The sequence below is a fragment of the Rhizobium sp. YTUHZ045 genome (assembly GCF_051124255.1).
In the GTDB taxonomy this organism is placed as follows: domain Bacteria; phylum Pseudomonadota; class Alphaproteobacteria; order Rhizobiales; family Rhizobiaceae; genus Rhizobium.
Window position 1 is genome coordinate 1,023,008 of record NZ_CP101433.1, and the last position, 41,775, is coordinate 1,064,782.

The 41,775-nt window shown below is 61.0% G+C and carries 37 protein-coding genes and 1 pseudogene (1 of these 38 running past the window's edge); 17 read left to right on the forward strand and 21 right to left on the reverse strand.

Annotation, left to right across the window (positions count from 1 at the left end; translation table 11 throughout):
- The 3 genes from NMA58_RS27000 to NMA58_RS27010 all read left to right on the forward strand — a co-directional run.
- Nucleotides 1-898: the 3' portion of an NAD(P)/FAD-dependent oxidoreductase gene (locus NMA58_RS27000; protein ID WP_434713913.1), read on the forward strand. 239 nt of this gene lie to the left of the window's left edge; only the last 898 of its 1,137 coding nucleotides appear in the window; its start codon lies beyond the left edge, outside the window; it ends in the stop codon at nucleotides 896-898.
- 93 nt (nucleotides 899-991) lie between these two features.
- The gene (locus tag NMA58_RS27005; RefSeq protein ID WP_434713914.1) at nucleotides 992-1,504 is read left to right on the forward strand and encodes a hypothetical protein; all 513 of its coding nucleotides are present in this window, start codon (nucleotides 992-994) and stop codon (nucleotides 1,502-1,504) included.
- A 118-nt stretch (nucleotides 1,505-1,622) separates the two neighbouring features.
- The gene (locus NMA58_RS27010; RefSeq protein WP_430957403.1) at nucleotides 1,623-1,874 is read left to right on the forward strand and encodes a hypothetical protein; all 252 of its coding nucleotides are present in this window, start codon (nucleotides 1,623-1,625) and stop codon (nucleotides 1,872-1,874) included.
- 44 nt (nucleotides 1,875-1,918) lie between these two features.
- On the opposite strand, the gene NMA58_RS27015 is transcribed toward NMA58_RS27010, so the two are convergent.
- Together NMA58_RS27015 and NMA58_RS27020 are read right to left on the reverse strand one after the other, a co-directional pair.
- A complete protein-coding gene (locus NMA58_RS27015) occupies nucleotides 1,919-4,423 on the reverse strand; it encodes a methyl-accepting chemotaxis protein (RefSeq protein WP_434713915.1) in 2,505 nt (834 codons plus the stop codon).
- Nucleotides 4,424-4,640: 217 nt separating this feature from the next.
- Nucleotides 4,641-5,369 carry an endonuclease/exonuclease/phosphatase family protein gene (locus NMA58_RS27020; RefSeq protein WP_430957405.1) on the reverse strand — a complete coding sequence of 243 codons (729 nt, stop codon included), beginning with the start codon at nucleotides 5,367-5,369 and terminating at the stop codon, nucleotides 4,641-4,643.
- Nucleotides 5,370-5,494: 125 nt separating this feature from the next.
- On the opposite strand from NMA58_RS27020, the gene NMA58_RS27025 reads away from it, so the two are divergent.
- Nucleotides 5,495-6,454, forward strand: coding sequence for a lysylphosphatidylglycerol synthase domain-containing protein (locus tag NMA58_RS27025; protein ID WP_434713917.1), 960 nt, complete (start codon nucleotides 5,495-5,497; stop codon nucleotides 6,452-6,454).
- On the opposite strand, the gene NMA58_RS27030 is transcribed toward NMA58_RS27025, so the two are convergent.
- Complete coding sequence (locus NMA58_RS27030) at nucleotides 6,401-7,936, reverse strand: phospholipase D-like domain-containing protein (protein ID WP_434713918.1); 1,536 nt, start codon at nucleotides 7,934-7,936, stop codon at nucleotides 6,401-6,403. The genes NMA58_RS27025 and NMA58_RS27030 overlap by 54 nt on opposite strands.
- 105 nt (nucleotides 7,937-8,041) lie before the next feature.
- On the opposite strand from NMA58_RS27030, the gene NMA58_RS27035 reads away from it, so the two are divergent.
- Nucleotides 8,042-9,289 (forward strand): DUF763 domain-containing protein, encoded by a 1,248-nt coding sequence (locus NMA58_RS27035; RefSeq protein ID WP_434713919.1) that lies wholly within the window; start codon nucleotides 8,042-8,044, stop codon nucleotides 9,287-9,289.
- Nucleotides 9,290-9,292: 3 nt separating this feature from the next.
- Here the strand turns inward: NMA58_RS27035 and NMA58_RS27040 are convergent, their stop codons facing one another.
- The 10 genes from NMA58_RS27040 to NMA58_RS27085 all read right to left on the reverse strand — a co-directional run bounded on the left by NMA58_RS27040 (nucleotide 9,293) and on the right by NMA58_RS27085 (nucleotide 19,104).
- Nucleotides 9,293-10,210 (reverse strand): DMT family transporter, encoded by a 918-nt coding sequence (locus tag NMA58_RS27040; RefSeq protein ID WP_434713920.1) that lies wholly within the window; start codon nucleotides 10,208-10,210, stop codon nucleotides 9,293-9,295.
- Nucleotides 10,211-10,397: 187 nt separating this feature from the next.
- Nucleotides 10,398-11,141: an ABC transporter ATP-binding protein gene (locus NMA58_RS27045; RefSeq protein ID WP_434713921.1), complete on the reverse strand. Its 744-nt coding sequence runs from the start codon at nucleotides 11,139-11,141 to the stop codon at nucleotides 10,398-10,400.
- A complete protein-coding gene (locus NMA58_RS27050) occupies nucleotides 11,138-11,992 on the reverse strand; it encodes an ABC transporter ATP-binding protein (RefSeq protein ID WP_434713923.1) in 855 nt (284 codons plus the stop codon). The genes NMA58_RS27045 and NMA58_RS27050 overlap by 4 nt, the downstream gene beginning before the upstream one ends.
- On the reverse strand, nucleotides 11,989-12,921 hold the full coding sequence (locus NMA58_RS27055) for an ABC transporter permease (protein ID WP_430957412.1): 933 nt from the start codon (nucleotides 12,919-12,921) through the stop codon (nucleotides 11,989-11,991). Before NMA58_RS27055 ends, NMA58_RS27050 begins: the two co-directional genes overlap by 4 nt.
- A gap of 4 nt (nucleotides 12,922-12,925) precedes the next feature.
- Complete coding sequence (locus NMA58_RS27060) at nucleotides 12,926-14,023, reverse strand: ABC transporter permease (protein WP_434713924.1); 1,098 nt, start codon at nucleotides 14,021-14,023, stop codon at nucleotides 12,926-12,928.
- 5 nt (nucleotides 14,024-14,028) lie between these two features.
- Nucleotides 14,029-15,615: an ABC transporter substrate-binding protein gene (locus NMA58_RS27065; RefSeq protein WP_430957414.1), complete on the reverse strand. Its 1,587-nt coding sequence runs from the start codon at nucleotides 15,613-15,615 to the stop codon at nucleotides 14,029-14,031.
- Between the two features lie 66 nt (nucleotides 15,616-15,681).
- Complete coding sequence (locus NMA58_RS27070; protein WP_434713925.1) at nucleotides 15,682-16,632, reverse strand: dihydrodipicolinate synthase family protein; 951 nt, start codon at nucleotides 16,630-16,632, stop codon at nucleotides 15,682-15,684.
- Between the two features lie 34 nt (nucleotides 16,633-16,666).
- Entirely contained in the window at nucleotides 16,667-17,542 is an 876-nt protein-coding gene (locus tag NMA58_RS27075) for an SMP-30/gluconolactonase/LRE family protein (protein WP_434713926.1), read from the reverse strand.
- Nucleotides 17,539-18,369, reverse strand: a complete 831-nt coding sequence (locus NMA58_RS27080) for an NAD-dependent epimerase/dehydratase family protein (RefSeq protein ID WP_434713927.1) — start codon at nucleotides 18,367-18,369, stop codon at nucleotides 17,539-17,541. Before NMA58_RS27080 ends, NMA58_RS27075 begins: the two co-directional genes overlap by 4 nt.
- Before the next feature lie 21 nt (nucleotides 18,370-18,390).
- Nucleotides 18,391-19,104: a FadR/GntR family transcriptional regulator gene (locus NMA58_RS27085; protein ID WP_430957418.1), complete on the reverse strand. Its 714-nt coding sequence runs from the start codon at nucleotides 19,102-19,104 to the stop codon at nucleotides 18,391-18,393.
- Nucleotides 19,105-19,454: 350 nt separating this feature from the next.
- On the opposite strand from NMA58_RS27085, the gene NMA58_RS27090 reads away from it, so the two are divergent.
- The 6 genes and pseudogenes from NMA58_RS27090 to NMA58_RS27115 all read left to right on the forward strand — a co-directional run bounded on the left by NMA58_RS27090 (nucleotide 19,455) and on the right by NMA58_RS27115 (nucleotide 26,719).
- Nucleotides 19,455-21,392, forward strand: a complete 1,938-nt coding sequence (locus NMA58_RS27090; protein WP_434713928.1) for an ABC transporter substrate-binding protein — start codon at nucleotides 19,455-19,457, stop codon at nucleotides 21,390-21,392.
- 116 nt (nucleotides 21,393-21,508) lie between these two features.
- On the forward strand, nucleotides 21,509-22,495 hold the full coding sequence (locus NMA58_RS27095; RefSeq protein ID WP_285194484.1) for an ABC transporter permease: 987 nt from the start codon (nucleotides 21,509-21,511) through the stop codon (nucleotides 22,493-22,495).
- A gap of 9 nt (nucleotides 22,496-22,504) precedes the next feature.
- A complete protein-coding gene (locus NMA58_RS27100; RefSeq protein WP_434713930.1) occupies nucleotides 22,505-23,626 on the forward strand; it encodes an ABC transporter permease in 1,122 nt (373 codons plus the stop codon).
- Between the two features lie 7 nt (nucleotides 23,627-23,633).
- Nucleotides 23,634-25,355: an ABC transporter ATP-binding protein gene (locus NMA58_RS27105; RefSeq protein WP_434713931.1), complete on the forward strand. Its 1,722-nt coding sequence runs from the start codon at nucleotides 23,634-23,636 to the stop codon at nucleotides 25,353-25,355.
- Between the two features lie 41 nt (nucleotides 25,356-25,396).
- Nucleotides 25,397-25,519: pseudogene (locus NMA58_RS27110) on the forward strand (mandelate racemase/muconate lactonizing enzyme family protein); the annotation flags it as partial.
- 12 nt (nucleotides 25,520-25,531) lie between these two features.
- Nucleotides 25,532-26,719, forward strand: a complete 1,188-nt coding sequence (locus NMA58_RS27115; protein WP_434714416.1) for a galactarate dehydratase — start codon at nucleotides 25,532-25,534, stop codon at nucleotides 26,717-26,719.
- A 108-nt stretch (nucleotides 26,720-26,827) separates the two neighbouring features.
- Here the strand turns inward: NMA58_RS27115 and NMA58_RS27120 are convergent, their stop codons facing one another.
- From NMA58_RS27120 to NMA58_RS27150, 7 genes are all read right to left on the reverse strand, one after another.
- Nucleotides 26,828-27,400: an NADPH-dependent FMN reductase gene (locus NMA58_RS27120; protein ID WP_430957423.1), complete on the reverse strand. Its 573-nt coding sequence runs from the start codon at nucleotides 27,398-27,400 to the stop codon at nucleotides 26,828-26,830.
- Nucleotides 27,401-27,482: 82 nt separating this feature from the next.
- Nucleotides 27,483-28,148 carry a nitroreductase gene (locus NMA58_RS27125; protein WP_430957424.1) on the reverse strand — a complete coding sequence of 222 codons (666 nt, stop codon included), beginning with the start codon at nucleotides 28,146-28,148 and terminating at the stop codon, nucleotides 27,483-27,485.
- A 195-nt stretch (nucleotides 28,149-28,343) separates the two neighbouring features.
- Nucleotides 28,344-28,697 (reverse strand): ArsR/SmtB family transcription factor, encoded by a 354-nt coding sequence (locus tag NMA58_RS27130; protein ID WP_434713932.1) that lies wholly within the window; start codon nucleotides 28,695-28,697, stop codon nucleotides 28,344-28,346.
- A gap of 183 nt (nucleotides 28,698-28,880) precedes the next feature.
- Nucleotides 28,881-29,573, reverse strand: coding sequence for a response regulator transcription factor (locus NMA58_RS27135; RefSeq protein ID WP_430957426.1), 693 nt, complete (start codon nucleotides 29,571-29,573; stop codon nucleotides 28,881-28,883).
- Nucleotide 29,574: 1 nt separating this feature from the next.
- Complete coding sequence (locus NMA58_RS27140; protein ID WP_064812570.1) at nucleotides 29,575-29,952, reverse strand: response regulator; 378 nt, start codon at nucleotides 29,950-29,952, stop codon at nucleotides 29,575-29,577.
- 2 nt (nucleotides 29,953-29,954) lie between these two features.
- The gene (locus NMA58_RS27145) at nucleotides 29,955-30,596 is read right to left on the reverse strand and encodes a response regulator transcription factor (protein ID WP_430957427.1); all 642 of its coding nucleotides are present in this window, start codon (nucleotides 30,594-30,596) and stop codon (nucleotides 29,955-29,957) included.
- Nucleotides 30,593-34,231: a PAS domain-containing protein gene (locus NMA58_RS27150; RefSeq protein WP_434713933.1), complete on the reverse strand. Its 3,639-nt coding sequence runs from the start codon at nucleotides 34,229-34,231 to the stop codon at nucleotides 30,593-30,595. Before NMA58_RS27150 ends, NMA58_RS27145 begins: the two co-directional genes overlap by 4 nt.
- A 300-nt stretch (nucleotides 34,232-34,531) precedes the next feature.
- Between NMA58_RS27150 and NMA58_RS27155 the strand changes: the two genes are divergently transcribed.
- The 3 genes from NMA58_RS27155 to NMA58_RS27165 all read left to right on the forward strand — a co-directional run bounded on the left by NMA58_RS27155 (nucleotide 34,532) and on the right by NMA58_RS27165 (nucleotide 35,987).
- Entirely contained in the window at nucleotides 34,532-35,284 is a 753-nt protein-coding gene (locus NMA58_RS27155; RefSeq protein WP_430957429.1) for an SDR family oxidoreductase, read from the forward strand.
- 68 nt (nucleotides 35,285-35,352) lie between these two features.
- Entirely contained in the window at nucleotides 35,353-35,586 is a 234-nt protein-coding gene (locus NMA58_RS27160; RefSeq protein ID WP_064693019.1) for an AbrB/MazE/SpoVT family DNA-binding domain-containing protein, read from the forward strand.
- A complete protein-coding gene (locus NMA58_RS27165; protein WP_430957430.1) occupies nucleotides 35,583-35,987 on the forward strand; it encodes a type II toxin-antitoxin system VapC family toxin in 405 nt (134 codons plus the stop codon). Before NMA58_RS27160 ends, NMA58_RS27165 begins: the two co-directional genes overlap by 4 nt.
- 197 nt (nucleotides 35,988-36,184) lie before the next feature.
- Here NMA58_RS27165 and NMA58_RS27170 read toward each other — a convergent pair whose 3' ends face one another.
- Nucleotides 36,185-37,288, reverse strand: a complete 1,104-nt coding sequence (locus NMA58_RS27170; RefSeq protein ID WP_097600604.1) for a LacI family DNA-binding transcriptional regulator — start codon at nucleotides 37,286-37,288, stop codon at nucleotides 36,185-36,187.
- Between the two features lie 326 nt (nucleotides 37,289-37,614).
- Between NMA58_RS27170 and NMA58_RS27175 the strand changes: the two genes are divergently transcribed.
- The 3 genes from NMA58_RS27175 (at nucleotide 37,615) to NMA58_RS27185 (ending at nucleotide 41,255) form a co-directional block, all read left to right on the forward strand.
- On the forward strand, nucleotides 37,615-38,577 hold the full coding sequence (locus NMA58_RS27175) for a sugar-binding protein (protein ID WP_097600605.1): 963 nt from the start codon (nucleotides 37,615-37,617) through the stop codon (nucleotides 38,575-38,577).
- A gap of 74 nt (nucleotides 38,578-38,651) precedes the next feature.
- On the forward strand, nucleotides 38,652-40,193 hold the full coding sequence (locus NMA58_RS27180) for a sugar ABC transporter ATP-binding protein (protein WP_434713935.1): 1,542 nt from the start codon (nucleotides 38,652-38,654) through the stop codon (nucleotides 40,191-40,193).
- Between the two features lie 36 nt (nucleotides 40,194-40,229).
- Nucleotides 40,230-41,255 (forward strand): ABC transporter permease, encoded by a 1,026-nt coding sequence (locus NMA58_RS27185; protein ID WP_097600606.1) that lies wholly within the window; start codon nucleotides 40,230-40,232, stop codon nucleotides 41,253-41,255.
- Nucleotides 41,256-41,775 lie beyond the last annotated feature (520 nt).

A 41,775-nucleotide genomic window follows, 5' to 3' on the forward strand; every position in this document is an offset into this window, starting at 1 on the left:
ATACCCCGATGCCTCATGGCTGCGCTTTGACGGCGGGCTGACCTGGGATGCGGACGACGCCAGCAATGAGATCGCCGAAATCTTCGACCATGAACGTGACCTCGGCTATCACGCTCAATGGCTCACCCCGGAGAAGATCGCTGCGGTGACGCCCGGCGTCGACCCGAGCGCTGTGACGCCGCAAGGCGCAATCTTCAACCCGGGGGAGGGGTGGGTCGATCTTCCATCTCTGATCGGCAGGCTTGCGGAAGAATTCCGTGCGCTTGGCGGCGAGATCATCACGGATGCCGGACGCGCGGCGGTCGATGTCAGCAACGGGCGCGCCCACGGCGTAATCACGGCGGACGGCGCGCGTTACGACGCCGACGCCGTGCTACTTGCTGCAGGCAGCAAGGTTCCGGCAATTGTTGCTGAGGCTGGCCAGCAGATCGAGGATGCGACACCCATCGCCCTTCTTGTCAGGACAAAGCCGATCAGCCACCCGCTGAAGGCCGTGCTCAACACCCCGCGCATCGCCATTCGACCGATGCCCAATGGCGGCTTCGCACTCGATTCCGCCTGGTCGGAGGAAGAGGTGAGCGCCAACCCCGACGGCAGCTACAATGTCAGGCAATCCACGCTGCAGGGACTGCTGCGAGAAGCGTCGAGAGTCCTCGAAGGCAATCCGGTCCTTGAGATCGAAGATTATGGGGTCGGTCCGAAACCGATTCCGGGTGATGGCGAGCCGGTTTTCGGCGAGCTGTTATCGATTCCGGGTTATTTCGTCGCCTTCAGCCATAGCGGCGCCACCCTTGGCCTGATCGCCGGCGAACTGCTGGCGGACGAGATCGCCATGGGCCGCCGCCATCCGCTGCTTTCCGACTTCCGCCCTGAGCGCTTCAGCGCGGCGTCCCGGTGACAGCCACGATGCGGATGGTCGCCAGCCTGACGTCGGACGGATCAATTTGAGCCATCGAACGTTCTGCCGAAAGGAACCAACGGGAGACGCATCATGATCAAGGATGAGGCCGCCGCCTTCGGCGCCGAAAATGATCGCGGCGATGCCGCCGCTTCAATGCCGAATGGAGAAGAATCGACCATCAATCCGGATCTCGTTCGGCGTGAGGGGTTCGCGAGCGAGGCCGAATACCGCGCCTACTTTGCCACATTGGGCGGAGATGCGTCCGCACCGCCCGAAAATCACGTGGCAGAACCGGTGCCGACTTCCGGGGAGCACATCCTGGAAAGCCGACTGCAGGAATTGAAGTGGGAACTGGAAATTCTGCGGGCTCGCCTTCATGGAATCAGACGCCAGGCCGCGACCGTCGTAACCGAAAACGTCAGGTGGGCTGATTCCAGCGCCCATGCCCAGCTCGGCGACCAACCGTGGCTGAAGCTCGCCGGCGCGATGGCGGGTGCCTTCGTCATCACAAGGGGGCTGAGACGGCTGCCTTGGGGAAGCGTGGTGACAACGGCGTTACCTTTGGCCGTCGCTGCGATGAATCGAAAGCTCGCCCGGCGGTGATGGCCGCAGGCACCGATGGGTTTGGGTGAGATCGCGCGTCGGTTTCTTCACCATGGAAGGGACGCCATCATCTCGCCGAAGTGTTCGTGACATCCTAGCGCTTTAAACGGAGGCGAACATGGCTGGACATGACGATCGCTACGTCGAGATTACGACGCGTCTTCGCTCGGTACAGTCGTTCTGCGATTTCCTCTCGCAGGGCGGAACTGTCCGCGTCGCCGTATCGGAGGGCGAACCGTACAAGGATGTTACTGCCACGTTGCTGGAGCGGAACCGCCGGGAGGCGGAAGCACTCGCCCGCACGCGCAGGCACCTCTACCCGGAACTCGCCGATGAAGAGGTGGCGCCGCCGCTCTACAGCCGTCACTGACGCCCGCACACATTTGAGCATCACAACGAAGGCGGAGCATCGCTCTAAGCAGCGGCAACGCGGCCTGCGCCGGTTTCATCCAGCTGGAACTGGTCGATCAGTTGCAGGAGCGTTCTGGTCTCATCGGCAAGTTCCTTCGTCGCTGCGCTGGTTTCCTCGACCATGGCGGCATTCTGCTGCGTCATCTGATCCATCCTGTTGACGGAGGAGTTGATCTCGTGCAGCGCGTTGTACTGCTCCCGGCTCGAGCGGGCGATGACATCCATCTGCTCGGATGCGGTGACCACTTTTGCGGAAATGCTTTCGAGGACTTCACTCGTTTCGCGAACGACCCGCGCCCCATTGGTAATCTCCGCTCGCGAACGCCCGATGAGTTGCTTTATCCTTTGGCCGGCCTCCGCGGAGCGCTGGGCGAGATCGCGGACTTCCTGGGCCACGACCGCAAAACCTTTGCCGGCTTCGCCGGCGCGGGCGGCTTCGATGCCGGCGTTGAGCGCGAGCAGGTTCGTCTGGAAGGCGATATCATCGATAACGCCTATGATCTGCACGATCTCGTCTGAAGCCGCTTCGATCTTGCTCATCGCGTCGATGGCGCTCGCAACCACCTCGGATGAAGAATCGGCCGTCTTCTTGGTATTGGTGATAATCTCACGGGCATCGTCGGCGCAGGCCGCCGACGAACGAACCGTTGTGGTGATCTCCTCGATGGCGGCGGCGATCTCTTCGAGCGCGACGGCCTGCTGTTCCGTGCGTTTCGCGAGGTTGCTGGCGGACAGATCCATCTGACCGGCATTGCCCTCGATCATCCGCGTGTTGGTGCGTATCTGGTCGATCGTTTCCTGCAGACGAAGCAGTGACGAATTGAAATCGTTGCGAAGCTGCTCCAGCCGGCCGAAGAAAGGCGTTGCGATCGTCTGGGAGATGTTGCCACGTGCCAGGCGCCCGAGCCCCTCGGCCAGTGCCGTCACCGCAAAATCGATCTGCTGCTCGACCGCGCGTTTCTCCTCGTCATTGCGGTGCCTTTCTTCCTCGGCCCTCGTCCGTTCGATCTCGCTGCGTTCCTCGATCTCGACCTTGGCGATCGCATTGTTCTTGAAAACACCAAGCGCACGGGCCATGTCGCCGATTTCATCGGCGCGGCTTTCGCCGACGATCGACGTTTCCAGCCTGCCGTCCGCCAGTCGCCGCATTGCCGAGGTAATTTGGTTGATCGGCCCCTTCAGTGTCACAGTCAGGCCGATGCCGGCGAGAATTGCGATCACTACGCCGAGGACCGTAGTGCCGAGCGACATGGAGTTGGCGTTGTTGCGTTCGTCGGCCGCGTTCTGCCTCTGCATTTCGGCGAAAGCCGTCAGCTGGGACCACATCCGATCCACGTCGGCGGCGGCGGCACGGAATTCGTCCTGGCGCTGCGCGCTGATGCGGACGAGGTCGGCAGCGGATTTCTGCATCTTGTCCAGCGCCGGCAGAAGCTTCGGTTTGAGATTGTCGAATTGTGCGACACCGCCAGCATTGGAAATCATCATGTCCAGACCTTTTCTGACGGTGGTGATCTCCTGCGAAAGCCGCTGGAGATTGGCATCCGTCGGGGCCAGCGTCAGCTTCGCCAGGACGATCTGGATCACGTAAGCCGAGGTCGTCAGCTTCTGACCGTCTCTCTGACTGGTCTTGGCGCGCTCGACCGTTTTGGCTGTCTCGGCCGCCTTGTCGGTCACGGCCTTGATCCGTCGTGTGGCGACCACCTGCAATTCGGGCAGCCTGGCGACGATCTGACTGGTATTATCCCTGAGGCCGGCTGCACGTTCCTCGGTCTGGCCGGAGGTTTCGACGAGCGGCTTCAGGGAAGCGACGGCGTCGTCGATCGCCTTTTTGGCATCCGGCGCTTCGCCGCCAAGAGCCATTCCCACGATGCGCTGCTGCCGGGCGAGCTCCTCCATATCCGGGCCGGCAATCGTGCCTGCTGCCTGGGCCTTGTCGTGCAGCGATTGGGCGAAGGACGCGAAGTCCGAAATACGCTGTGCGTCGGCCAGGGTGTTGCGGGATTCATCTTCCTGAAGGTCGGCGGTACGCTGGAGAGCCTTGGTCCCTTCGACAATATCTGTCTGAGACGATACGACGACGCTCTGGGCTTTCTGAAGATCGGAGAGCAGTGCTGCCCTGCTCTCCTGAAGCTGCCACAGCAAATCCATGCGGGCTGCAATTCCGTCAATGGAAGAGAGTACCTGCTCCAGTTCCTGCTGGCCACTGCGATCTGCGCTGAGCCGCTCGATACCGGATTTCAGAAGGCTGCGCTGGTCGGCAAGCCTGGCGTTGACGGCCTCCCGGTTCTCCTGCGTGGCATCGGCGAGGAACTCGGCCATTGTCGCCGACAGATTGCGAAAGCCGCTCAAGGACTGCAGGACGGAGTTGGAAATATCCATGCGCCCCTGAAGCAGACTCGATGCATAAAAGCCCGTCGTGCCTACGGCCATGATGCTCAAGACGAACGGAATGATGAACAGCATCACCTGCGTCTGGATGCGAACCCGCGATAACAGCCTTCCCAACATCAAACCCCTCCACCTCTGCAGGAAACAGCCGATCTCGAGTGAAGGTCCCGATCCGCTCGAATCGACTCTATCCGTCTCCTTCCCGACACATATCGTATCAGCGGAATGAATATTTCATAACGCACAACTAGTGAAATATTCGTTTCAATGTCGCTGTAGGCAACGTTGAATGTCGTTTTCTGCCGGAGACTTCGTGCCGCTCGGCGCTGGCGAATGATCAGACGAAGCTGATTTCTGCAAGAAGAGGGAGGTGGTCGGAGGCGACCCTCGTCAGCCGGGTCTGGAGCACTGTTGCCCGTTGGACGACAAGGTCTTCAGTGACGAAGATGTGGTCGAGACGCATCAGCGGATAGCGGGAGGGGAAGGTCGCTCTCGGCGCCTCGCTGCCTGCGAGCTGGGCGTCGGTCAATGAACGCGTAGCAAGCCGGTAAGTCGCCGATGACGGAATGGCGTTGAAATCGCCGCAGAGGACGCTCGGGACAGGTTCGTGCGACGGGCCGCGCAGCCAGCCGGAATTCAAGAGCGTCGTCATCTGCCGAATGCGCTCGCGCCCTCGAAGGCCGAGATGAGTATTGACCACGAGCAACTTCCTGCCGCCGACCAATATTTCGACAGATAACGCGCCCCTCGCTTCGCCGATGGACGGCAGCGGGCCGGCCTTGACCGCGCCGGTTGGCAATGCAGTGATGATTGCATCGCCATATTGCTCCTCGGCAATCGAGAGCGCCGGGTGAAAATGAGCCTGCATCTTCAGAAGGGAGGCGATTGCATGGGCCTGGTCGACGCCGCCGGTCCTGCGCCTGAGGACGTCGACCTCCTGCAGAGCGACAATATCGGCTTCAGCCTCGGCGATGACCGAAGCGATCCGCCCGGGGTCGAGCTTCCGGTCGTTGCCGATGCAGCTATGCACATTATAAGTCAGGAGCTTGATCGATTTATCCGGCATAGGTCCGCTGAAACTGATCTCCCCTCGAGAGACGGGACTCGTTCTCCCCGAGGGGAACACAGAACTCTTTTGATCGTTCCAGATGATCGAGCCGCGGAGGCTCGCACTTCGGAAACGGACAATCGATGAATCTGAAAAGCGTAATCTGGAATGGACTGCTCGTTGCCGCCCTTTGTATTGCGGGCTTTCTTCTTTATCGGATCTTCCGCCAGTATAGCCTGGAGCAGATCGTTCAATCGGTCCGCAGCATACCTTTTGCGACCTTCGGCGCCGCATTGCTCTTCGCGGCGGCATCCTATCTATGCCTCAGCTGTTTCGATTTGCTGGCGATCCGTTCTCTCGGCAAATCTCTGCCTTACCGGAGGATCCTGCTCGCCTCCTTCATCAGCCTTTCGCTCGGCCACAATATCGGCTTTGCAGGTCTGAGTAGCGGCGCCTTCCGCTATCGTTACTATTCCCGCTGGGGACTGACTACGGAGGACGTCGCAAAGATCATCCTGTTCTGCGGTGTTACAGTGGGGCTCGGCCTCATCACGCTCGGCGGCCTTGCGCTGATCGTCAATCCAGCTGACGCGGCACGTCTGCTGCGTCTCGATGCGGAAAGCACCCAGGCCCTCGGGCTGCTGGCTCTGATCGTGCCGGCCGCCTACGCTGGGCTGGCGTTCTTCATCCGCGGCAAGCTGCGGCTGTGGCGATGGTCGTTTCAACTGCCGCGCTTCCCGATCGCGGTGGCGCAGGTAGGCGTCGGGACGATCAATTTCATGCTGGTGTCCGCCTGTCTGCACCAGATGCTCTCGACCTTCGGCGATGTTGCCTTCTTCCGGTCCGTCACCGCTTACGTGCTCGCCAATTCGGCGATCCTGGCAACCCATATCCCGGGCGGCCTCGGCGTGCTGGAGGCGACCGTCTCCTACGCCGTGCCGCAACAGGCCTCGATCGGTGCGCTGATCGCTTTCCGTTGCGCTTACTTCTTCATCCCGCTGGCGCTAGGCACCACACTCCTCGTCACCAGCGAATTCATCTTCCGACGATCACGCAGTGCGAGCGAAAAGGCGGACGAGCGCGCCGAGGCCCAGTCGGTGTAAGAGCAGAAAGGGCCGGGTCGGGTCGAAGATCGCCGTGCCTGCGATCGGCGAGACTTTGCCAGACAGTTCGACGGCAAATTCCCTGAGGCCGCGAGCCCCTTGGTTGAGTGCGTCGATCGCCTCGATCATCGAGCCCCTTTGTGCATAGGCCGCGGCAAGGGCCCCGGGAGCCACTCCGAGATATTCCGCCAGCAGGCGATTGCGCAGTTCCGTCATCGCGCGGCGATGCTCGGCGGTTTCAGCTTCGAACAGCAGATCGCATTCCGAATCCAGGCCTTCCGAGCGATTGTTGAGATTGGACGATCCGATACGAAGGAGCTCGTCGTCGGCGATCATCAGTTTGGAATGGATGAGCACTTCAACCTCGCTGCCTGCTTGCACTGACTGCCCAGGGACTTGCGGCCCGGCCACTTGCGGTCCAGGCACGACGGGGTAGTAGACCCGCAGGCGGTTGGCGCGATCGGCGCGTTTGAGGCGGCGGATGACACGGTCGCGATTGCCGCCCATGACGAGCTTTTCGATCAGTCCGTGAGAGCTGCGCGTGCAGATGACGACCACCTCCGGCCCGTCCCTTTCCTGTAATCGTGCGGCGATGGCGTCGGCAACCCGGAAGGAGGCGAGATATTGCGCCTCGATGTAGAGCTGGCGCCGGGCTCGGGCGATGATCTCCAAGGTCGAGGCGATGCCGTCGCTGATGCCGCTACGCCAGGTGGTCGCCGGCTCTGTCAGGGCGAAACCCACAGGGACGTCCCGCAGCGAAACGGAAAGGGTATCCGGCCAGGCGAACGGCATGCTGTCGGCGAGCGCCAGGTGCTTTTCGCCGGTGGCTTCCTCCCAGCGCCGCCTGGCGATATCGCCGATCAGCCGGGCGGCGTCACCCGTGACCATTGCCTGCACGTCGTGGAGCGGGTCGTAAGGGGCGCCCTCGGGATCGAGCCGCAGCCTGTCCCTGGCGCGATGGCGCCTGGTGTCCCATCGTCGTGCCGTCAAGTCTATGCCGCCGATGAAGGCAACCTTGTCGTCGATGCAGACGAGCTTCTGGTGATGACAGCCGCGCAGCGCCCCTTGAAGAGCAAAACGCAAATCGATTCTGGCATTTCTGGGGAAATTCTTCTTTCGAAGCAGATCTATCGATTTGTCCGAATAGATCGGCCCGAGCGCCCAGATAAGTATGCGAATTTCGAGCTCGGGATTTTCCGCTGCCAGCGCATGCAGCAGGTCGGCCAAGGTGTCTTCAGACTTTTCGGGTTCCATTCGAATGTTTGGATGAAAATCCCATCCAACGATCCACACATTGCGGCGGGCCTGCCGCAGCGCCTGCGAGACTTCGGCGAAATATGTGTTGCCATTGATCAGAAAGGCGGCTTTGTCCGCACGTCCCTGGAGCCGCAATGCCGTAGATCCCTCTTTTTCGCCGCTCGGATGTTGCGCTTTTGTTCGGGTCAGGTACGGTTGATCGGACATGGTTTGAAATGCGGTCATGTTTGCCTCTGCGATTTGACTGAAAGCAAACGCCTGAAATTTCGCGCGGTTCCGACCAGGACGCTGCTGCCGGGGAGGATGGGCATAGAAGATGTAGGAAAAGAAATGTCACGACGAGCAGGCAGTGCCGACCTTCCCCTTCACGGGGGACGCGTGCCGCATTGGCTTGGCGACCGGATGACGCGACTGGGAACGCTGATCACAGAAGCGATCGTTCATCATTATGGCCGCGATGAATTCCTGCGTCGGCTCGCCCACCCTTTCTGGTTTCAGTCCTTCGGCGCAGTCATGGGCATGGATTGGCATTCCTCCGGCATTACGACAAGCGTTCTCGGTGCATTGAAGCGCGGGCTGAAGCCGCGCGCCGTCGAGCTCGGCCTGCATGTTTGCGGCGGCCGAGGCACGCATTCGCGCAAGACCCCTCAGGAGCTGGTGTCGATCGGCCAGCGCGTCGGCCTTGACGGGGAGGGCCTTGCGACGACGAGCCGCCTCATCGCGAAGGTCGACAGCGCCGCGCTTCAGGACGGCTTCGACCTTTATCTTCACGGCTTCATCGTCGCCGATGACGGCCATTGGGTGGTGGTGCAGCAGGGCATGAACGGTGACCGGCGTCAGGCCCGACGTTATCACTGGCTGTCGGAAGGGCTCGAAAGTTTCGTCGACTCGCCGCATGCGGCAATTGAAGGCAGAAGTCAGGGCGAAATCGTCAATCTCGCCGACAAACGCGCAGAGCACTCGCGGCGCGGCCAACTGGATCTGCTGGCAACCCTCGGCCCCGACAGGATTATCCGTGAGGCGGCCGCGCTGATGCGTGTGGAGGAGCCGGCGCCCGAACCCGCTGCACAGCCGATGCTGCCGCATCTCATCATGCCCGCTCATCACGACGTGCGCGAGAGCGATGTCCACATGCGCCGCCTGCATGGAAATCTGGCGGCAGCGGCCGACCGCGGGCCGGTGGATTTTCAGGAGTTGCTCCTTGTTCCAGGCGTCGGCGCCCGGACGGTGAAGGCGCTGGCGATGGTGGCGGAAGTGGTACACGGCGCGCCCTGCCGTTTTTCCGACCCGGCGCGCTTCTCGATCGCCCACGGCGGCAAGGATCGCCATCCCTTCCCGGTGCCGCTCAAGGTCTATGACGAAACGATCGGCGTGATGAAATCGGCGGTGCTGAAGGGCAGGCTCGGGCGTGAAGAGGAGCTGCAGGCGCTGAAGCGCCTGGACGATCAGTCCCGGCAGATGGAACGCTATGTTACGGGTCCCGATCTTAAGGAGATCATCGCCGGCGAATTCCGCCAATCCGCCGATTTCGGAGGCCGCAGCGTCTTCGGCTGGGAGCCGCCGCCCGGGGAGGATTGAACCTCAATGACCGTCAGACGGCACGGCTTCGACCGGAATCGTTTCCTTCAAATTCTTCCGGTGGAAGATGAAGAGACCGGCAAAGACGATGATTGCGGCGCCGATGATGATCTGCGCATCGGGAATGTCATTGAAGAAGATGTAGCCCAGTACGATCGCCCATAGCAGCAGCGTATATTGCAGCGGCGCAAGCAGCGATGCCGGTGCGAGCTTCAGCGAGCGGGTGATGAGCAGATGCGCGCAAGTGGCGACGATACCGAGCAGCAGCATGCCTGACCAGTCGATGGGTGTAGCCGGCTGCCAGTGGCCGATGCTGAGTACGATGCCGATGGCAAGCGCCGCAACCGTCTGCCATGTCACAAGCGTGGTGTCGCTGGTCGAGCGGAGATAGCGGCTCATCACCAGGGAGAGTGCAAAGGAAAGGCTGCCAGCAAGGCCGAAGAGCGACGGAAGCGACAGCATCGCCGTCGAAGGGCGCAGCGCGATAACGACGCCGGCGAAGCCGACAAGAACGGCAAGCCAACGGCGCCAGCCGATCTTTTCCCCGAGAAAGAAATGCGAGAGCGCCGCAATGTAGATCGGCCCGGCCATGTAGAAGGTCATGACGTCGGCGAGCGGCAGATAGGCGACGGCGGCGTAGAACAGCGCAACATCGCCGGTCGCCATGGCGACCCGCATGAACTGCAAGCCTTTCTGCTCGACGCGGAAGAGCGCCATCGGCCCCTGCCGCAGGATCATCGGCCCGAGCACGATGAAGGCGCCGACCGAGCGGATCACCAGCACCTGGCCGACGGCAAAGCTGGTCATCAACCACTTGCCCATCGCATCGTTCAGCGCGAACAGCAGATCGCCGAGCAGCATCAATACGACGCCAGTCATGATCAGGTTTCCGGCATTGGCGACGGCCGTATTGGTCTTCATTCCTCGAATCCTCGCAAAAATGGCCGCGCATGCGCGGCCAGGTGCGGCTTCAGCCTTAAAGCGGCCGATGTCAAGTGTTCACTTGTGTACAGACGCCACAAGCGTGCGCTTGGTGGGAGCGGCCGGCCGGCGAATACAGTCGTTGAAGACTGCGACCTGCTTTCTGTCAGCGGTAAATGGAGGAATTCTACGCTCTGCCATACATTCGGCTCGCCCGCAGCAAGCGTTGCGAATAGGGATGTTCGACCGCGCCTTTTCGCAAGGCCTCGATACCGACCTGTTCGACGATCTCACCCGCTTCCATGATGGCGACGCGGCTGCACATGTGGGAGACGACGGCGAGATCGTGGCTGACGAGGAGATAGGTGAGGCCGCGCTCTTCGCGCAGGTCCTGAAGCAGATTGAGGATTTCCGCCTGGACCGAGACATCGAGCGCCGAAGTCGGTTCGTCGAGAAGCAGGACGTCGGGGTTCAGCATCAGAGCCCGGGCGATCGCCACGCGCTGCCGCTGCCCGCCGGAGAGCTGATGCGGAAAGCGGTAGCTCAGCGCCGGGTCGAGGCCGACAGATCTGAGTACGGCGTTCACATCGACGGAATTCCTGTCCAGACCCTGGTTGCGCAACGGCTCCTGCAGCTGCGACCGGATGGTCTTGCGCGGATGGAGCGATCCGTACGGATCTTGAAACACCATCTGCACCCGGCGGAAGAAGGGCCGGGTGCGCTGCCTGTCCAGCGTTTGGCCGTTGAGCGCGATCTGCCCATCATAATTGGCGTTGAGGCCGGAGAGCGCCCGAAGGACCGTGGATTTGCCGCAGCCGGATTCGCCGACCAGGCCAAAGGCCGTGCCGCTCTCGACGGCGAGATTGACGTCTCTGACCACAGGCCTTTGCCCGTGTCCGAAGCGGATGGTGAGATTGTCGATCCTGATCATCGCGGCGGCTCCACTGCGAGTTCGTCAAGCCAGGCGGGATCGCGCTTCAGGATCGGCAGCCGGGCCGGCGGATCCTCGATCTTCGGCAGCGATGCCAGCAGTCCTTGCGTATAAGGATGCTTCGCCTTGTCGAGATCGCGGGCATCGAGCACTTCCACGACGCGGCCGGCATACATGACAAGGACGCGATCGCAGAAATTGCGAATGAGGTTGAGATCGTGGCTGATGAAGATCAGGCCGAGATTGCGGCGTAAGACCAGCTCGTCGAGCAGGGCCAGGATTTCGAGCCGCACCGTCACGTCGAGCGCCGAGGTCGGCTCATCGGCGATCAGCACTTCGGGTTCGGCGATCAGCATCATAGCGATCATCACGCGCTGGCCCATCCCGCCGGATATCTCGTGCGGATAGAGGCGGGCGACGCGCTCGGGATCGCGGATCTGGACCGCTTCGAGCATTTCGAGCGCCTGGTCATAAGCTTTCGCAGTGCGCTCCTTGGGATGATGGAGGCTATAGGTCTCGGCGATCTGTTCGCCGACCCGCATGACCGGGTTGAGCGAATATTTCGGGTCCTGCAGGATGAGCCCGATTCGCCGTCCCCGGATCGTCATCATCGTTTTCTCGTCCGCCTTCAGCAGATCGACATCGCCAAAGCGCATTCGATCGGCGCTGACCTGTGCCGTCGGCGGCAAGAGCTTCATGATGGCTCGCCCGACGGTCGATTTGCCCGATCCGGATTCGCCGACGATTCCGAGTTTTTCCTGTCCGAGCGTGAAGCTCACGCCGCGCACCGCGCGCATATGGCCGCCGCCATAGGCGATTTCGAGGTTTTGGATGTCGATCAGCCCGGTCATTCCGCCCCCCTGGGATCGAGGACGTCACGAAGTGCGTCGCCAACGAGATTGAAAGCAAGGCTGACGAGCGCAATGGCGATGCCGGGCGCTGCGATCACCCAGGGACTGTCAAGCATGAACTCACGCCCGCTTGCGGCCATCGAGCCCCATTCCGGCCATGGCGGCTGTGCGCCGAGGCCGAGAAAGCCGAGGCCGGCGGCGGTGATGATGATGCCGGCCATGTTGAGCGTGACGCGGACGATCACCGAGGGAATGCACATCGGCAGGATGTGGCGAGTGATGATTGCGAGCGAGGTCGCCCCCTGCAAGCGTACGGCGGCGATGTAATCCGCCTTGCGCAGGCTGAGCGTTTCGGCGCGCGCCAGCCGCGCGATCGGCGGCCAGGCGGTCAGCGAAATCGCGATGATCGCATTTGTGATGCCGGGGCCGAGGGCGGCGGCAAAACCGAGCGCCAGCACGAGGCCGGGGAAGGAAAGGAAGATATCGGTAATGCGCATAAGGATTTCATCGACGATGCCGCCGAAATAGCCCGAGAATGTGCCGATCAGCAGACCGAGCGGGGCGACGATGATCGTCACCAGCATGATGATATAGAGCGTCGTGCGCGCGCCGTAGATGACACGGGCAAAGACGTCGCGGCCGAAATTATCGGTCCCGAGCCAATGTTCTGCCGAAGGCGGCGCAAGCCGTGCGGCCATATCCTGGACGATCGGATCGTAGCTCGTCAGTAACGGGGCAGCGGTCGCCGCTACGATCAGCAGCACGATGACGATGAGGCCTGCCAGCCCCAGCGGATGCAGGCTGAATTTCTGCCAGCCCTGATGGATCTGCTGCGCCGACGACTGAAACCACCCCTGAGGCTCCGGTGCCCGCAGCCAGTTGCGAAGGCCGGCATGGGTGCTGTCTGCGTCTTCGGTGGAGATCGTCATGGCGTCACCGTGTTCTCGGATCAAGGATGCGATAGAGCACGTCGGACAGGATGTTGATCGTCAGGAAGACGGCGCCGATCGTCAGCACCGAACCCATCACGACGTTCATGTCGTTCATCTGCAGCCCGCGGGTGAGGTACTGGCCGAGCCCCGGCCAGCCGAAAACCGTCTCGATCAGCACTGCGCCTTCGAGCAGGCCGCCGAAGGTCAGCGCCAGGATCGTCAGGAGCTGCACGCGGATGTTCCTGAAGGCATGGCGCCAGATGACCTTGCGGGTGCCGAGCCCCTTCGCCCGGGCGGTGATGATGTATTCCTGGCTGAGCTGCTCCAGCATGAAGCTTCGCGACATGCGGCTGATATAGGCGACGGAGTAGTAGCCGAGGATCGTCGCCGGCAGGATGATGTGGCCGAGCGCGTTGTGAAACACGTCCCATTGGCCCTGGATCGCCGCGTCGATCAGCAGGAAGCCGGTCATGGGCGTGACGAGGCCTTCGTAGAAGACGTCGACCCGGCCGGATGCGCCGACGAGCTTCAGCTTCGCATAGAAGACGAAAAGCGCCATCAGGCCGGTCCAGAAGATCGGGATGGAATGGCCGGCAAGGGCAACGATGCGGGCGATGTGGTCGATCACGGTTCCGCGCCTGACGGCGGCGGTGATGCCGAGCGGGATGCCGACGATCGCCCCGATGATCATGGCGATGATGGCTAGCTCGATGGTCGCGGGAAAGATCGTCATCAGGTCGGTCAGGATCGGCTGGCCTGTCGTCGCAGACATGCCGAGGTCGCCTGTGGCGATCTTGCCGACATAGGAGAGGAACTGCATCCAGATCGGCTGCCCGAGCCCCAGCTCGTTATAGACGCGGTCGTAAACCTCCTTGCTGACCTCCGCCCCGGTGATTGCGAGCACCGGGTCGGCGGGCAGCAGGCGGCCCATCGAGAAGGTCAGGAAGAGCAGGCCGAGCAGCGTCGTGACGACCGCCACCGCACGTCCCGCCAGCCGCCGCAGCAGGCTCAGCAGGGGGTGCGGGGTCGCCTCGGCGAACCCGCTTCCCGCCGGCTGGCGGCTTGCCTCCTGCTTCGAAGTCAGATCGGCGCTCGCCACGCGCTCTACTCCTTGGTCACGTCATGCCAGCGCGTCGACCATGTCGTGTGCCCGTGATAGCCCTTGACGTTGGCGCGCATGACATAGGGGTCGGTTCGCTGGAAGAAAATGACCAGCGGGGAAGCCATGCCGGCATAGATGCCGTCCATCTTCTTGAAGATGTCAGTGCGTTTGCCCGTGTCGCGCTCTTTCATCGACTGATCGATGAGCGTGTTGAGCTCGTCCACCTTCATGCCGGTCCGCCAGAGATAATAGCTGCCGAGACGTGCCTCGTCGCTGTTGTCGGGGTTAAAGGCATATTGCGTGGCGACGGCGAAGGGATCGGGCAAGCGGGCGCCGGAATTGCCGAGCAGCACTTCGAATTTGCGCTCGCGGAAGGCGGGCGTGAATTCCCCAGGCACGAGATCGAGCTCGAAGCCGGCCGCCCGTGCGCTCGCCTGCAGCGCTTCTGCGAAAGGCAAGGTTGGTGCCCCCGACGGATTGAGCACTTTCTTCAGGCCATTGGGATATCCGGCCTCCGCCAGCAACTGCTTGGCCTTAGCGGGATCGTAATCGTAGCGGACATCAGCCTCTTCGGGAGCGCCGATCATCCCGCGCGGGATCATGGACTGCCAGGGAAAGCCGGTATAGCGCATGATATTGCCGGAGATCGCCTTCCAGTCGAAAGCGTGCTGGAAGGCCTCGCGAACCTTCGGCTTCTGCAGATCGGGATCTTTCTGGTTGAGGGCGATATAATAGAAGCCGAGACCCGGAACGTTCTCGATGATCATATCCTTGTTGGTGGAGAGCGCATCGAGATCGCCGCTTGCCACATACTGGCCGACATCGACGTCGCCGGCTTCAAGCTGAAGCCTGAGATTGCCGGATTCCGGAATATGGCGGGCGATGACGCGCGCCATGGCGGGCTTGCCGCCCCAGTATTTCGGCTGCGCATTGAAGATCGCCACGTCGTTCGGTCGCCACTGCGCCAGGCTGAACGGGCCGCTGCCGGCGGAATTGGCCGAGAGCCAGGCGCCGCCGAAATCGCCGTTCGCGTCATGCGACAGCACCGTCTTCTTGTCAACGATGCCGATCGAGGCGCCTGCCAGCGAATAGAGCACAAGGTCGGTATTGACCGCCTGCGGCAGCTCGATCTCCAGCGTGTGTTCGTCCTTGGCGCGGACGAGCTTTTCGACGTTATCGGCAGTGAAGCCCCAGAGCGCGACGTCGGTGGAGCCGACCTGACCCATCTTGATGACGCGCTGGATCGACCAGGCCGCATCCTCGGCGGTGACCTTGTTGCCGCTCTGGAAGACCGCGTCGTCGCGCAGGGTTAACGTGATGACCTTACCGTCGGGCGAGACGACCCATTTCGTCGCAAGCATCGGCTTCAGCGTCTTGAGGTCATCAGGCGACAGCTGCACGAGATTGTCGTAGAGGTTCGAGATCAGCTCGGATACCGTGCGGGCATTGTTCTGAGCCGGATCGAGCGTGCGGATACCTGTCAGATTCGTGCCGATGACAAGCATGTTGGGCGGCGATGCCGCCAGGCTAGGCTGCGCCGCCATCAGGGCGCCTGTCATCGCGATCGTCGTCAGTAGCTGTTTCAGCATCTCAAGACCTCCCAATCCTGTGGCGCGGCCATCCCGCGCCTGTTGCTTGTGGAAATTCGTGCCGGCTCAGCCGGCTGCCTTTATGGACTCCTTGTCCGCTTGGACCTCAATGTCGCCGCCAGCCTGCCAGCCTTGCAGCAACCGATGCAATTCCTCGGTGTCATGCTGATCGAGCCGCGGCAATCCCGGCACGCGCACCGGGCCAACCTCAATGCCGAAATAGGTGACGGCCTCCTTCACGACGGTCACGTTCGCGCCGTTGCGGAATTTGGTGCGCATCCGCTCGAAGGGTTCGAGCCTGTTGACGATTGCTCTGGCCGCAACGAAATCGCCCTTCTCAAGCGCGTCATGGACGGCAAGCGAAAGCTTCGGCGCGACGTTGACAAGGCCCGAGGTGAAGCCGCGCGCGCCGGCTGCGGTGAATGTCGGCGCCCAGCTCTCGGCCAGGCCGCAGACGAACAGCGCGCCGTTGGGATCGGCCGCGGGGATCGCCCTCGATAGCAGCATCAGATCGGTCGTGGCGAACTTGATGCCGGCGATATTGCCGTGATTGGCGAGGCGGACGATCTCGGCGACGCTGAAACCTTCGGCCCTGACATAGGCGACGAGCGGAAGGGCGGACGCATCGGCGAGGTTGCAGAAATAATCGATCTGGGCCGATGGTGCGGCGAAAGGATCGACGGGCTGATGCGACATGACGGCGGATGCGCCGATCGCGGCCGCATCCCTGGCCATGCCGATCGCCTCGCGCAAGGAGCGGCCGATCGCCGCCGTCACCGGCGCGCGGCCGTCGACACCTGCAACTGCCGCCTCTTGGACGGTGCGGATCTCCTGCGGCGTCATGGCATAAAATTCCCCGGTATTGCCGGCCGCGACGATGTTGTGAATGCCGGCCACGGCCACCCGCTCATAGACCTTCGCGGTAATCCGGGGCTCGACTTCGCCCCCGGCGTCATAAGCCGTGACGGGAACGCCCGACACGCCCTTAAGCGCCTTGCGCATGCTCGCGATGCTCATTTTTCTCCCCCGTTCGCTTTCTTCCAGTTGATCGTCAGCCGAAACGGAAGGGCGGCAGCCCCTCCGCATCGACATCGAAGGCGATGACCGTGCCCGCCTCGAAACGTCCGGTGCGGTCGCTCGACAGGCTCGTGACGTAGAGGGTGCTGAAATCCGGCCCTCCGAAACACGGCATTGTCGGTGCTGCGACCGGCAGAATGTAGATTTCGACGATTTCGCCTTCGCTCGATATCCGGTTGAGGCGGCCGGCGGAAACGCCGGCGCTCCAGTAGAATCCGTCGCGATCGGTCGTCGCCCCGTCCGGCCGCCCTTGTTCCTCCGTGAAACTGCGAAGGCGGCGTCCCTCGCCGAGCTCGCCCGTTGCGGGATCGAAATCGAAGGCTTGCAGAAAACACTGTCGGCTGTCGGAGTGATACATCCGCCGGCCGTCCGGCGACCAGGCAAGGCCGTTGGAACTCGTTAGCCCCGTTGCGACGGTCCGGGTGCTGCCATCGGCGCCGACGCGGAAGAGCGCCGCATCATTCACCTGCGGCTTGGCCTCGCTGATCGAGCCGACCCAGAAATGCCCATCCGGGCCAACCTTGCCGTCGTTGAGACGGCCATTGATGTCGCGCCCGACCGGATCGCAGAGAAATTCGATATCGCCTGAGACAGAATCAAAGAGATGGACGCCCGTCTGCAGACCAACGATGATCCTGTTGTCGCCGCAGAGCCCGAGGCTGCCGACCGCAGCCGGCATCTCGAAGCGATCGACCTTGCCTTGCGGGGAAAGCCGCAGGATTGCCGGCGCCAGGATGTCGACAAGCCAGAGAGCGCCGGTTTCCTCGTCCCATACCGGCGATTCACCGACCGTCAGCGGTTGCTGCAGCACGGAACGGATCTTCGGTTCAATGATGCGCGGCGCCGTCACGAGACCGTCTCCAGATCTTTGACGAGGCCCTCGGCATCGCGCATGCGGATGTTGCCGTCGTGATTGAATTCGCAGAAACCGCCGCCCTGGAACGAGCGGGCGACCCGCCCCTCCGCTCCGTCCTCGATACGGGCGTGATCACGCGGCCGATCCTGCGGCTGATAGCCAAGCCGCGTCGCCAGATCATTGTCCCACCATTTCGTGTCGGTGTCGGAAACACCGTAAACAACCGTTGCGGCGATCTGCGGATGGGTGAGGCCGATCCGCACCAGTTGCGCCAGATCCCGGGCGCTGATCCAGATCGCGATCGTGCGCTCGCTGTTTGGGTAGGTGCCGGCATTGCCGATGCGGATGGAAAGGGAGCGGATGCCCGATGTGTCGTAATAAAGTCCCGCCACCAGTTCGCCCCAGCATTTGGAAAGTCCGTAAGGACTGTCCGGTCGCATGGGATCGAGCGGCGAAATGACCTCGCCGCGCGGATAAAAGCCGGTCGCATGGTTGCTTGAGGCGTAGACGACCCGCTCGACCTTATTGATTCGGGCGGCTTCGTAGAGATTGTAGGTGCCGAGCACATTCGCCTGCAATATCGCGTTGATATCAACGCCGCCCGCAAGGCCGGCGAGATGAACGACACCGTCGACGCCGCCCAAAGCGGCCGTTGCCTCTTCGAGCTTTGACAGATCGGCGCGGACGAAGCTTTCGTTCTCGCCCAGATCCGTAGGCTCATGAATATCGATCAGGCGGAGATGCTCAACATGCTGCCGGAGGAACGGGCGCAACAGCGTCCCGACACGTCCGGCGGCGCCCGTCATTGCGATCCGTCTCATCGTCCTTCCTCCCATTGTCGTTCACACTCCCTGGAACATGCGGGCGCGCGCATTCAGTATGTGTCTCTTCATCGCGTCATGCGCTTCGGCCTCCCGTCGCGCGAAGATCGCCTCCACGATGACCGCATGCTCGTCCTGAACGCTGCGGATCTGCTCCGGCGTCCGTTTCAGGCTCAGGCTTCGCGTTACGGAATGGCCGATGGCGAAATGTGGCTTGAACCATTCGCGCACGGTGATGTGAAACTGATTGCCTGTCGCCATCGCGATCGCGTCGTGAAGGGCCTGATCTTCGTCGGCGCCGAGTTCGCCGTTCCTCAGACATTGTTCGATCGCAAGAAGCGCCTCCGTGATCCGCTCCTTGTCGGCCGGCTGCCAGTTTCGCGCGGCAAGCTCCGCAGCTTCGGCCTCGAGACCTGCGCGGAATTCGAAGAACCGCTGGACATCGGCAAGCGAGCCGACCGGGACCATTTTCAGCATCGACGAATCCGGCCGCTGCCGGACATAGGAACCAGAGCCCTTGCGGGAAACGACGAGGCCATCGGCTCTCAGACGTTCGAGCGCTTCTCGCACAACGGGTCTTGATGCGCCGAAATCGGCGGCAAGTCTCGTTTCCGACGGCAGCCGTTCGTTGACAGGAAAATTGCCGTCCGCGATCATCCCTACGATCTTCTCGTAGATGATGTCGCTGAAGCGCGTTGCGCCCCGGTTCGAAACGGCATCGACTGCAAACGTCATTATCGCTCTTTTCTCCCCCGCCAAGTGACGAATTCGCCCCATCGGCTCTTCGCCCGGCGAGCAGAAGCCGGATATGCCTACTCGACCATGCGCCGGGATGATGTCGCGCCGTCACCGGCCGCGATGCGGCCTGTATACAGCTTCTGACAGGTCTGTCTTCAATCCCTATCCAAGGCAGGATTGCCAATGGGTTGGCGTCGTGTTTGATGCGGCATGGCTATCGAATCTGTAATTATCTGTCAACTCTTGTAATCATTTGAGAACGTGTCTATGGTTTCGTTCCAGCGCCGAGGAGGGCGCAAAACGGCAGGTCGGGAGCCGCCTGTGCCGGCATAAAAGGGGAGGAATCGATGCCCAATGAAATTCTGTCTCGCGGTGTCACCCGCCGCGCCGTTCTCGGCGGCATGGCTGGTGCTGCAGCACTGTCCATCGCCGGTCGTGCCTTCGCCGCCGGTGGGGAAGCGCCTGCGCTGGCGCAACTGGTCAAGGACGGCAAACTGCCGCCGCTGGCCGAGCGCCTGCCGAAGAAGCCGATGGTGGTAACGCCGTTCGAGAAGGTCGGCACCTATGGCGGCACGTTGCGCCGCGGCCTGCGCGGTTCATCCGACCATAACGGCATTCTGCGCATGGTCGGCAACCAGAGCCTCGTGCGCTGGAATCTGGAATTCACCGCCGTGCAGCCGAACCTCGCCGAGCGCTGGGAAGTCAGCGACGACGCGACGCAATTCACCTTCCATTTGATCGAAGGCGTGCGCTGGTCCGACGGCCATCCTTTCACCGCCGACGACGTTGTTTTCGCGATCGAAGACTGCGTGAAGAACACCGAGCTTTACAGCGCGACGCCGGCGCAGCTTGCCGTTGCCGGTAAGCCGGTCACGGTCGAAAAGATCGACGATTATACGGTGAAATTCACCTTCGCGGCGCCCAACGCGCTTTATCTCGAAAACCTTGCCACGCCACTCGGCCAGCATCCGACGCTCTTCCCGAAGCATTATTGCAGCCAATTCCTGCCGAAATACAATCCCAACATCGAAGCCGATGCCAAGAAGGCGGGCGTCACTAGCTGGACGGAGCTCTTCCGCAGCCGCTGCGGTGACATCGAGATTCCGACGCGCTGGGGCAACGTCGACAAGCCGACGCTCGATCCCTGGGTCGTCAAGGAGCCCTATGTCGGCGGCGCCACGCGCGTCGTCATGGCCCGGAACCCATATTTCTGGCAGGTCGATACGGCAGGCAACCAGCTTCCTTACATCGATGAGATCAATTTCGGCATATCGCAAGACGTCGAGTCGCTGATGCTCAACGTCATCTCCGGAAAGATCGACATTCAGGAACGTCACATCAGCGTCCTGGCCAACAAGCCGACGCTCTCCCAGAACATGCAGAAGGGCGATTATCGCCTATTGACGCTCGTGCCTTCCGCCTCGCAACAGTGCCAGATCTACTTCAACATCACCCACAAAGATCCTGCCATGCGCAAGATGTTTGCGGATAAGTCGTTCCGACAGGCGCTCTCGATCGGCATCAATCGCCAGGAACTCATCGACATCGTGTATTTCGGGCAGAGTGAGCCTTATCAGGCCGGGCCGCGTCCGACCCATCCGTGGTATCACGAGAAATATGCGCGTCAATTCACCGAATACGACGCCGACAAGGCTGGCGCGATGCTTGATCAGGCCGGCTATAAGAAGGGGCCCGACGGCTTTCGCCTTCGGCCCGACGGTCAGAAGGTGTTCTTCTCGGTCGACGTCATTCCGACGCTTTATCCCGATCTCGTCGATGCCCTGGAACTGGTCAAGACGCATTGGTCGCAGATCGGCATCGACATGAAGGTCAATACGATCGAGCGGGCGCTCTATTATACCCGCGGCGACGACAATGCTCATGATGCGCAGGTGTGGCCGGGGCCGGGCGGGCTCGACCCGATGCTCGACCCGCGCGATTTCTTCGCCTTCCATCCGCAGGGTTCGCGTTACGCCATTCCGTGGACGCTCTGGTATACGTCAAACGGTGCGCGCGGCGAGGAGCCGCCGGAAAGCCAGAAGAAGCGTATGAAGCTGTTCGACGAAGCGCGTTCGACGGCCGATCTCGACAAACGCGGCGCGATCATGAAGCAGATCTTCGACATCGCCGCGGAGGAATTCGAGACCGTGGGCCTTTGTCTTGCCGTCGGCGGCTTCGGCATCATCCGCAATAATCTGCGCAATGTTCCCGAGAAGCAGCCGGATAGCTGGTCCTGGCCCAATCCGGGACCTGCGATGCCGCAGCAGTTCACCTTCACGAGCTGATTTTGATGAAGCGCCGTCCCGACGGTACGGCACTTCCTTCGGTTCGCCTTCCGATGCCTTGCCGGGGATGAGAGCCGGTAAGGCCCGGAGGGCGGTACTCAATGCAAGAGGCGCCCATGCTGGTCTTTATCGCCAAACGTTTGCTGTGGATGATTCCATCGCTCTTTGCCGTCAGCTTCCTCGCTTTCGTGCTGATCCAGCTGCCGCCGGGCGACTATGTCACGACCTATATTGCGACGCTGGCGGCTTCCAACGAAATCGTCGATCAGAACACCGCGGCACAATTGCGCGAACGCTTCGGCCTCGATGACCCGATGCTCATCCAATATTTCAAATGGATATGGGGCATCCTCTCGCGCGGCGACTTCGGCATTTCCTTCGAATGGCAGCAGCCGGTGTCCGATCTGATCTGGGAGCGTATGGCGCTGACACTGGTTCTCGCTCTTTCGACATTGATCGCCACCTGGGCAATCGCGCTGCCGATCGGCGTCTTTTCCGCCGTCCGCAAATATTCGATCGGGGACTACTTCTTCACCGCCTTCACCTTCTTCGGCCTGGCCGTTCCGTCCTTCCTGCTGGCGCTGGTGCTGATGTATATCGCGGCGGTCGAATTCGGCCAGGACGTCGGGGGATTGTTTTCGCCGCAATATGAGAACGCGCCCTGGAGTTTTGCAAAGATGGGCGATCTCTTCTCGCATCTCTGGCTTCCCGTCATCATTCTTGCCGTGTCCTCGACGGCGAGCCTCATCCGCGTGATGCGCGCCAATATGCTCGACGAACTGCCGAAGCCCTACGTGACGACGGCGCGGGCAAAGGGGCTCTCGGAGTTCCGGCTGCTGATGAAATATCCTTTGATGATCGCCCTCAACCCGTTCATCTCGACGATCGCCTGGTTGCTGCCCAATCTCATCTCCGGCTCGGTTGTCGTCGCCATCGTCCTCAATCTGCCGACCGCGGCGCCCTTGCTGCTACAGGCGCTGATGGCCCAGGACATGTATCTGGCGGGCGCCTTCGTTCTGCTGATCTGCGCGCTGACGCTGATAGGCTCTCTGATCAGCGACATCCTGCTTGCGCTGGTCGATCCCCGCATCCGGTTGGAATAGGAGCCCGATATGGCCGACATCGCCGTCACAAATATTCAGCCGGACCGCGCCGCCGTCGCATCCCAGTGGCAGCTGATCTGGTGGGCTTTCCGCCGGCATCGGCTAGCCATGGTGGCGCTCGTCGTCACCGTGATGATGTACATCGTTGCCCTGGTTCCCGGCTTCTTCGCCATCAACGATCCCAACCTGCAAAATGCGCGGGCGACCTTTCACCCGCCGCAGAAAGTGCATCTGATCGATACCGAGGACGGGTTTTCCTTCGGTCTGCATTATTATCCGATGAAGCTGACCCGCGATCCGGAAACTCTCGCCGCCATCTTCAAGGAAGACACGACCAAGCGAATCGACATCCAGTTCTTCGGGCGCGGCTATGAATATTCCGTGTTCGGTCTGTTCAACACCAACATCCATCTGATCGCCTCGCCCCACAAGACGACGCCGCTGCTTCTCTTCGGTGCCGATCGGCTTGGGCGCGATGTCTTCAGCCGGACGGTGCAGGGTTCGCAGGTGTCGCTGTCGATCGGCCTCGTCGGCGTCTTCCTGTCGTTGATGCTCGGCATCGTGATCGGCGGCATCTCCGGATATTACGGTGGCCGCATCGATTTCTTCATGCAGCGTGTGATAGATTTCGTGCTGTCGCTGCCGACGATACCGATCTGGCTCGCCATGGCTGCGGCGCTGCCGCAGGATTGGCCGGCGACGCTGCAATATATGATGATCACGATCATCCTGTCGCTGACCGGCTGGGCCCAGCTTGCCCGCGTCGTTCGCGGCCGCTTCCTGTCCCTGCGCACCGAGGAATTCGTCGCCGCCGCCAGACTGGATGGCGTTCGCGAAGGCCGCATCATCTTTCGCCACATGCTGCCGAGCTTTGCCAGCCATATCATCGCTTCGATCACGCTCGCGGTGCCGGCGATGATCCTGGCCGAAACCTCTCTTTCCTTCCTGGGCCTCGGGCTGCAGCCGCCGACAATCTCCTGGGGCGTGCTTTTACGCGAGGCCCAGAACATTCGCTCGATCGCCACGGCGCCCTGGCTCTTCCTGCCGGGCTGCGCGGTCGTGGTCGCCGTCATGGCGCTCAATCTCCTCGGCGACGGCCTGCGCGATGCGGCCGATCCCTACAACAAATGAGGACGGCATGACCGACATCGTTCCCATTGCCGGCAGGCCGCTGCTCGAGGTGAAGAACCTCACCGTCGAATTCCCGCTGCGCACCGGCGTCTTTCGCGCCGTCAACGACCTGTCCTTTACAATAGAGCCGGGCAAGACGCTCTGCGTGGTCGGTGAGAGCGGATCCGGAAAGTCGGTGACGGCGCGCTCGATCCTGCAGATCGTCGATGCGCCCGGTCGCATCGCCGGCGGCTCGATCACACTGAACCATCCGAAGGGCGGCTCGATCAATCTAACCAGCCTCAATCCGCGCGGGCGCCAAATCCGCGCAATCCGCGGCCGCGATATCGCCATGATCTTCCAGGAGCCGATGTCGTCGCTGTCGCCCATCCATACTGTCGGCAACCAGATTATCGAGGCGCTTCGCCTTCACACCAGGATGAGCAAGGCCGAAGCGCGAGCGGAAGCCATATCGCTGCTCAAACAGGTTGAAATTCCTGCCCCTGAGAAAGCGCTGGATCGATATGCCTTCCAATATTCCGGCGGCATGCGCCAGCGCGCGATGATAGCCATGGCGCTCGCCTGCAAGCCGCAGCTGCTGATCGCCGACGAGCCGACCACGGCCCTCGACGTGACGACGCAGGCCGAAATTCTCGACCTGATCGCCCGGCTGCAGAAGGCCAACGGAATGGCCGTTCTCTTCATCACGCATGATATGGGCGTCGTGGCGCAGATCGCCGACGATGTGCTTGTGATGCACAATGGCGTCGCCAAGGAATATGCGCCGGTCGAGCAAATTTTTCACGCACCGAAAGACGACTATACCCGCATGTTGATTGGTTCGGTGCTGAAGCTGGAGCAGAAGGCTGAGATTCGCCTGGCGCGCCCGCCGCTGGACAGGACGAAAGCGCCGATCCTCGAACTGCGCAACGTGTCGATGGATTTCGGCGAAGTGAAAGCGCTGAACGACGTCTCCATTTCGCTTCTGCCCGGCGAGACACTCGGCATTGTCGGCGAAAGCGGATCCGGCAAGACGACGATGGGCCGCTCGATCATGCGGCTGCTCGATCCAACCGCCGGCGAAATCCTCTATCGCCGGGCCGATGGCGGCATCATCGACCTGGCAACGGCAAAAGGTCAGACGCTTGCCGCCGCGCGCCGCGAATTGCGCATGGTGTTCCAGGACCCCTTCGGCTCCCTCAATCCGCGCATGACCGTCTCCCAGATCATCGGCGAGCCGTTGTTGGTCAACGGCATGGCCAAGGGGAGGGCGCTGGACGAGCGCGTCTGCCACCTTATGGAGCAGGTCGGCCTTGATCCCAGGGCGCGCGAACGTTATCCGCACGCCTTCTCCGGCGGCCAGCGTCAGCGTATCGGCATTGCCCGCGCCATCACCCTCAATCCGCGCGTCATCGTCGCCGATGAGGCGACCTCGGCGCTCGACGTCTCCGTGCGCTCGCAGGTGCTCGATCTCCTAATGCGCCTGCAGGACGAACTCGGGCTCGCCTACATCTTCATCAGCCATGACATCGGCGTCATCCGCTACATGTGCGACCGCGTCGGCGTCATGTACAAGGGCCAGCTCGTCGAAATCGGCGAAGCGGAGAAGGTTTGCCGCACGCCAGAGCACGCCTACACGCAAGCGCTCATATCAGCCATTCCGCGCCCCGATCCACGGGACCGCGATCATTCGCGGCGCTTCCGCTATGTCGCTCCAGACAGTCTGAGGAACGGGAGCTCGCAGCGATGAAGATCACCGGTATCAGAACTTTTCTCATGCATGTCGGTCAGCCGAGCGGCGGCAATGTCTCCGTGGCGGTGCCGGAGACCTCGGGTTCCGACAATCCCGGAACCTACAACGAGCATCTCTACGTGCAGACGCGCGTGGCGCGCCGCAGTTATTTCAATCGCTAGAAGGACAGAATGATGAAGATCGACCGCATGCGGGTGTTCATGACCCGCGACAAGGACCGGCCCCGCGTGATCGTCGCACTCGATACCGACGACGGTCTGACGGGCTGGGGCGAATGCTACAATCACGGCCCCGACAAGGCGCTGCCGCCGCTGCTCGACTATCTCTACGCCTTTCTCTCCGGCCAAGACCCGACACGCGTCGATTATCTCGTCAACCTGCTAATCCAGCAGAGCCGCTTCCCGCCTGGCGCACTTGGCCTTGCCGCGATTTCCGCGCTCGACCATTGCCTGTGGGATTTGGCGGCCAAGGCCGCGAATGTCCCGGTCTACAAACTATTAGGTGGCGAGGTACGCGACCGCATCAAGGTCTATGCCGGGGTCTATACCGCCCCCGACGCGCCCGCTGCTCGCGACGAGTTCGATCGCCTGAAAGAGGAATGGGGGTTCACGGCCTTCAAACTCAGCCCCTGGCGTATCGACATGCATGCCCATCGTTGGGGGAATGTCGTGAAAGCCTCGGCCGATTATTTCCGCTCGCTGCGCGAGACGGTCAATGACGAATACGAGATCGCCTTCGATGCTCATGCAAAGATTTTCGAACCGATCGCCGCAAGGCAACTCGGCAATGCACTGGCGCCCTATGATCCGCTGTTCTACGAAGAGCCGCTGCGTCCGGAGAATATCGATGCCTGGGGCGATCTGAAACAGGGGCTCAACTGCGTGCTGGCCACCGGCGAGTCGCTTTATAACAGGAACGAATTCCTGCGGCTGCTGCAGGTCAAGGGCGCCGATCTGATCCAGCCCGACATCTGCGTCGTCGGCGGCATCAGCGAAATGCGCCGCATCGCCACGCTTGCCGAAGCCTATTTCGTCGGTGTCGCTCCGCACAACCCGATGGGACCGCTGGCGACGGCGGTCAATGTGCATTTTTCGGCCGCGGCCCAGAACTTCCGCATCCTCGAATACCGGCTGCCAAAGGGCCAAGCCTATGTCTACGGCGGCCTCGATATCGAGAAGCGGCAGGGGGAAACCCGCTATGTGGTCGATCCCTATCTGCCGAAGAACGGCTATCTCGAGCTGCGCCCCGACCGGCCCGGCTGGGGCGTCGAGATGGACGAGAAGGCAATGGAGGAGGAAGGCTATATCCACTGGCAGCGGCGTGTGCCGAAGCGGCCGGACGGCTCCTATGCCTTCGCTTGAGGGCGTGACACGCTAAATGAGAGCTGGCCGCCGGATTGACGCGGCCAGCTTCCGCGGGGCGACGTTTGCCGGCATTGCATGAACATCGCGATCCAGTTCCATGCGCCTCTAGGCGTCTTTCGGCAGCACTGAGCGAACCCTCGCGATGAAGACGTGGAAGTCCTGCATGAACGTTCGCAGGAAATCGGCGGTGCTCTCGTTCGTGACCTCGCCGTCATCGGTGATCAGCCCTGGAGTGAATTGGATGTAGGCTTCCGGCGCATTCATCTGCGGAGAGTTGCAGAAACTGAGCACGCTGCGCAAATTCTGCTGGGCCACGGCTGTGCCAATCGCGCCCGGCGATGTGCCGATCACCGCCGACGGCTTGCGTGTAAACGAGTTGGTGCCGTAGGGACGGCTCGCCCAGTCGATTGCGTTTTTCAGCCCGCCGGGGATGGATCGATTGTATTCGGGCGTCACGAACAGCACGGCGTCGACGGCCGCGATTGCCGCCTTGAATGCCCTGCCGGCCGGAGGGTAATCGGCGTCGTAATCGTAACTGTAGAGTGGCAGGTCCTTGAAGGATATCTCTGACATTTCAAGTTCCCGCGGGGCGACGCGCACCAACGCCTTGGCGAGCTTGCGGTTGATCGAACCCTTGGCGAGGCTGCCGATAAGATAACCTACTTTATGCGTGGTCATGGCGTTCTCCAGTATCCCGCATGATAAAGGACATATCATACGCGGAATTCTCGATGGGGTCTCTGTCCTTTGGGTCAAGCAACTATTCGCCGATAAACGTGACCGTCTCGGCCAGCGGGGCGCGGCCCGTGCGGGCGTAACTTACCGTAGGGTCTTCGTAGCCGATCGACATGCCGCAGAAGAGGATCAGCCCATCGGGCGGCGACAGTACCTCTGCGACCGTCTCGCGAACCTGCGACCATGCCATCTGTGGGCAACTGTGCAGTCCTTCGGCGCGAAGCAGCAACATGACGGTCTGCAGATACATGCCGACGTCGGCCCATTGGGGTAGGCCAAGGTCGCGGTCGATGTAGCAAAACAGGGCGGCTGGCGCGCCGAAGCAGTTCCAGTTGGCGATTGCTGCCCGCTGGCGCGCCTCCCAATCCTCGCGCGCAATGCCGAGTGCGCTGTAGCGTTCCTTGCCGAAGGCGGAGCGGCGCTCGCCGTAGGGTGGCTTCAGCACGGAGGGGTACATCTCATACTGCCGCTTGTCCCAGGCGTCGCCATGCGCCACGCGCTCGACGGCTGATGTCTTGAGTTCGGCCAGCGGCGCGCCGGTCATCACGTAGGTATTCCACGGCTGGATGTTCGATCCTGACGGGGACCATGCCGCGGCAGCCAGCACCCGCTCAAGTATTTCCATCGCCACAGGCTGGTCTTTAAATCCGCGCACCGACCGTCGGCTTGTGACTGCCTCATATACGTCCATGATCGCCTCCATGCGCCGGGCCGTTCGTTCCGTTCCCGATGTGGTTCATTATCTCCATTCGCAATGGAGGCGTAATCACACCGTGGTCTAGGAGGCGTACATCAAACGTACATCAGCGATCGACGCGGTCGAAGGGCATGTCAGCAGAATTGGAGACCAATCATGAGCGGCAAGATCAGCGTTCCGCCATTGGCGTCAGGTGCCGACGGCTCGGGCACGTTCTGCCGCCGTACGGCGATGAGATCCGAAGATGTCCGCGAGCGTATCGAGCATTGCCCTGACCCCGTCAGATTGAAGTGAATAGTAGATCGTCTGCGCAGCTCTTCGTGTTTGCACGAGTTCCTGGTCTCGAAGAATTGCCAGATGCTGAGACGTCGAAGATTGGCTCAATCCCACTTCGTCAGCCAGGACTGTTACGGACATTTCTCCTTCGCTCAACAGATGCAGAATGTGAAGCCGTTTGGAATTCCCGATAGCCGACAGGAAGGTTGCTTCGGTGTCGAAGGCATTGGTTTTAGGGGAAGGCGCGACTGACGATTGATTGTTCAAGGCGAGATCTCCTTTGGGGAACCAAAGCCGGGTACGGTGTCATATCCCCGAACTTTAATTTAGAGATAACGCAAGCGTGCGGGGCCGAAACCCATTGCCGGCGCCGCATCGTCTTTTTTGGCGTGAATCGGATACGGCGTGCATCAAATGGACAGCCGGCGTTCTTGGCACCTTGATTAAAAGCTAACGCGCCCCCGCCTGACGCATCTGCGCCGGCAATGTTTCCCAGGCCCGGATCAGTTCGCCGATCGAGGCGGCCTCCATCTTGTGCATGACGTTGCTGCGATGCAGCTTGACCGTCACTTCGCTGATGCCGAGATCGAAGGCGATCTGCTTGTTGAGGCGCCCGCGTGCGACTTCGTGCAGAACCTCCCGCTCGCGCTGCGTCAGCGTCTCCAGCCGTTCGATATTGCGATTGGCGATCGCCGCTTCCGCTCGTCGTTCGCTGTCCATTGAAATGGCGGCGGTTACGGCATCAAGCAGCGTCTGATCCCGCGCCGGCTTAGTGAGGAAATCCACGGCGCCGGCTTTCATCGCCTGGACGGTCATCGGGATATCTCCATGGCCGGTCAGGAAGATGATCGGCTTGGCAATGCCGTTCTCGGCCAGATGGCTCTGCAGATGGAGACCGCTTGCCCCCGGCATGCGCACATCGAGGATCAGGCAGCCGGGTCTGTTCAATATATCCGCGTCGAGCAGTTCGCGCGTCGAAGCAAAGCTGACCGGCTGAAAACCGGCCGACAGGATCAGCTCCGACAGCGCCTCGCGAATGGATGCGTCGTCGTCCACGATCATGACGAGCGGCTGATCCTCTTCACGTTCACGCTGCGCTGACAAAGGCGCCGATCTACGAACGAACGGCTGGTCAACCCTCATGTCACCCTCCATCTCTCGATTTGTGTAAGGCATTGGCGATGGCCGCGATCAGGGCCTGGGCATCGAATGGCTTGCGGAAGAATCCGCCGGCGCCTTGAGCGCGGCCCTGATCTGCGATCTCGTGGCGACCCGTAATCAGGAAAACCGGCAGCTCCGGGCGTGACTTCCTGACGAGATCGCGGAGTTCGAAGCCGTCGATGCCGGGCATTCCGATATCGGTGATGAGCAGATCGAGGTCCGACAGTCCGTTGACGAGCAGCGAGCCTGCCGACGAGAAGCCGCGGGCTACATAGCCCGCCGATTCCAGAAGGTCGCTCATCGATTCAAGGAGTCTTGGATCGTCATCGACAATTGCCACGACATGTCTTGTCTTGTTCATGTTCAATTCCCTCCCACCCGGCGCGAGTGGGTTATCGGTATTTCCAGTTTCTCCGCGATGCGCACGAGGTCGGCGAGCGATGCCGCCGCCATCTTCTGCATCACGTTTCTTCTGTGGATCTGCAGCGTGACTTCGCTGATCCCCAGTTCTGCCGCCGCCTGCTTGTTGAGAAGGCCGCTGACGACGAGCGGCAACACCTCGCGTTCACGCGGTGTCAGGTCGAGATAGTGTTGCCTCAGCATGCCGAGTTCGGCGCGCTCGGTCCTCTTTTCCCGATCCTGGGCGATCGCCGCCTGGATTGCCGTCATCAGGTGCTCGTCGCTGAACGGCTTCGTCAGGAAATCCACCGCGCCGCGCTTGATGGCGCGCACGGAGGAGGGGATATCGCCATGTCCGGTGATGAAAACGATCGGCGGATGATCGCCGTCGGCTATCTGCCTCTGCAGGTCGAGGCCGTTGATATCGGGCAGTTCAATATCGAGGATGAGGCAGGCGGGGACATCCGGCTTGTCCGCTTTCACATAGTTGCAGGCCGACTCGAAGGCGATGGCGCGTATGCCATGCGAGTCCAGCAGCTCGCCGAGCGCCTCGCGAATGCGTTCATCGTCGTCGACGATGAAGACAATATGGTCGTCCGCCGTCATGACGCCACCTGTGTTTCAATGGGCAATGTGAAGATCAACGTTGCTCCGCGCGGATTGTTCTGCTCCGCCCACAACCGTCCGCCATGCAGTTCGACAATCGAGCGGCAGATCGCCAGGCCCATGCCCATGCCGTCTTCCTTCGTCGTGAAGAACGGCTCGAACATTTTTTCGGGAAACTCAATCCCCTGGCCACGATCGCTGATTTCCGTCTGTACGGCATTGCCGATGTGACGCACGCGCACCTCGATCACCCTGTCGCCGGCAATGGCCTCCATTGCCTCCATGCCATTGCGGATGAGATTGATCAGAACCTGTTGGATCTGGGTGCGATCGACGGAGATCGGCGGGAGGTTGCCGTCGATCTGCAAAACCATGCGGGCGTGACGGCGCGCCATCTCGTCAGCCATGAGGTTGCGCCCTTCGTTGACGATGTCTGGCATCGTCGTATGAACCCTCCTGTCTGCGGATTGTTTGAACAGGGCGCGGATGCGGCTGACGACATCCGCGGCCGAGTTGGCGTCCCGAATGATGCGCTCGATTGTCCTTTGGGCACGCTCCATGTTCGGCGGTTCGGCCATGAGCCAGCGTTGGCAGGCGTGTGAGTTTGCGACGACGGCAGCGAGCGGCTGGTTCACCTCGTGGGCGATGGAGGCCGAAAGCTCGGCAAGGCTCGCGACCTGGCTCGCTCGCGCGAGACCCTCTCGCGCCTGACGCAGATCTTCCTCCGCCCGAACCTCGCCGTCGATATCGAGGCAGATGACATTCCATTGGACGATGGCGCCTTCGGCATTGCGCATCGGCGCAGCGCGCGTCTCGACCCAGCGGTATTCGCCGTCGAACCGCCGCAGGCGATGCCTGCGCGCATAGGGCTCACCGGTGCGCAATGAATGGGCGTAGTTCTCCTTGACCCCTGCCACGTCGTCGGGATGAACGCCGGCATCGAGCGTGCCGTCCAGCCGGCTTTTTCCCGTTCCATCAAGCGCTTCGAGCCTGTATCCGAGGAAGTCGCGCAGCTGTGGATTGCGATAGACCGGCTCCCCATCCGGCGCCGCGCAATCGATCATTGCTGGCAGCGTTTCAACGATCTGCCAAAGCGAACGCTCTCTCTCGCGCAACTCTTGCTCGATGCGCAATTGATCGTCGATGTCATGCGTCAGGCCATACCACTGAATAATCTGCCCGCTCTCGTCCCTGAGCGGCTCGGCGCTGCCTCTGACCCAGCGATAGACGCCGTCAGCGCGCCGCAGGCGATATTGCTTCGAGAAACGCTCGCCGGTGGCGAAGGAATGCTTCAGCGCCTCGGAAAGGCTCTCCGCATCGTCGGGATGGATGGCGGCTTCTATTATGGCGGACAGCCGGTTCGTGCCGGGCTTTTCTGGGTTTGCAATGTCCGGGCCGAGAAAATTGATCAGCCGCTTATTGAAGAAAGTCGGCTCGCCATCCGCATTCAAGCGCCAGAGAAGGCTCGGCACGATGTCGACGAGCTGCGACAGCTCCCGTTCCCGCTCGCGCAGTGCCTGTTGCGCTCGCACCTCGTCATCGATATCGACCGCAGCGGCATACCATTGCACGATCGTTCCATTTTGATCCCGCAACGGCTCTGCGCGCCCCTCCATCCACCGATACGCACCGTCGGCGTGGCGCCGGCGATACTTTATCGTATAGGGCTCGCCGGTCGCGAGCGCACGACCGAGCACCTCGCGCATGCGAGGTCCATCGTCGGGATGCACGGTTGCTCCGATGAGCACCGCCAAACGGCTGAGATCGGGTTTGTCCCAGGCTGCGACATCATCCATCCCGATGGATTGCAGGGTGCGCCTGCTGAAGAAGGTTGGCTCGCCATTCGGCGCCATGCGGGCAATGTGAACCGGAACCATGTCGACGAGCTGTGACAGTTCGCGCTCGCGGTCACGTAGTGCCTCGAGCGCACGCACTTCTTCGTCGACATCGAGGGAAACGCCGTACCATTGCACGACCTTGCCGTCGTCGTCCCGCCGCGGCTCCACCCTGCATTCCGCCCAGCGATAGACGCCGTCCTTTTCAAGCCAGCGAAACCGCATCGCGGTGCCGCTGCCGCTTTCGAAGCATTTGCGCAGCGTGCGCTGAACGTCGGGCGCCTCATCAGGATGGATCAGTTGCTGCAGCAACTCGTCGATGCGGGGTTCGCCGTCGGCGTCGAAATCGGCGATGACGGCGCGGAAGTGATCCTGATAGCGTTTGTTGAAGTAGATTGATCCGCCCGCCGACTCCACGCTCCAGATGCGGACAGGAACGGCGTCGATCATCTGCTGCAACTGCTGTTCGCTCCGGCGCAGCGTCTCTTCGGCATGGACTTGATCGTCGATATCGTGACAAAGCCCGTACCACTGAACGATGCTTCCCGCCTGATCGCGCATCGGCTCGGCGCGACTCGACATCCAGCGATAGACGCCGTCGGCGCGGCGCAGCCGATACCGCATGGCGAAATTGTCGCCCGCGACGAGGCAATGGCTGAGCGACTCTCTGAACGCCGCGGTGTCATCGGGATGAATGATGGCTTGAAGGACTGCTTCCAGGCGGCTCATATCCGGCTTGCCGGCATCGGCCACGTCAAGGCCGAGGAAATCAACCATGCGCTTGTTGAAGAAGGTCGGCTCGCCCGCGGGCGTCAGACGCCAGACATGGCTCGGAACCATGTCCACCAGTTGCGATAGCTCGCGCTCCCGTTCGCGCAATGCGTCAACGCTTTGTCGCAACGAAAGCGACGCCAGTTGATGCTGGCGGGATATGGCCGCGACGATGAGCGCCGAAAGCGCCGAGATGGCCAGAAAAAGCTGCAGCATGATCTGCTTGTGTTTCTGGGACTCCGGATCGCCCGCGAATTGACCGGCGCCGGTTATCGTGAAGACCGCCGTAATCAGTGCCAGCAGCACGAGCGATATTGCCGCGCCCTTGAACTCGAAGCGGACTGCCGCCCACAAAAGAGGCGGCATGATGATATAGGCGAACGGAAGGTAGCCGCTCAGGGAAAGCACGGCGACGGCGAGGAAGATGAGGCCGAGAACGCAAGCCTCCATCCATTGCGTGGTCGACAGCTGCGGTCTGCCCCGCCAGCTGTGGAGCACGACGAGCGCCAGCGGCGCCAGGATGAGAACGCCGGTCGCATCGCCGATCCACCAGAGAGGCCATGCCGTCAGGAAGGATTGCGAGAGGATGCTAAACCACGCGAGCGTTGCGCTTCCGATGGTGGCGCTGACGATCGGAGCAATCCCGGCGCCGAGCGCTACAAAAGTCAGCACCTCCTGCAGGCTTTCCAGCCGCACAGGCCGCTGCAGAGTGCGGTTCACGAGCCAGGCGCCGGCCACCGCTTCCAGAGCGTTGCCGACATAGATCAGGAAGGCGGCAAGCGGTGGACTGTGAAACCACAGGACATTGCTGAACATCTCCGCCAGGCAGCCGCCCAGCACCCACGAGGGCCAGCTGTATCCGGAACTGAGAATAAGCGTCGCGATGAAAAGCCCGCTCGCCGGCCAGATGGAAATGCCGGTTCCAGGCACGATCGCCAGAGATTGGGCGAAGCCGCAGGCGAGCACATAGGCGAGGAAGAAAAGCCCCAGACGCGGGAATGGCGGGCGGTGCAACCAGACCCTCTCCATCAACCGCTCCGGCCGGACAGGCAAAGCCTGGGGATCGTCAGTGTTTCCTACAGCAGTTGTTTTCCACTTCGGGGCCGGCGCGCTCATATTGGAACCGTAATCCTGGCGCACCACAACCGCAACTCATGGAAACCCATGCATTGCGCGGGAATGTAAGCGATGGAGCATTCTGGACTTTGGGCTGGCTCCGCTATGCCTTGCGTCTCGAACGTCCGACCTCAAGCATGATGGAAGCCGTCCGGCGCTGCGGTCAATCTCCGTCGGCGCAAGCATACAGACGATGCAACAGAGGATGCCGAGATGAAAATCATGGTAGCGGGAGCAAACGGCCTCATCGGAACGCAACTGACGGCGGATCTACGGCGTTCGGGCCACGACGTCACGGCGGCATCTCCGTCGCTCGGCGTCGATACGGTGACTGGCAAGGGCCTGGAAGCGGCAATGACATGTGCCGACGTCGTTGTCGATGTGACCAATGCCGCCTCCTTCGGCGACAGTTCGGCGCTCGATTTCTTCAAGGCATCGACGAAGAACCTGCTCGCAGCCGCGGCGGAATCCCGCGTCCGGCACTATCTCGCGCTTTCCGTCGTTGGCACGCCGCGCCTGGTCGAAAGCGATTATTTCCGCGCGAAGGCGGTGCAGGAAAATCTCATTCGAGCTTCAACTCGCCCCTACACGATCCTCCGCTCGACCCAGTTCTACGAATTCATCAACGGCGTGATCGACATCGGTGCCGAAGGCAACGTCGTTCGCTTGCCTCCGGCCTCCGTGAGGCCGATCGCAGCTCGTGAAGTCGCGGCATTCCTGGCGGAACTGGCAACAGGACATCCCTTGGGCAACATCATCGAGATCTGCGGCCCCGAACAATTCGCCATCGACGACGTCGCCCGCATCTATCTCGCCGCCAACGAAGACCAGCGGCAGGTGATAACCGATCCCTCCACCTCGTATTTCGGGGTCGAACTGACAGGTGACGTGTTGCTGCCTCATGTCGGCGCGCGCGTGGCGACCCAGAAGCTCTCCGAGTGGCTCTACCGATCGATGGCGGCTTAGCGGCCATCTTGAATTCTGCCGAATGAAGTAATACCTTCTTCTTGGAGAGTATTACAAAGGCGTTCGCTATGACCACCACCGTTACTGCGAAAGGGCAGGTGACCATTCCGAAGCCTGTACGGGACATGCTCGGCATCGTTCCTGGCAGCCAGGTCGATTTTCATCGTGCTGCCGACGGCAGTGTGGTTCTAACGCGCGCCGACAAGAAGCGGCCGGCGAGCCGCTTTGAGAAACTGCGCGGCCATGCCGGCAAGGGCCTCGATACCGACGCTATCATGGCTTTAACGCGCGGCGAAACGTGACCCTTGTTGATACCAATGTGCTCCTAGACCTCGTAACCGACGACCCGGAATGGTCGGACTGGTCTATTGCGCAGCTGGAAGCCGCGAGTATCGAGGGCCCCCTGCTTATTAACGATGTAGTCTATGCCGAACTTGCGGTTCGATACGACAGGATCGAGGCGCTGGAAGCCTTTGTTGAACAGGCTGCCCTCGAGATGACGCCGATGCCGAGATCCGCTTTGTTTCTCGCCGGGAAGGTTTTCACGCAATATCGCAAAGCAGGCGGTACGCGCACCGGCGTGCTTCCCGATTTCTTCATAGGCGCTCATGCCGCCGTGCAGCAGCTGCCGCTCCTGACGCGAGATGGCGGCCGCTATCGCAGCTATTTCCCCTCGTTGAAATTGATAGCGCCCAGTTCGTGAGGCGAAGACCTGCGTTATGGCAGAATTCATCAAATCTCCTGCAGCGGCGGCTCAAGCTTTTGCGGCGGCTCCAACACTGTCGGCCGGTTTGGTCTTCGCACCAAAGGATGAAGCCTATTGAATAACTAGAGAATGATGCAGACCCAGACGAGGGATCATGCTCCATCCGTGCAGTGCCCGCCGGCTCGACCTCCAGTCTATCGCGGCCCATGCGCCCCATCGAAGATATGCCGCGCCTTGGCCCTCGGCGCAGCGACGGAATGACGATTGACCAGCGAGCATTCGAGCTTCGTAATTGGATAGCGCTTGCCGGGCATGGTCTGCAGGTTGAGATGTTCAATCGCCCACTGACCCATGGCGAGGTGCGGAAGGACCGAAGTGGTCAAGGCCGGTACCAGATGTCTCGAAATTTCTTCGTCGTCGTAACCGACCACCGACATGTCCTGGGGAATGCGAAGCCCGGCATCTTTGAGCGCTTCGTAGCATCCCACTGCAGTGCGGTCGTTCTGGCAGAAGATCGCGGTCGGGGGTTCCTGCAAAGCAAGCAATTGCATCGTAGCGGCGTAGCCGGCACCGGCCGACCAGTCGCCTTCAACGACCAATTCTGGATCGAAGGGTATGTCGGCGGTCGCTAGTGCACGGCGGTATCCCGTCAGCCGGTCTTGTGCAGCCTGCATCCAGATCTCACCGGTGATCGTCCCTATGCGATGGTGGCCGTGCGTGATCAGATGCCGGGTGGAGCTCTGGCCTCCGGCGATTTCACTTGGCACTACGGCTGGAAAGGCATGATCCGCCGTGTAGCAGTTCAACAATACCGTCGGGATGTTGAGTTCACAGACATAAGAGGGGAGTTGGACCTCTCTGGTATAGATTGTCATGTATATGAGTGCGGATATGCCCCCGTTCGTCAGCGCCCTGATTGCTTTTGGCTCCATGACGGGATCACCGAGCGTTTGGGTAACCAACAGCACGTTGCCCGTATTCCACGACGCTTGGCGGGCGCCCTCGATCGCGACGATCGCTTCCGGGCTGGTAGCGAGCTGATCCACGGCGAAACCGATCACGTTGTCCAGGCCCGAATAAGAGGCTTTCATGGTATAGCTTGTCCCCATGTAGCCGAGGGCGCGCGCTGCCTCCAATACGCGGTCGCGAGTCTGCTGTGAGATGCGGGTGCCGGGCGTGTCGTTGAGCACGAAGGAAACAGCAGCCTGTGAGCAGCCGGCCGCCGCGGCAATGTCCATCATGGTCACGCGGGCGGGCTTATCCATTTCAGGATTCTTTTGGGTCTTAGGCTTTCGCATTCGGGGGAAAGATCTCCGGATCTTGGAAGAAGTTGCGTTTTAGGAAATTAATATTAGCACTTATCCGAAAGTGCTGGCAATCGCGCGAGCACCTGCAACGCTTGGCAATCCTCACTTTGGAACTTCATTCTCGCTATTCCGCGATGAAATGTTTTGATGCGCATTGATAATACTATTTACTAATTAAGATTCTTGTATACCGTCAGAGGGCGATCGGAACCTATGCCACTCGTCGCTTTTGCGGCGGCCCTAGGAGGGGGCGCGCATTCGGCCGGCCGTAAATCGCAAACGGGCCCATGCGACTGCGGCCCCTCGGGAGGTATATTATGAAACAGCTGAAACGGAATGCAGCCTTGTTCCTTGCCGGGCTGATGCTGAGCGCGGCGCCGATTGCAGTATCCAATGCCGCCGACAAGCCGACTCTTGCTTTCGTCGTCAACGGAGCGTCTGACTTCTGGAAAGCTGCGGAAGCGGGCGTGAAGAAGGCCCAGGCCGAATTGCCAGATTACCAACTGGAGCTTAAGTACCCTGAGCAGGCATCGGTAGCCATCCAGCAGCGCCTGATGGAAGACCTGGTCAGTGCTGGCGTCAAGGGGATCATGGTTTCCGCAGTCGATCCCAAGACTCAGACCGAGGGCTTGAACAAGATCGGCTCACAAACAGCTCTCTTCACGACCGACAGCGACGCGCCGCAGACCAACCGCGTCGCTTATATCGGCTCATCCAATATCGACGCCGGTTTGCAGGCGGCCGAAATCGCGAAGAAGGCAATGCCGGATGGCGGCAAGTGCATCGGTTTTGTCGGGCTCCTCGGCGCCGATAACGCCAAGGAACGCATTCAGGGCATGAAGGACGGACTTAAGGGCACGAAGATCGAGCTGACGGATGTGCGCGGCGACGATATCGACCAGACACGCGCAAAAAAGAATGTCGAGGATGCGCTGGTGGCCAGCCCGGACGTGACCTGCATGGTCGGCTTCTACTCTTATAACACGCCACGCATCTATGAGGCGCTGCGCGACGCCGGAAAGCTTGGTCAGATCACTGTCGTCGGCTTTGACGACGATCCGATCACGCTCGGCGGCGTCAAAGAAGGCACGGTCGCGGCAACCGTCGTGCAGCAGCCATTCGAATGGGCTTATCAGGGGATGAAGCTGATGGCCGCCTACCTCAAGGGCGACAAGTCCGGTATTCCCAGCAACGGCTTGATCATCATTCCGACAGTGATCATCGGCAAGGATGACGTCGATAAATATGCCGCTAACCTGAAGGCCATGGCTGGAAAGTAATTCTCTCTCGCGGCGGGGTACTCCCCGCCGCGAAAGACGTTTCATGCCGCAGCACCCGCAGTCATGGACAGGCAATGAATCATAGCTCAGACATCCCGTCACCGGACGCGCCTGCAACGCCGTTCCTTTCGCTTTCCGGCGTTGGCAAGACTTTTCCAGGCGTCGTGGCGCTTGACGGGTTGTCGCTCGATATCGTGCCGGGAGAGGTCATCGGCTTGGTCGGCGAGAACGGGGCCGGAAAATCGACGCTGATGAATATTCTTGGCGGCGTGATCTCTCCCGATCGGGGCACGATCCTGCTCGATGGCGCAGAGCTTCGCCACCTCACCGTGGAGACGAGCATCGCATCCGGCATCGCTTTTGTGCATCAAGAACTCAACCTTTTTGACAATCTCGACGTCGCCGCCAATATCTTCCTGGGCCGTGAGCCGTTGAAAGCGGGACCTTTCAAGTTTGTCGATCGCGCTCGGCTTCGCGAGATGGTGACCCCGCTCTTGAAGCGTGTGGGGGCACATTTTTCCGCCGATACACCCGTTGCTGCGCTTTCCCTTGCCGAACAGCAGATGGTGGAAATCGCCAAGGCACTGTCGATCAAGGCCAGGCTTGTCATCTTCGACGAACCCACGTCCAGCCTCCCCCTGGCCGAAACCGAGCGGCTCCTGAACATCATCAAATCGCTGAAAGCGGATGGTATCAGTGTGATCTTCATCTCGCACCGTCTCCACGAGGTTGAGCGCGTAGCGGACCGGGTAGTCGTATTGCGCGATGGCACGCTCGTCGGTACGCTCGCCAAGATGGACATTGGCCATGATCAGATGGTCAAGCTGATGATCGGCCGGTTGCTCGCGGCCCGGACGGCAAAACCGCAGCGTTCGCCAGGCCCGGTCGCATTGAAGGTAAATGGTGTGCGCACCGAGGCCTATCCCAGCCGTCCCGTTGACCTGGAAATCAGGTACGGAGAAATCCTGGGGCTTGCAGGCCTCGTCGGATCTGGCCGCACCGAGCTTGCAAGGGTACTCTTCGGCATCGACCGGAGTTACGGCGGAGCCATTCTGCAGGACGGACGCCAAATTGCGATCGGTTCTGCTCGGGACGCTGTCGCCCGCGGCATCTTTCTGGTGCCTGAGGATCGCAAGCGCAATGGCATTCTTCTTGATCTTCCGATCGCCCAGAACATCACCCTTGCCGATCTTCCCAGGATTTCTAGCCGCTTCATGGTCTCCGCTGAACGGGAGATCGAGGCCGCTGAAAAGCAGCGTGTTCGTCTCGGTATCAAAGCGCCCTCCGTTTCGACGCGAACCGGCACTCTGTCCGGTGGCAACCAGCAGAAGGTGGTTCTGGCCAAATGGTTGTCGATGAGCCCGAGGGTAATGATCTTCGATGAGCCAACACGCGGCATCGATATCGGCGCGAAGAACGAAATCTACGGCCTGATGCGAGCGCTTGCGGATGCCGGTGTCGCGATCCTGATGATCTCCAGCGACATGGAAGAGGTGATTGGCGTTTCTGACCGCATCGCCGTCATGCACGAGGGCCAGATCGCCGGCATTCTCGAAGAGGACGAATTCAGCCAGGAAAGCGTCCTTTTGCTTGCTGTCGGCAAAAGCGTAAAATAGCGGCTGCGGCCATTATGGTATCGGGGTGGGTCTCGAATGATCAAGAAAGATCTTGGACTGCTGCTTTTGATCATCGTTGTCGGCGTCGTCGTCGCCATCATCAACCCACGCTTCTTGCTGCCGATCAACCTTGCGAACACCGCCAACCTGATCGGCCTGTTCGGGATCCTGTCGATGGGGCAAGCTTTTGTCATTATTACGGGCGGTATCGAGCTTTCGGTGGGCTCGCTCGTAGCGCTTCTTGGCGTACTGTTCGTCGATTTCATTGCCGTTCAAGATATGCCCTGGACGTTGGCGTTACCGCTCATTCTCCTGCTTGGCGCAGTCATGGGCGCCGTCCACGGTTGGCTCATCACCCGGCTCAACTTGCAGCCCTTCGTCGTCACCCTTTGCGGTCTCCTGATCTATCGCGGGGCGGCGCGCTTCTATACGGCCGACGGAACGGCGGGATTTGCCTTCGGTCAGAATTTTCCGGAGCTTGAGTTTCTGACCGCGGGGCGGTTCTATGGCATTCCGAGCACCTTCATTGCCATGGTCGTCATTGCCGTAGCCATGTGGCTGGTGCTTCATCGCTCTGTCTTCGGACGTTATCTTTACGCGATTGGAAAGAACGAAGAGGCTGCTCGCTATTCAGGTATCCGGACCGACCGTTTGATTATGACGGCCTATGTCATCTGCGGACTGCTTACGGCGCTTTCGGCGATCTATTTCGCCATGTATACGCGCTCGATCTCGCCGGCCAGCCATGGCCAGTTCTACGAGCTCTACGCGATTGCCGCCGCCGTGCTCGGCGGCTTTTCACTCCGCGGCGGTGAGGGATCGATCGTCGGGGCCGTGCTGGGCACAGTCCTGTTGCAGGAGTTGCAAAACCTTGTGAACCTGCTCGGCATTCCCTCGTCGCTGAACTTCGCCGTCATGGGTGGCGTGATTCTCATCGGGGTCCTGATCGACCAACAATGGCATTCGATCCGCGCAAAGCGACGCCTTGCCTCCGCCGCACGGCAGACTGAATCCCGTCTTCCAAACGAAGGAAGCTTGCCGGTGGTTGCTAACCGGGACTAAGAAGCAGCCAGGCGGATTGTCGGCTGCTCATCAAGGACATAGTGCCATGACCACCGGTATATCGCCGCAAGCGTGGCGTTGGCCGACGCTATTTGGACGAAACCGATCGCCCATCGCCGCGGTGAAATTGCCGGTTTGCCGTACGAACGGCAAGACGGAAAGCCCCAAGCATTCTCAAACCGCACGACGCTTTGATGTGTCGTGCTGATCAACGGCAACAAAACCTGAAGGATGACCGGCTACCGTTACCTTGAGCCTGTCTGTGCCGCGGGAGCGTGCCGCAAAAACGCAATGAATTCCAAATGCATAACGAGAATGAAGGCCTTGCCCGTCGGCATCGCGAGCGGTGCGAATCACCGCCGTCCAATCCGCCAAACCTCCGCGTTTCGGAGCCCGTTTTACTGGCTCTGATGCGTGTTTTGGTTAAGCATTTGTAATCCAGCCACGAATCGCGGCATATAGTAACTGCGCAACTGAGGCGCTTTCGTTCAAAATTGCGCAGTTATTTGGGAAAACCAAT

Bases quoted from the DNA above. Each gene is read 5' to 3' on its own strand.
- NMA58_RS27140 (WP_064812570.1), bottom strand. From the start codon at position 29,952: ATGAACAAGACAAGACATGTCGTGGCAATTGTCGATGACGATCCAAGA.
- NMA58_RS27090 (WP_434713928.1), top strand. From the start codon at position 19,455: ATGCCCAATGAAATTCTGTCTCGCGGTGTCACCCGCCGCGCCGTTCTC.
- NMA58_RS27175 (WP_097600605.1), top strand. From the start codon at position 37,615: ATGAAACAGCTGAAACGGAATGCAGCCTTGTTCCTTGCCGGGCTGATG.
- NMA58_RS27010 (WP_430957403.1), top strand. From the start codon at position 1,623: ATGGCTGGACATGACGATCGCTACGTCGAGATTACGACGCGTCTTCGC.
- NMA58_RS27180 (WP_434713935.1), top strand. From the start codon at position 38,652: ATGAATCATAGCTCAGACATCCCGTCACCGGACGCGCCTGCAACGCCG.
- NMA58_RS27045 (WP_434713921.1), bottom strand. From the start codon at position 11,141: ATGATCAGGATCGACAATCTCACCATCCGCTTCGGACACGGGCAAAGG.
- NMA58_RS27035 (WP_434713919.1), top strand. From the start codon at position 8,042: ATGTCACGACGAGCAGGCAGTGCCGACCTTCCCCTTCACGGGGGACGC.
- NMA58_RS27025 (WP_434713917.1), top strand. From the start codon at position 5,495: ATGAATCTGAAAAGCGTAATCTGGAATGGACTGCTCGTTGCCGCCCTT.
- NMA58_RS27055 (WP_430957412.1), bottom strand. From the start codon at position 12,921: ATGACGATCTCCACCGAAGACGCAGACAGCACCCATGCCGGCCTTCGC.
- NMA58_RS27105 (WP_434713931.1), top strand. From the start codon at position 23,634: ATGACCGACATCGTTCCCATTGCCGGCAGGCCGCTGCTCGAGGTGAAG.
- NMA58_RS27135 (WP_430957426.1), bottom strand. From the start codon at position 29,573: ATGAGGGTTGACCAGCCGTTCGTTCGTAGATCGGCGCCTTTGTCAGCG.
- NMA58_RS27185 (WP_097600606.1), top strand. From the start codon at position 40,230: ATGATCAAGAAAGATCTTGGACTGCTGCTTTTGATCATCGTTGTCGGC.
- NMA58_RS27070 (WP_434713925.1), bottom strand. From the start codon at position 16,632: ATGAGCATCGCGAGCATGCGCAAGGCGCTTAAGGGCGTGTCGGGCGTT.
- NMA58_RS27155 (WP_430957429.1), top strand. From the start codon at position 34,532: ATGAAAATCATGGTAGCGGGAGCAAACGGCCTCATCGGAACGCAACTG.
- NMA58_RS27005 (WP_434713914.1), top strand. From the start codon at position 992: ATGATCAAGGATGAGGCCGCCGCCTTCGGCGCCGAAAATGATCGCGGC.
- NMA58_RS27115 (WP_434714416.1), top strand. From the start codon at position 25,532: ATGAAGATCGACCGCATGCGGGTGTTCATGACCCGCGACAAGGACCGG.
- NMA58_RS27030 (WP_434713918.1), bottom strand. From the start codon at position 7,936: ATGACCGCATTTCAAACCATGTCCGATCAACCGTACCTGACCCGAACA.
- NMA58_RS27120 (WP_430957423.1), bottom strand. From the start codon at position 27,400: ATGACCACGCATAAAGTAGGTTATCTTATCGGCAGCCTCGCCAAGGGT.
- NMA58_RS27150 (WP_434713933.1), bottom strand. From the start codon at position 34,231: ATGGAGAGGGTCTGGTTGCACCGCCCGCCATTCCCGCGTCTGGGGCTT.
- NMA58_RS27085 (WP_430957418.1), bottom strand. From the start codon at position 19,104: ATGACGTTTGCAGTCGATGCCGTTTCGAACCGGGGCGCAACGCGCTTC.
- NMA58_RS27160 (WP_064693019.1), top strand. From the start codon at position 35,353: ATGACCACCACCGTTACTGCGAAAGGGCAGGTGACCATTCCGAAGCCT.
- NMA58_RS27125 (WP_430957424.1), bottom strand. From the start codon at position 28,148: ATGGACGTATATGAGGCAGTCACAAGCCGACGGTCGGTGCGCGGATTT.
- NMA58_RS27020 (WP_430957405.1), bottom strand. From the start codon at position 5,369: ATGCCGGATAAATCGATCAAGCTCCTGACTTATAATGTGCATAGCTGC.
- NMA58_RS27145 (WP_430957427.1), bottom strand. From the start codon at position 30,596: ATGACGGCGGACGACCATATTGTCTTCATCGTCGACGACGATGAACGC.
- NMA58_RS27100 (WP_434713930.1), top strand. From the start codon at position 22,505: ATGGCCGACATCGCCGTCACAAATATTCAGCCGGACCGCGCCGCCGTC.
- NMA58_RS27015 (WP_434713915.1), bottom strand. From the start codon at position 4,423: ATGTTGGGAAGGCTGTTATCGCGGGTTCGCATCCAGACGCAGGTGATG.
- NMA58_RS27095 (WP_285194484.1), top strand. From the start codon at position 21,509: ATGCTGGTCTTTATCGCCAAACGTTTGCTGTGGATGATTCCATCGCTC.
- NMA58_RS27065 (WP_430957414.1), bottom strand. From the start codon at position 15,615: ATGCTGAAACAGCTACTGACGACGATCGCGATGACAGGCGCCCTGATG.
- NMA58_RS27170 (WP_097600604.1), bottom strand. From the start codon at position 37,288: ATGCGAAAGCCTAAGACCCAAAAGAATCCTGAAATGGATAAGCCCGCC.
- NMA58_RS27040 (WP_434713920.1), bottom strand. From the start codon at position 10,210: ATGAAGACCAATACGGCCGTCGCCAATGCCGGAAACCTGATCATGACT.
- NMA58_RS27080 (WP_434713927.1), bottom strand. From the start codon at position 18,369: ATGAGACGGATCGCAATGACGGGCGCCGCCGGACGTGTCGGGACGCTG.
- NMA58_RS27050 (WP_434713923.1), bottom strand. From the start codon at position 11,992: ATGACCGGGCTGATCGACATCCAAAACCTCGAAATCGCCTATGGCGGC.